The following is a 44491-nucleotide window of genomic DNA, read 5'->3' on the forward strand; positions in this document are numbered from 1 at the left end:
AAAGTTTAATCATACTCATAAAACTTACTTTAATAAAAAGAATTGCTGGTTCTAAATGTATTCTATATATTCTGTTCAATTTTCAAAGACCATTTTATCTCGTCGCCCTCAAGCGACTTGCTTATCTTATCATTTAAAAACTTTGCTGTCAACATTTATTTTAAAATGTTTTTTCTTGTTTCTAAAGGACGTTTTTTATCTTATCATCCTCTCATGTAACTGTCAACAACTTTTTTCTATTTAAAAGAATTAATTTGTCGAAACTCCTTTGCATCACAGATGACGTGTTTTATCTTATCATAATTTTTTTATTAATTAAATTATTATATTTCAATTTAATCTTATTATCTTTATTTTTCTTTAAATTATTCTCTTTTACTGTATTTTTTTTATATTGACACTCTAGGTTATGTTTCTCTTGTTTTTTGTAATATTTTGAATAATCCATGCCATTTTCACTATATTTTTATATAATATTTATATGATATACTTTTTATTAAGGCGGTGATTATTATGGGACACATCTTAAAAAATGATTGGGATCCTTTATTAAGTGGCGAATTTCAAAAAGATTACTATAAAAAAATACATAATTTTCTTGCAAGAGAATATAAAACAAAAATAATATATCCTGATATGTATGATATATTTAACGCATTACACTTTACTCAATATAAAGATGTTAAAGTTGTTATTATTGGGCAAGACCCTTACCATGGACCAAATCAAGCACATGGTCTTAGTTTTTCTGTTAAACCTGGAAATAAAATACCACCATCCTTACTTAACATTTATAAGGAACTTCAAAGTGATTTAGGCTGTTTTATTCCCAATAATGGATATTTAAAAAAATGGGCTGATCAAGGAGTTCTTTTGTTAAATGCAACTCTTACAGTTGAAGGTGGAAAAGCTAACTCTCACCAAAAGATAGGTTGGTCAATATTTACTGATAAAGTAATTTCATTACTTAATGAAAGAGAAGATCCTATTGTATTTATACTTTGGGGAAATAATGCTATTAAGAAAAAAGAACTAATTACGAATCCAATTCATTATATAGTTCAGTCTGTTCATCCAAGTCCTCTTTCAGCAGCAAGAGGTTTCTTTGGTAGTAAACCATTCTCAAAAACAAATGATTTCTTAGTTAAAGTAAATAAAACACCAATTGATTGGCAAATTGAAAATTTATAAAAAATAGAGCACATCAAAAATTAAATATTTGATGTGCTCTTAATTTATATTTTATTCTCCTACCTTAGATGGATATCTAGATAATAAAAATTTATTTGCTATATTTTTTAAATGACTAAAATTATCATTTACACCTGTTATAAATTTTGATTTTGGAATTAAAGTTATTGCATAAACAATAAATGTAGCAAGGAAAGTTGCTCCAATTGCACTTAAAATTGCATTTCCTAAAGGATTGTTTATTCCAAATCCTCTTAATGCAAATATAATTTTATATAAAGCATAAATATGAATCATATAGCCTGCATATGAATATTTTGATACAAAGGCTATAACTGATGATGCTACCTTTTTACTTAATATATACTCTCCTATTATATAAAACATTAATATATTTGATGTTCTATATAATATATCAAATATTAAACTATAATCTACAAGCTCAAATTGTCTTGAAAATTTATAATAAAAGGCTACAACAAAAACTCCATATATAACATATCTAAACTTATTTACTACTTTATTAAATATTTCATAGTTAAAAGCTGCATACATACCAAAAATTACATATATGCTCCAAAATAATATTGATATATTTACAAATCTCATTTGTAAATCAGTAGGTTGTCCAAATATAAGTTTTGCCATTCCTGATTTAATTGCACTTTGATGAACTGTTATATACATAAATCCCTTTAAAATTACAAAAAATGTTCCTATTCTTATAATTTTGTTTTGTTTATGAATCCATCTTCCTATATATATTAATATTGGGAATATAAGAACCAGTCTTATAAACATCCCCATATACCAAAGATGAAAACATCCATTACCAGATATTGTTTCTGCAAAAAAGTTTCCTATCCTTTCTGGATTATATAATTTCATATTTATATAAGAGAAAATAAAATATGGAATTATTAAATAAAAAATTCTATTTTTATAATATCTTTTTAAATCTAAATTTTCTTTATAACTATAAGCTGTAGTTAAACCACTTATAAATAAAAATATTGCAACACCTGGTTCTGCAATAACCATTAATGCATTTGCTAATGTTATTTGCCCTATTGGCATTGAGAAATTTGATGGTGCATTACCTAAAGCATGCTGCATTATTACAAAAAAGAAAGCAAAAGCTCTAAGCATTTCTATTTCTTTTAATCTTTTTTTCTTCATAACACTCCCCCATTTTCATTTAAGATTATACATTATAAATTCTATAATAAATAGGTTCTTTTAAAAATTTATTGTCTAAAAAAGGATGTGCACATAAAACACATCCTAATATGTATATTTCTAAATTTTAAGTCCTTAATTTTAATTTACTAATTATTATATAAAAGTCCGGGTTTTTGATTTTATATTGTCCTCTTAAAATTGCTTTTTAACATAAATTGATTAAAATTTAAATTTGAATATATTTAACCTTTAAAATATTATCTTTTTAATCTTTTATAAAGCACATAAGCTAAAGTTGAAATTATTCCGCAAACGCCTCCAAGTGAAAAGAATAAAGTTACTTCTCCAATAATAGCACCTAGTAATGTTCCTATTGCAACACCAAAAACTATACCTTTTGTAACTAGAGCATATTCATAATCTGTTAAATTAGCCTTTTCAAACAATTCCATCACTCCTTAAACCCATAATCTTACTTTTATTATAAAATATACTTCTTAATAATTCCTTAAGTAAAACTTAAATAACACTTATTCAAAGTAAATTTATTTTAAATATTTATTAACCTGTTTCTAATTTTCTTATTAATAAGTTATTTTTATGAGTAATATGAAGCTTATTAATTTTATGAGTTCTTGTACGTAAAAAAAAGCACTAACAAATGTTAGTGCTTTCCTTGGTGGCTCGAGCAGGAATCGAACCAGCGACACGAGGATTTTCAGTCCTCTGCTCTACCGACTGAGCTATCGAGCCATACAAACCTAGCAACGTTCTACTCTCCCACACGGTCTCCCATGCAGTACCATCGACGCTATAGAGCTTAACTTTCCTGTTCGGAATGGAAAGGAGTGTTTCCTCTACGCCATCATCACTAGATACATTTCATATTATAACTAATCTTTAGTGCGGTGTCAAAGCTTTTGTTAAAAAAGTTTTATTACATTTTTAATTTTATTTTTTATATAAGTATGTAATAATTGAGTTAAATGATAGTTACAGGAGATGTTTTTATGAATAATAATGAATTAGTAGATATAGAAAAGCTAGCTGAAATTCTAAGAAATAGCAACAATATTGTTTTCTTTGGTGGTGCTGGTATGAGTACTGAATCTGGAATACCAGACTTTAGAAGTGCAAATGGTTTGTATAGTGAAAAGCTAAAGATTAATTTCACTCCTGAGCAATTAGTATCTCATAGTTTTTACGTTAAATATCCAAAGGAGTTTTTTAATTTTTATAAAGAAAAACTTATATACCCTAATGCTAAACCAAACGCTGGTCACATTGCACTGGCTAAACTTGAAAAAATGGGTAAACTTAAAGCTATAGTTACTCAAAATATAGATGGACTTCATCAAGCTGCTGGTTCTAAAAATGTTTATGAACTTCATGGATCAGTTTTAAGAAATTATTGTACTAAATGTCATGCTTTTTATGATGAAAAGTTTATTTTAGATTCTAAAGGTATTCCAACTTGTCCAAAATGTGGTGGAATAGTTAAACCTGATGTTGTTTTATATGAGGAAGGACTAGATGAAGCTACTATTCAAGGTGCAGTTAGAGCAATATCTCAAGCTGATACTTTAATTATTGGTGGAACTTCTTTAGTTGTTTATCCAGCAGCTGGACTTATTGATTACTTTAGAGGAAGAAATCTTGTCCTTATAAATAAGAGTTCTACTCCAGCTGATAATAAGGCTGATTTAGTTATTCATGATTCTATTGGTAAGGTATTAAGTAAAGCTGTGAAGAATCTATAACAACTTAAAAAGATAGAAAAGTAGATAAATTGATATAATAAACTAATTTATCTACTTTTTGTATGATTAGTTAATATATTTTGAATAATATAACATAAACATTTTTCATTACAATTCAGAAGTAAAAATGAACAATAATTTATGATACTCTTGGGAAAAATGTATTAATTCAAAAATTAGTAAAAAATATATTTGAAGTATAGCTGTATGAACATCTAAGGAAATATAAATTCTAACATCAAACTATATTAAACTTAAAAACACAGTTATCAAAATTGATATAGTGAGAATTTTTAAGAAATTATTTTTATAATGTAACTCTTTATATATAAAGATATTAAGCTCTGAATTCAAACCATAAATTATAAAAAATACTTTTGCCATTCCCACCTCGTAGTATAAAATTTACAGTTTCAAATTGCAAACACATTAATATAACTAACTTTTATATGCTAAAATTTTTATACTCTGCTGTAAATAATATTAACTTTTAACAAGTTTATCTACAATTTCTAAAAATATTATTTCCGTATAAACAAATATGCACTCCCACTTTTTTTATATGCTTTATCAATCTTTAAACCAACTTTTTTAGCATAGTATTTTAGTTTTTCTAAATCAATCAATCCATAAAAAGCTATATTGCTTTTACTTTTTATAATCCATCCATCATAATGTCTATTGCAGTCTTTTCTAAAACTATAATTACTAAAATATGAGTTATTATACTGTGTTGACACCAAAGCTACTCCATCATCCTTTAAAAATTTTTTTATGTTTTCAAATATCTTTATCCTTTCAGAATAAATAGGAATAGCTGATAATACATTAGTACATAGAATAAAATCATATCTAGCCTTTTTCCATTTATTTTCATTTATTGAAAAAGCATTTATGTTTTTAAAATTATTTACATATTCTTTTATCGTAGTTCTTTCTCCGTTTATTAATTGAACTCTATTTATTTGCTCAACTGAATCAATGGAATAAACATATTTAACTTTATTGCTCAAATGTAAAGTATACCTAAGTTTTCCACATCCATAGTCTAATACAATCATATCTTTGGGTAAACCATTAATTATTTTTATTATTTCTTTATTAGGTTGTTTAACTGACTTAGCAGCATACTCACTTCTTATTATTTGCTTTTTAATCTTATAATGCATAAAGTATTCCTTTTCTTATCTCTCTTAATTTTTTGTCCCAATTTACTATTAACAAAAAACTCTTCTATATACTTTTTTCTCTCTTCATCATCTAAAATGGCTTTAATTTCTGATTCAGTTTTCTTTATACAAGATTTCTCTAGTAAAATATAACTAACGATTAGAAATATTAATACTAAAATTAAAAATCTTATAACTCCCAATCTACTAGAAAAAATACATATACTTAACGTGGTACTAGTTACTACTAAACCTTCAACTACTATCCAATACCAACATAAAGAATCTAAGGCCATATTTATAAGATGCTTATCAATTTGAGGATTTTCATATCCTACATAATTATAAAAAATTTTATTCATAATTTTACTACGATTTTCTTTAATATTATTAATTGAATTTATACTAATATTAGATCCTTCTGCTAATGGCAAAATAATATATTGTAAATCATATTTTAATCTTATTTTAAATAAATTAGATATTTTATCATGTAACTTTATTATTCTAAAAATTAATGCTATAAAAATTGGAATTACAAATACAATTGGCAATGTAAAACTAAATAATTTTATTGATCCACTAATTTCGAAAAAATTTTTTATCGAATTATTTATTAATTTTTTAAATTCTGGGAAACTTAAAAGTATTAAATACCATCCACAAACTAAAAATCCTAATGTAAATATCCCTATTTTATTTAACATATCTTCATATGATTTTGAAACATTAAAAATCATTATTATCCTCCCTAAAATATAATTTAAATACTACAAATACAATAAATTTTAATATTTATAAAATATTAATTATATTCTTATACATTCTCATCTATATCAATAACCTTAAATCCTTTTAATTTTAAAAAGTTGTAATCCTCATTTGAAAAACTATTAGTTTTAGGAATTCCTAAAACTAACAAATATTTTGCTCTTGAAAAACCTACATATGCTATTCTATTTTTTTCATCAATAATTTTTGTATCAAACCACTGTTTCCAATAGGAACCTGATTCACCATTTTTAGAATCTTTATAAGAAGATATAAACAATACTGCATCAAGGCTTAATCCCTTACAAGCATGAATTGTTGATATATCATATCTAATTCTATTTGAATTACTATTAAATAAAGTTTGATTTATACTTTTTTTAGAATTTCCGCTCCTCACATTAGGTAACTTTATATTACAATCTTTCAATTCTTCAATATTTTCTATCATTAAATTAAGTAGCTCCTTTAAAACCTTTTTCCATTCTGTCCATGTTAAATCATAATTTAATAACCTTTTATCTTCTATTAAATACTTTATTATCTTTGACACTAATAGCTTCCAACTTAAGGTATCCATATCTTCTGGTGAATAAAATTCATTAATATTTTTATGTTTACTTTCATTAAAATAAATGCTTCTTAATGAATCACATATATTTATAAATCCTTTTTTATACTCATCTACACTTGAATTTTTATTTTCAATATATATCCCCTGAACTAGAATCTCTAATTTATTAGGTTTATCATTTGTCTTTATACCTAATAACTTGTTTTTCAATCCCCTATTTCTAACTATTATCCTAGATTCATTATGATTTAGTTCATAATTATCTATTAATTTTTCAAACTTATTTATAATAGCTTGTTCTTTATTTTGCTTATATAATAAAGCAATTAAAGGTTCACTACACTTTTCTTCTTGTTCCCCTTTAATGTTACTTTTTCTTTTTATTACATTATCACATAAGTCGACTACTTTCTGACAACTTCTATAATTTATATTTAATTCTTGTTCTTTAAAATCACCCTTTTTAATATATTGAATTATATCATTAAGTTCAATATTTCTAAATTTATATATAGATTGATCTATATCTCCAATAAAGTGTAATGAAGAACCACTTTCTTTTAAAATGTTTAAAATTCTAAGTTGAATATAGGATAAATCTTGGCATTCATCTATAAAAATATTAGGAAATCTCTTTGATATTACTTTTGCCTTATCTAAATTCTTACTTAAGAAACAAAAAACTATATACTCTATATCTTCATAATTAGCATATCCACTTTTCCACAGCTTAAATTTAGTTTTTTTTAAATCTTCAACTCTCCACTCCACTCCTTCTGTAATATTCTGTAAAATATTATTTCCATCCCTGAAAATATTTCCATTATAAATATATTTTTTACTTTTAATATCAAAATAATATTGGTTAGCTCTTATATGACCTAAGATTTCATATGAATACTTAGTAGAGAATATTTTCAAAAATTCAGTATTACTATCACAATCAATTATCTTTATACTTTTATCACCATTATCATTTCCTTCATATTTAATAGCTTTAGCTATAAATGGATGAGCTATATATCCATGTATCCAACTTGTAAATGTTCCCAAAAAATGTGGGTATTCAATTTTTCTATTTAAATATCCTTCAACTCTCTTCCTTATCTCATCTTCTGCTGAATTAGTAAAAGTTAATATTGCAATTCCACTATTTTTTTTACTCCATTTATTAATTTCATAAGCACTTTTTATGCCTAAAACTTCTGTTTTCCCACTTCCTGGGCATGCCTTTAAATAAATATTCTTATTCATATCAGACAATATATAGTCATCTTGTTCTTTATTTAAATTTTCAATGCAGCTAACTCCTTTTTTAATACATTTTTCTTTTATAATTCCATCACATAATTCAATATTATTGCACTCACTTCTTTTGCATATTTGCTTACATATCTCTGCCTTCAATTCATTCATAACCTAAAGCTCCTCTACTTCTAATCCTAGTACGAACTTTACTGCATCTCCAATATATGATGGCACTATGAACTTTTCATTATTATCAATCTTTTCTAGTAATTGTTGTGCAAACATTCCTTTTCCAATAATATTGCTATCAATTTTATTCAGTACATAACCTGATATTCTATTTATATTTGACTGTAATTCATCTTTTTCTATTTGTTCCTTATATTCTAATAATGACTTTTTTATATCTCCATCAGTTTCTAAATTCTCTAATAAAATATCAATCATTATCTTTAAGTTATCTTTAAATAATCCTAAGTCATATTCAAAAGTTTTTAGATTTTTAAACACTCTACAATTACTAGTCATATTTTTTAATTGATCTATTAAATATAATTTAGGATTTGTTCCTTCCTCTTGACTATCAAAAGTTGGTGTGCTTTCTTTCTTAGGATCATTATCTGTAAGTGCAACACATCTTATTGGAATAAATTCTGTAGCACTATATTCTACTTCTTCAAGTTTATCTTTAGTTTTTAATTCTTTAATTCTTTTTTGGTATGAATCTTTAGTTTCATTATCTCCTCTTTCAGGATAATTAATTTTATATCCCCTATACAATTGCATAAATGAATCTATAAATATTCCATTCATATTTATTACCGACACACCTGCTTCCTCCAATGATTGGGGAACATCCTTTTCAGGATTATTATCCTTATATTGTTTTAAAAATATCTTTGCTAATTTAGGAATTAATAATGCCTCTGCTAATCCTTCAACAAGTATTACCCCTTTAGAAAATAATAATACTGATTTAGTTGTATCCAACCATCTATTTAAAAACTTTTCTGCCTTCTCTTCCATATTGCATTCTTTTAATTGAATTGCTTTTATTTTATTATCATCTACAACGTTCATACTTATAATATTCTCAATTAATGTGGCTGACACAATATTGGGGGAATGAGTAGTAATTAATATCTGAATCTCACTTTTTTTAGCTTCTTCTTGTAAATAATTTAATAATTTTATTTGTAATTGTGGATGTAAATGAGCTTCTAGCTCTTCAATTAGTAAAATTCTAGGTGAAGAATAATTATCTCTCAACCCTTCAAACTCTGCTAATACTGTTGCTAAATAAATTAAATTATTATATCCCAAACTATTCTCAAATAAATTCCTAAATTCAACATCTGAATTGGGATTTATTTTAGGGAAAAACATAACTTTCAACGATTCTACGACTCTTTCATAATTGACATCATTAAATTGAATCTTTGTCTTCTGTCCAAAAATATTACCCAAAGATTCTTTTAAACTATCATTAATTAACTTATTAGCTTCCCCTATATATTTCGTTGCTGCTATTTCATCATTAAATTTTTTAAATTTCTCTTCTACATCCATCAACTCCCCATTTTGTCTTTTCTCTGTAAGTTCACGTTGTGATAAATTCAAAAGTAATCTTGAAAGTCTTGATCCCCTACTTGCTTTTAACTTCTTCTCGGCATCTCGTAGTGGTGGTAAATAAACACATTGTATATCATTTAATGGCTCCCACTCAAAAATACTACTTGTTGACTCCCCTCCCCATACTTTCCTTTTAAAATTGTTTCGTTTATCAAGTTTCTTATCTATACTTAAATTTAAAATCGCATTAAAGTCGTTATCAAGCCATGTCAAATACTCAACTTTCTTTTCTTCTGATAATCCATAAAATTTCCCCTTTATTCTTATTTGTTCTGATTTTATTTTATTGTCTAATGATGTATAAAAATCTTCATCATATATACTACTTCTTGAATATTCATCTTCATTTAACAACATTCTTATTGCATTGATAATAGTACTTTTGCCACAACCATTTTCTCCAACAATAACATTTAGTCCTGGATTAAATTTTACTTTAACTTCCTCATTAAATACTCTATAACCTTTAACTGATATTTCAGATAAATACATACTTTTCTCCCATCCCTAAATCATTTATAATATTACCCTAATTTTACCATAATACCTTATAAAATACCTTATTATTGAATAAAATGTATTAATTTATATTATAATTTCTCTAATATATTATTAATTAACTAATATAAATTATGTAATTTTTCGGGTTTACATCCATATCTCTACTGAATCTGGAATACCAGACTTTAGAAGTGCAAATGGTTTATATAGTGAAAAGCTAAAGATTAATTTCACTCCTGAGCAATTAGTATCTCATAGTTTTTATGTTAAATATCCAAAGGAGTTTTTTAATTTTTATAAAGAAAAACTTATATACCCTAATGCTAAACCAAATGCTGGTCACATTGCACTAGCTAAACTTGAAAAAATGGGTAAACTTAAAGCTATAGTTACTCAAAATATAGATGGACTTCATCAAGCTGCTGGTTCTAAAAATGTTTATGAACTTCATGGATCAGTTTTAAGAAATTATTGTACTAAATGTCATGCTTTTTATGATGAAAAGTTTATTTTAGATTCTAAAGGTATTCCGACTTGTCCAAAATGTGGTGGAATAGTTAAACCTGATGTTGTTTTATATGAGGAAGGATTAGATGAAGCTACTATTCAAGGTGCAGTTAGAGCAATATCTCAGGCTGATACTTTAATTATTGGCGGAACTTCTTTAGTTGTTTATCCAGCAGCTGGACTTATTGATTACTTTAGAGGAAGAAATCTTGTCCTTATAAATAAGAGTTCTACTCCAGCTGATAATAAGGCTGATTTAGTTATTCATGATTCTATTGGTAAAGTATTAAGTAAAGCTGTTGATTTATTATAATAATACTATTAAAGTATAAAATCATTTATTAAAATCTATAACATAAAATATAGCTAATCACATTTGTGATTAGCTATATAAATTTATTTTATCAAATTTTTAATTAATAAGATTATTGTTAATTTAAGCTAGACAGTTCCTTATTTATTAAAGCTTTCCTACTAAATCTAAGCTAGGTGATAGAGCCTCTTCTCCTGGTTCCCATTTTGCTGGGCACACCTTATCCCCATATTTAGCTACAAATTGAGCTGCTTGAACTTTTCTTAAAAGTTCCTCTGCATTTCTTCCAATACCATTATCATGGACTTCATATGCTTTTATAATTCCTTCTGGATTTATAACAAATGAACCTCTTAAAGCTACTCCTTCTTCTTCTATCATAACTTCAAAATCTCTTGCTAATTTTCCAGTTGGATCTGCTAGCATTGGGTATTTAATTTTTCCTATAGTTTCTGAAGTATCTGCCCATGCCTTATGTACAAAATGTGTATCTGTTGAAATTGAGTATACTTCACAACCTATTTCTTTAAATTTATCATAGCTATCTGCAAGTTCACCTAGCTCTGTTGGACATACAAATGTAAAATCAGCTGGGTAAAATACAAATACTGACCACTTACCTTCTAAATCCTTTTGAGTTACCTCTTTAAACTCATCATTTTGATAAGATTGTACTTTAAAATCTGAAACTTTTTTGTTTATTAATGACATAACCATTCCTCCTTAATTGATAATTATTATCACTTACTATTTGTAATTAATAATAATTATCTTTTAATAGTTTGTCAATAGTGTTTTGAAATAAAAATAATATTTTATGTAATTTTTTTAATTCTTATTCAAATAAATAACTTTAAATATATCCTATGTACTTATATTTAACTACTTGCTACTACTTTATAGGTTGTTAATTTTCTAAGTTCTTTAATTTGCATAATTAACCCTATGAAAATCATAATGAAATCTACTAATGGTTGTGTAAACCAAATTGCTTCCACTCCAAAAAATTTTGGAAGTAATATCATAGCAGGTACAAATAAAATTAATTGTCTAAACATTACAATTATTCCAGCCTTTTTCCCATCACCAATAGCTTGAAAAAATGTAATTGTCATTACCATTAATCCATATAAAATAAATACACTATAAAATAGTCTAAAGTTATTAACTCCTGCATTTATAATTTCATCACTAACATTAAATAAACTTAGCATATGTTTTGGAATTATTTCTGATGGAATCCAAAATATTGCTGCAAGGAACATTCCACCCATAATAAAAATTCTCATTGTTTCTTTAACCCTATCAAACTGTTTTGCTCCATAATTTGTTCCTATAATTGGTTGTAACCCTTGACTCATTCCCCATAAAGGTATAAATGAAAATCCATATATACGAAGACTTGCAGCCATTAATATTCCATTTGCTTCTCCTCCATATTTAAAGGCACTTTTATATAATATAGTTTGTTGTATCATAAATAATAATTGCATCATCATTGCAGAAACCCCGACTCCAAACATTTCAGGATAAATTTCTTTTTCAATTTTAATTTTTCCTATTTTTACATCTTTACTTTTATTTTTAAAATAGTATAGGGTTACTATCCCTTGAACTATTTGTGCAATAATTGTTGCTATTGCTGCTCCTTCTATTGCTCTATCTCCCATTAGTTTCATAAAAATAGGATCTAAAATAATATTTAGTAATGCTCCAAGTCCCATAATAAGCATTGCCTTTTTCATAAGACCTTGTCCTCTCATTACCATATTGGCACTTTGAGTAAAATTAACAAACAAAGAACCTAAAAATATTACTCTTAAATATCTAACTCCTAATGTTTTTATTTCATAGGTTGATCCTAAAAAGCTTAAGAAACTTTCAGCAAATATTATCCCAAATATAGTAATTGTAATTGAAAAAATTAAATTCCATACAACTAGATTACCCATAATTTTATCTACTATCTTTTTATCACCTTTTCCTAAGGCTCTTGATAAAATCGATGCAGAACCAACTCCTATTAAAGTAGATATTCCACTATTTATAAAGGTTAGTGGCATAGCTACGCTAATAGCTGTCATAGCTTTTTCACCAATGATTTGACCTGCAAATATCCCATCCATTAAAGGATATAAGCCAATAACAATCATTCCTATTACCGCAGGTACACAAAGTTGTATCATTAAATTAAAGGGCTTTTTTGTAAGCATTTGTTTTCTAATATCTAATTCCATATAATAATACCTCCTAATATTAATTACTTATCAAAATAAAGTTTTATTTATAAAACTAATATCTATATGATAAACATTATCAATTAAGAAGTATCTCTTCCACTCTTAAAAGTCAAAAATCTATCCATTTAGACTTTAAACTTTGAAGGTGAAACTCCATATTCCTTTTTAAAGGCTGATGAAAATTTTGCTGGATTTAAATAACCTATTTCAAGTGCTATTTCTGCAATAGATAGCTTTCCCTCTATTAATAATTCCTTTGACTTTTCAAGTTTAATCTTTTTTACATAACCATAAAGACTATCTCCATATAATTCTTTAAATTGAGTTTTTAAACTAGTTGGTGATATTTTAAACCTTTTGGATAATTCATCAATAGTATAATGAACTGTTAAATCCCTTACTAATAAGTTCTTAATACGTTTAATAACTATTACTTGCTTTTTAGTTAAATAGGATTTTTTTATCTCCCCCTTTTCCCAATCTAAATTTGTAATAAACAATAATAATTCTAATACTTTTATCCTTAAATATTCTTTCATAAAATTATTTTCTGCATGATAAAATTCATAAAAAATATGTTCTAATCTTTCATCTGATCTATAAATTTTAACTTTTAAATTACTTACCAATCTATATACTTTGTTTAAGTCAATTCCAAATTCTTTTAATAATTTATTTTCCTTTAATTTGTCATAGGATAAAAATATAGAAACTCCATGATAGTGCTTAGTTGGAAAATACGAATAATCATTTTTATCAAATTTTAAATCTGATATGGAAAGGTCTCCTTCTGAAATATAAGCAATATTTCTATCATCACATAAATATTCAGAACGCCCTACAAAGCAATGGTTAATTTCAATAATATTTGATTCAAATTGTCCATTTGATTTATAAAACTCCATATGAATATCATTAAATACTACATGTATACCTTCATATACATTAAAAACTGTAATTACCCCTTCTCCACTACTGTTAGCTATAGTAAATCTAATTCCATCATCACCAAAAGGAGCTTCATGTAAGTCCATACCATATATATTTTTTATTCTTTGCAAAGTACCACCTCCCCCATCATATATTTTCATTAAATCTTTAAAATTCTTTACTTATATTGTAATTTTACTATATTCTACCATAATGTACTTAAAAATTGGGCTATGTTTTAAACTAGTATTGATTTTAGATAGAACTGTAAAACATAACCTAAAATTTAAATATTAATAAGTAATCGAATAATCTAAGGTACTAAGAAATATATTTATAATATATAAATCTTTCGGGAGCTTCTAAAATGAAATATATTATATTTTTATTATTAATTTTAGCCATAGTTTTTCTTGTAATATATTATGAAAAGAAATTATTCTCTAGTAGAAGACAACTACTAGTTGCAAATAGTCAAATTGATAATTTGAGAAAAAGAGTACCTAAGAATAATAGAAAATCAGATAAACTTGAAATTAAATTTCTATCTCCAACTTCTACAATGGGAATAATAAATGAAAATTCTAATGTATACATATCCCCTTTAGAATTTTCAAGTTTACTGCAAAAGGTACCAGTAAAAATGGAAGTTAGAATTTTAGATAAAGCAGAAATTAATATGGAAAATTGGTATTATATAGCCTTACCTTTAGATAATAATATAAATTCAAGAGGATGGATTAATGAAAAAAGTTTTTCATGTTTTTATAGTTCCTCCAAAACTGTCTCAAAAGATACTAATTAAAAATACTTTTAACCCTATAATAATTTAAAATAATAAACCTTTAAAGAAATACTACAACTTCTTTAAAGGTTTATTATTTTTCTTATATATTTTTTATCTAGTTAACCTTATTACCATAAATATTATATAAACAATTATTGTAACAATAAATGGCCAATCTAATATTCTTTCTGTTGATTCTGTAGAAATTAATGTTTCTCCATAGGACCTATCACTTATTTCTACTTCCTTAACTCCTCTTGCTTTACCCCATTTATCTAATTTTTTTATAACTAAATATGCAAGTACTACTGCTATTACTAAATTTATTGCTGCACCTTGAAGTAGATGAAGTTTTTCATAAAGGGTAAGATTCATAATAGCATCTGCTCCTCCTTTTGGATTTGTTATGCCAATAACATTTGCTAACTTTTGAACAGTTATTGATGTTCCATTTATTATAAAGTGCATAATCATTGAGGCAAATATACTTCCAGTTACTCTAACTGCATATGCTAAAATAAATCCAAGTACAGCTGCATATAAAAACTGCTGAGCATCTAAATGGAATATTCCAAAGAAAAGTCCTATAACTAAAGCAGCTTTAAACCTACTTTTCCCATTATATCCTGATAATACGATTCCTCTTAATGTAATTTCTTCTGTTATAGCTGGCATAATAGCTACAATTGCTAAAAGTACTAAATAAGGTGTTCCTGATATTGAAGTTATTAAAGTACCTATATTATTTTTAAAGAAAAATCCACTTAAAAGTCCAAAGAACCCCATTATAGGTACACATATAAATCCAAGCATAATTACAAATATTAAATCTTTTAGTGGTAATAAATGAAATCTAAATGTCTCTTTTATATTACATTTAGTCACAATTACATATATAATAGCAGGAATTATAAATAATATTAGATGATTTAGTACTAACATTAACCTTATATCTCTTAGTCCAATTAAACGATACATAGGAATAAGTACAAAGGGCATAAATATTTCTAATAGTATTATTATTAGAAAATATACATTTGCTCTAAAAATTTTCTTCATATTTTTCTCCTTTTTTCTTTTTATAAGTATAATTTTAAAATATTAGGAGATAATATTCAATGAGGCTATTTGCTTCATTAATTAATCGCCTCTCCCCCATTTTATTTATATACATGAATCATCCCTCTTAGGCTTTAAAAGCAAAGAGGGATTTTTCTTTTCTTCTACCCATCTTTATTTTTTAATAAAGCATACTTTAATTAAATTTTAGATAAAACTCCATAAATATATGTTACTATGAGTTATTTTAATAAAACTTTTCTTATTATATTTAATGCAGTCATACTAGCTCTATTTCTAACTTCATTTCTATCTCCAGTAAATATATGTTTATAAGTTTCTACTTTTCCATCTACATATATACCAAAGTATACAAGTCCCACTGGTTTTTCTTCTGTTCCACCACCAGGTCCTGCAATTCCTGTTGTTGATATTCCAATTCTAGCTCCAGCTCTCTTTGCAATACCTTCTGCCATTTCCCTTGCAGTTTCATGACTTACAGCACCATACTTTTCTAGTGTTTCTTTCTTTACATTTAATGTTCTCATCTTTGCTTCATTTGAATAAGTTACTGCCCCCTCAAGAAATACCTTTGATACACCTGGATACTCTATTAATTTTGCTGATAGTAATCCACCTGTACAAGATTCACTTACTCCAATTGTCATATCTTTATCTACTAGCATTTTTGCTACAGTATCTTGTAGTGTTACATCTCCAGTATTATAAACTGCATCTCCAAGTCTTTTTAAAACTTCTTCTTTTAATGGTTTAATAAGTTTTTTTGCTTCCTCTTCACTTTTTGCCTTTGCTGTTATTCTAAAGGTTACTTCTCCTTCTTTAGCATAAGGTGCTATTGTTGGATTTTTGCCATTATCAATTAAGTCTTGAAGCTTATGTTCTGCCATGCTTTCTCCAATTCCAAAAACTCTAAGAACTTCTGAAACTATAGTATCACCTGTAAGTTTTTCTAAATATTTTCTTACTCCATTTTGGAACATAGGTTTCATTTCCCTTGGTGGTCCTGGTAAAACTACTATTACTTTATTATCTTTTTCAAATATTGCACCTGGTGCTGTTCCATTATCATTATCTAATATTATTGCTTCCTTTGGAAAATATGCTTGTTTTTCATTGCTTTTTACACAATCTCTACCCATTTTTTTAAAATATGCTTTTATCTTCTTTAAACTTTCTTCATGAAGACACATATCCATTCCTAGAAATTCTGCAACTAATTCTTTAGTCATATCATCTTTAGTTGGTCCAAGTCCACCAGTAGTAATTATAATATCACTTCTATTAAAGGATCTTTTTAGAGCTTCTAGTATTCTCTCTTTGTTATCACCAACTACTTCATGATAATATACATCCAGTCCTAAATTTGCTAATTCTCTTGAAAGATATTGTGCATTAGAATTTAAAATATCTCCTAAAAGAATTTCAGTTCCTACTGCTAATATTTCACACTTCATATTATCCCTTCTTACATAAAATTATTTAGTTCATTTCTATATTTTCCATATACATATATTTTATTATATATTATTTTTACCAATAAGAATAAGGATGATAGTTAACCTTTTGTAAAGTTATACTATCATCCTAAGTTAAATTCAAATTTTTTATTTGGCTATCCCTAGACATAAAAAGGTCTAGGGATAGTTTATATAAAAAATCCTTCCTCTCATTACACAGAGTTTATTGCATGGGCGGGTTTATATATTCCTTAATTATATGGAAGTTAAGCAATATATAAATATGTATGAGAGAAGAGAATTTATTCGTCTTCCCTAATTAATATTTCCTCTTCCTACAATATCATATGCAAAAAAATCTTATTATATTCAAAATTTTTATTTACCAACCTTGCTTTTCTTCCTCTTCAGTAAAATGGCTTCCATCATTTTTAAATTCTATTTTAAAATTATCACCGTCTACTATAACCTTTGTAAGAGTTGCTTGTCCCATTACATCGTTATTAGCCTCTTCATCATTAAAAAATGCTAAAATTGCCTTTAATGTTATTCCATGTCCAACTATTAATATACTTTTATCTTCACTTTCTTTAAGTATATCTTTCATTGCTGAATTTACTCTTTCCCTAACTTCTCCTAATGTTTCTCCATTTGGAGCACGCATCTCTAAATTTCCTCTCATTATAGCTGAAATATCCCAATCTGGATTTTCTTTCATAACTTCTTCTGTTATTTGTCCTTCATAATCTCCAAAGTTCATTTCTTTTAAGCCTTCATGAGTTTTAATTTCTATATCTTTATCTCCTCTTACTATACAGGCAGTTTTGTAAGCTCTTTCAATAGGACTTGTATAAATTTTATCTATTTTTATATCTGCCATTCTCTTTGAAAGTTCCTTTGCTCTATTTAGTCCAAATTCAGTAAGTGGAGAGTTTCCATGTCCTTGCAATCTTTTTTCTAAATTCCACTCAGTTTGTCCATGTCTTGTTAAATATACTGTAACCATAAATTTTCTCCTTTTTTCCTCTGTTATTTATAAATCCTATAATATATGCATAACTAAATATATTATATCTCTCTTACATAAATAATCCTTAAATTATTTCTTAAATATATTTTTCTATTTTATTTTGAAAAATCCTCTCTCTTTATATTTACCTAAAATTATTTCATAAAGTTTTGCATAAATTTCTTTAATTTATTCTCTATTAAATACTATTTATTAAAAGGTTATATTTTAAATAGTATTGATTTTATTATTTATATTCATTAATAAAAAATAAAGGAGTTAGACAAAAATATTTTCATCCTAACTCCTTTTATAAATTACAAATATTAAATTTAACTAACTTCTTTTACTTCTTTAAAGGAAATCCAGCCTTTTTTTGCAATATAACGCATATATGGAACAATTCTGTGAATTGAACTATCTATATTTTCATTACATTCTTTAGCCATCTTTTTTGCAATATCATAAATAGAATTTTTTCCATCTATAAAAAGCCATGCCTTTGAACATAAGTTATCAAAAGTTACATCACAGGTAGGAGACTTTTTATAAAGCCATCCTACAAACCTTTTTACAGGGTCCTTAACAGAAAAATATATTACAACTTTATCTTCTACTACCTTCCAATTATCATGCTTAATTTCAGGTACATAAAGTAGAAAATTATAATTTGCTTTTTTATTTTGCTTTTTTACTTCCTTATCTTTATCTTTTTTTAAAAAACTAGTCATATTACTTACTTGCCTTTTCATTTTTTATTTTAAAGTCTTTTCCACCTTTAACAGATGAACTGTAGAACCAATAAGAAAGAATTAAGAACATTACAAGTGGTAACCAGTTACTTTGAGTAATACTTGGAATTATATTAGCTCCAAATCCAATATGAATTCCCATAGTAGTAAATATTGCAACTATTATTCCCATAATTGCACCACCTGCAACAAGTCCTGATGCTGTAAGAACACCTTTTTCAACTGCTTCACCTTTTGCATCTTTATCTTCTTCCTTTTTAAATCTCTTTTCAACTAAAACTCTTACAACTCCACCAAATAAAATTGTAGCATTTAAAGTTATTGGAAGATATACACCAAGTGCAACTGGTAAGATTGGAATTCCAACCATTTCACAGAATATTGATATAAATGCTCCTATGAATACTAAAGTCCAAGGAATTTGTCCTGTTATAATACCATCAGCTAACATTTTCATAAGTGTAGCTTGAGGTGCTGGAACATTTACTGAACCTAATCCATAAGCTTTATTTAGCATAAATATAACAACTGCAACTATAACTGCTGAAAACATTACAGCAACCCACATCCATATATGGTTATCCTTTGGTGTACCACCAATTATAAATGTTGTTTTTAGTCCTTGAGATGATGCACCTGCAATTCCTACTGCAGCTGCAACTATTGAAGTTACTATTAATGATTTTTCTATACCAACTGATCCACTAAGTCCAGTTAATCTGAATATAATTGCTATAAATAATAATGAAGCAATTGCCATACCAGAAACTGGGTTATTAGATTCACCAATTATACCAACCATTCTTGCTGATACAACTGCAAAGAAAAATGCAAATAATACAGCTAATACTCCGCCTAAGATTCCAGCTTTAATCATTGGTAAAAGCCATGTAGCAAAAAATCCTACTAAAGCTGCTCCTATAAGCCATACTATTGGAGTTTCCTTATCTGTTCTCTTTGTATTTGCAGTATGCTTTTCTTCTTTAACAACTCCTACCATAGCTTGCTTAAAACTATTTATTATAGTAGGCATTGATTTTGCAAGAGATATAAATCCTCCCATTGCAACAGCACCTGCACCTATATATTTAATATAATTTGACCATATTTCCATAGCTGACATTTGTGATATTAGTTTAGTTGATGGGAATATAACATAATGTAATCCTGCCCCAAAGAATTTTATTAGTGGTATTAATCCAAACCATGCAACTAATGAACCACCAAACATTAATAATCCCACTCTAACACCAACTATAAATCCTACTCCAAGAACTGGTGCTAAAGTATCTAAACCTATCATTGTTCCTTGATATCCTTTAAAAATATAAGTTGTTTGACCTTTCCATAATTGAAAACCATCTGAAAATAAATTATATAATCCACCAAGACCAATACCAGTTAAAACTGTTTTAAATGAACTTCCACCTTGGCTTGCTGTAACTAAAACTTCTGATGCAGCCATTCCTTCTGGATAGATTAAAGTTCCATGTTCTTCTACTATTAAATATCTTCTAAGTGGAGTAATAAAGAATATACCCATTGATCCACCTACAATTATAATAATTATTATAGTTAACAAGCTTATATTAAATCCAGCAAGAATAAGTGCAGGTAATACGAATACTGCACATCCAGCTGCAGCTTCCCCCATACCTGATAGTGAGCAAGCAAGATTAGCTTCTAGAATATTATTTCTTTTAAAAGAGCCTTTTAATATTCCAACAGCTAATATTGCTCCTGGAATAGCTGATGCAATTGTCATCCCTACTTTAAGTCCAAGGTACGCATTTGCAGCTGCAAATATACATGCAATAAGTATTCCAACTATTACTGAATATCCTGTCGTCTCTGGCATTACATCAGAAGTTGGCACAAAGGGTACATAATCTTCTCCTTTACAGCCTCCATAGGCTGTAGCTGATAATTTTTTCTTTTCTTGAGGCATTTTGACCACTCCTTAAGTTGTAAAAGCCACTACAAATATTAAGTAGTGACTTTTCTTAGATTTAATTAATTATTTCATTTCCTTTAAAACTTCTAAAAGTAATTTATAAGTTCTTTCAGTTGATGAAATACATAAATGTTCATTCTCAGTATGAGCATCATAAATACTAGGTCCGAAACTTATCATATCTGTATCTTTCATAGTTTCTTTAAATAATCCACATTCAAGTCCAGCATGTATAGCTGATATTTCGGCATCCTTATTAAATAAGTCTTTATAAACCTTTTTGCAAAGTTCTCTTATCTTTGAATCAGGATCATATTGCCATTCAGGATACTCAGAAATTTTTTCAAACTTAGTATTTGTTCTTTTAGCTATAACTGATAATGTATTAAACACTTCATATTTTAAGCTCTTAATAGAACTTCTTATTGATATTGTCATTTCTATTCCATTTTCATTAGTTTTTATAACTGCTAAATTTAAACTAGTTTGAACTAATCCTTCTATATCCTTACTCATATTTTGAACTCCATTTGGAGCTGCAACTAAGAAATCTACTAATTCAGATGTCTTTTTAGCTGTAAATTGTTTATTATTTTCAGAGCAGCAGTTACATTCACTAATTGATAAATTAGGATCAGCAACTCTATATTCAACCTTAAAGTCATCTTCCATCTTCTTATATATATCTTTAACCTTTTTAATATCTTCTTCATTTTTTACTGTTATTGATGCAATACATTCACGTGGAATAGCATTATGCTTTGTACCACCATTTATTTCAACTAAATTAAAGTCTACTGATTTACCAATTTCAAATAATAATCTACCCATTAATTTATTAGCATTTGCTCTTTGCTTAATTATTTCGATTCCTGAATGTCCTCCAAGTAATCCAGATACTTTTAATTGCATACAAGTTCCAGTCTTTTCTTCTAAATCATTTGAAAATGTTGCTTTAGTTTCAATTCCACCAGCACATCCAACTAAGAAAACACCTTCTTCTTCTGAATCGATGTTAAGTAACACTTTTCCATTTAAAGCTTTAGTATCTAAAGCCATAGCTCCATCCATACCAACTTCTTCAGCAGTTGTAACAACAACTTCAAGTGCTGGATGAGGTATATCATTTGAATCTAATATAGCAAGTGCATAAGCTACTGCAATTCCATCATCAGCTCCTAATGTAGTTTTAGTTGCGTATAGGTTATCTCCTTCGATTCTTAATTTTAAAGGTTCCTTCTCAAAATCATGATCACTATCAGCTGCTTTTTCACAAACCATATCCATATGACCTTGTATTATAACTGGTGTTGAATTTTCATAGCCCTTTGTAGCTGGCTTTCTTATGATTACGTTTAATGCTTTATCTTGAGTTACTTCAAGATTTCTCTTTTTAGCAAAATCTACAAGGTAATCACTGATTTCCTTTTCATGATATGAGCCATGAGGAATCTTTGTTAGTTCTTCAAAAAACTCGAATACTTTTTTTGGTTCTAAATTTTCACATACTGACATAATTATCGCTCCTTCTTGTATGAACATTAAATATTGTTCTACAAACTAATTAATTTTTATATTTAAAATTAATTTAAAACAGTAAGTATTTAAATCTCACTATATTTATATTAATTTATTTTTTTGTATTTTATTAGACAAAACTATGTACTTACAATGAATTTTAAAATGTTAACAAATAGTTTTCCATTACTACTCTTCCACTGCATTTTTTAATTATACTAATAAAAATACCTACAAAATCATTTAATGATAATTTTGTAGGTAATAATAATTTTACTTATTTAATTCTAAAAGTGCTAATGCAACTGCTCCTATAACCCCTGCGTCTGTGCCAAGTCCTGCTGGAACTATAGTGCAACTTTCTGCCATAGATTTAAAACATCTTTTATTAACTACTTCACGAACTTTATCAAAAACTATATCTCCAGCTTTTGATACTCCCCCACCAATAACTATCATTTCAGGATCAAATATTGAAATTGCATTTGCTATTCCAATTCCTAAATAATTTAATGCTTCATCAATTATTTCCTTTGAAACTTCATCACCTTTTTCAGCTTCTTTAAATACTTCATATGAAGTAATAGTTTCATAATTTTTAAGTGATGTTTCAACTTTACTTCTTACAGCTTCTTGTCCTCTTTTACCTATTGCTGTTCCTGATGATACCGCTTCTAAACATCCTATATTTCCACAATTACATCTTGGTCCAAATGGTGCAACTGTCATATGACCGATTTCTAAAGCATTTGATGTATTTCCTCTACATATGTTACCATCAACAATTGCTCCTCCACCGACTCCAGTACTTACTGTAAAATAAACCATATTCTTTTTGCCTTTTCCAGCACCTAGCATATATTCTCCAATTGCTGCAACATTAGCATCGTTATCTAAAAATACTGGAACGTTGAATTTATCCTTTAAAGGTTTTACTAAATTAAAATTAGTAAATGGTAAATTTGGAGTAGTTATTATTATACCTTTTTTTGAATCTAAAGGTCCTGGTGAACCTATTCCTATACCATCAATTTCTTCTATACTAGCATCACCTTCATTAATAACAGATTGTATGCTTTTTATAATTCTCTCTAAAACTCTCTCTTCCCCTTCATGGGCATTTGTAGGTATTATGCTTTGTGCCAAAACATTTCCTTTAAGGTCTGCAAGTGCAGTACTTATTTTTGTGCCACCTAGGTCTACCCCAACTACATATTTATTCATATAAACCTCCTCAATATAATTGATTAATATATTTTTATATCTACATATAAAAATAGGACTTACTATTCTATTTTAATATATTTATAGAAATAATAAAGTCCTTATTGTTATTAGTTTAACTATTTTTATTTTTTATAAATTTTTGTGTGCTTTTATGAAATAGTTTCCATTGTTGTCTATACCTTGATTGTCAACAGTAAAACTATTATCTTGTAAAATTGAATTTATTGTGCTTAAATTATCTTTATTTTCTTTATCTATTGATATTGTAAACTTATCTTCTTTATCCACTATACATAAATAATCATAAATATTGCTATATTCACTTAGACCTATACTTCCATGTATATCCATCTTATAATCCGACATAATTTCTCATCCTTCCATCTAAAAAAAGAATATAAATTAACTTAAGTATATTATATGTAATTAACCTTAATTTATTACAAAGAATACTATATAAAATTCTTCCAATTTCAATAGATTAAACCATTCCTTAACTCCATTTCAAGAAATTAATTATACCTCCATAATAACCTCTTTTTTTAACAATCATAAATAAGCCTTTAACTAAAACATATTAATTTATTTTAATTAAAGGCTATATTTTAAATTAATTTTCTTTTTTACTATTTTCAATTATTTTAATAGCTTCATTTTCTGGTACTTCTTCATATCTTTCAAATTCCATTTTATATTCCCCTCTAGCTTGGGTAATTGACTTAATATCTGTTGAATACTTAAACATTTCTGCAAGTGGTACCTCGCAAATTATACTTTGATTATTTTCCTTTGGTTCTATTAAAACTATTCTTCCACGCTTTTTATTTATATCACAAATAATATCTCCCATATATTCCTCAGGTACTGTTATAACCACCTTCATAATAGGTTCTAAAAGAATTGGTTTTGCATTTTCAAGTCCCTTTTTGTATGCAATAGAAGCTGCAATTTTAAAGGCCATTTCTGAAGAATCAACAGGATGATGTGAACCATCATAAAGTGTTGCTCTAAGACCTATAACTGGATACCCTGCAAGTACTCCTTCTTTTATGCAATCCTTTAATCCTTTTTCAACTGCTGGTATAAAGTTTCTTGGAACAGCACCTCCTACTACCTTATCTACAAATTCTAAATCCTCTTCCCCATCATATCTTCTTTCAAATTTTATTTTTACATCCCCATATTGACCATGTCCACCAGACTGTTTCTTATGCTTTCCTTGAACATCTGAAGTTCCCTTTATAGTTTCCCTATAAGGAACTTTAGGTTCTCTCAATATAACCTCTGTTCCAAACTTATTTTTGATTTTACAAGCTATAACTTCTAAATGAGTTTCTCCCATTCCTGATATAATAAGCTCGCCAGTTTCCTTATCTCTTCTTACATCAAAGGTTAAGTCTTCCTCTAATAGTTTGTTTAAAGTTAATGATATTTTCTCTTCATCTCCCTTTGCCTTTGGAATTACTGCCATAGATATTACAGGTTCTTTAAAATTAAAATTCTCATAAGTAATTTTAAAACTTGGATCTACTAATGTATCTCCTGTACCTGTAAATTGAAGTTTTGATACTCCTCCAATATCTCCAGCTACTATCTCCTTAGTTAAAACTTGATTTTTTCCCCTCATAAAAAATATATTTGATAACTTTTCACCTTTTTTCTTATTTGAATTTATTACAGACATATCATTTTTAAGTTTTCCTGTAATAACTCTAAATAAAGATATTTTACCTACAAATGGATCTACCACAGTTTTAAATACTATTGCTGAAAAAGGTCCATCTTCTGATAAACAAAGATACTCCTCTTCTCCATTTTCATTAATAGCCCTTTTTGCAAGGGATAGTTCTGGAGATGGAAAACATTTAATTACATCATCTAAAAAAGAATTCATTCCTATTGCTTTAATTGAACTTCCACACATTACAGGTGCTATATCCCCTGTACTGCATCCATTTATTAATCCTCTATAAATTTCTTCATCACTTAAACTTCCTTCTGAGAAGTATTTTTCTAGTAATTCCTCATCATTTTCTGCAACAGCTTCCATTAACATTTCTTTACACTCATCTATTTTTTCTTCTAAATCTTTTGGAATTTCAATTGCTTCTATTTTATTAGTTCTTAAATTATAAACTGTAGCCTTTTTTGAAATTACATTAATTACTCCACTAAAACTATCTTCTTTTCCTATTGGATATTGTATAGGTACTACCCCTTCTCCAAATTTCTCTTTAAGATTATTTAATGTTTTATCAAAGCTAGAATTTTCTCTGTCTAATTTATTAATAAAAAAAGCCTTTGGCATCTCTATCTTTTTACAAAAATCCCATGCTTTCTCCGTTCCAACTTCAACGCCAGATACTCCACAAACAACTATTACACCAATATCAACTGCTTTTATACCTTCAATAAATTCACCTTCAAAGTCAAAGTATCCTGGTATATCTACTAGATTCACCTTTTTATTTTCCCATTCTAATGGCGAAACCGTTGTAGATAAAGAAATCCCTCTACGTTTCTCCTCTTCATCAAAATCTGAGGTAGTTGTTCCATCTTCAATTTTTCCAAGTCTACTTATTGTATTTGTACTATATAATAGTCCCTCTACTAAAGAAGTTTTTCCAGTTCCACCATGACCTATAAATCCAATATTTCTAAGATTTTTTATATGATAATCTTTCATATATAAAGCCCCACCCTTCTTAAACTCTCATATTAATTTTTATGAGAGTTTAAAAGGTTTTAGAATTACTTTATTTCTTCCCAGTAGCTATTTTTCAAGAAAAATTCTGCTCTACTTTCTGCTCTTTTAACTATGTCCTCATCATATCCAATAACTGATAATATTTTTATTGCATTTCTAGTAGTTGATCTTCCATCATATAATTTATAATCAAATATAATATTGTTATCTTTTATTTGTTCTTGAAAGTGACAATTATAAAAACTATTTTCTAAAATGTAAGTAAGCTCAATATCATGAGTTGCTGCTATACATATGCAATTTTCCTTACTTAAATGATTTAATATTTCCGTTGATGCAGAAATTCTCTCAATTGTATTAGTTCCTCTTAATATTTCATCAATAAAACATAATACAGGAATTTCTTCATTAACATTATCTAATATTCTCTTTAATGATTTACTTTCAACCATATAATAACTTTCATTAGAAAACATATCATCTTTTAATGCCATTGATGTAAATAATCTAAAATAGCTACTACTATATTCATCTGCAAAGGCAGTATATATAGTTTGAGCAAAAATAGAGTTTATTCCTATTGTTCTTAAAAATGTAGATTTTCCTGAAGCATTAGAACCTGTTATTAATAAACACTTATTTATATCAAGACTATTTTTAACTGGATTTTCAATTAAAGGATGATATATATTTTTAAAGTCTATTTTATTTTCAGCTTTATTGCTGCTAATAGTAAGATTTGGTATGCAATAATATTCAATTGCACCTCTAAAGGAAGCCACTGCAATTAAACTATCTATCTCTCCCACATATTTATATATGCTCTCTAAATCCTTCATATTGTTATATAAAGTTTTATTTATTCTTTCAAAGGTTCTTACCTCACGTAGAAAAAATAAATTAAAAATTTCATTAAAAGCTAATGCCTCACTTGTTGCATTAGTTGCATTAACAAATACAGACTTTTCTAATCCTTTTAATAAACGTAATGTCTTTTCAATATGTATATAATTTTCATTTATATTTTTATAATTTAATTTATAAATATCTTTTGCACAGTTAACTAAGGAAATCATATAAATATAATCTTCTATTCTATTTTCATATTTCTCTTTAGTTTTTTTATGTATGTACATGTTTAAAGCAATATTTAAACCCATTAATGCAAAAAAATAATTATAAGAAAATATCCCTAAGATAGTTAATAAAACTGGAGTTATTGATAAAATATTATATAAAACTAATCTTAATTTACTATTATCATTAACTACTTCTTCCTTATCTTTATAAAAATAATCTGATATGCAAAGTTTTTTCTTCTTACCTAATTTCCATAATTTTAATTGAATACCTTTTGCTATATTCTCCTTCTCTTCAAAGAATTTAATTAGTTTTTCTCTTTTCTTTAATTCATCTTCATTAAAAAGAGGTTTCCTTAAAATGTTATATAAAACTTCTTCTCCAACTGATGTCATAGTATTATTCATAACCTTAAAAATATCATCCATGTCTAAATCGCTCCATGTTATATCATCAATATGAAAACATGACTTTGTATTTTCAAAATATGCTTTTGTATATTTAAAATCTACTTTACTATTTTTTATACTTTGAAACTTACCCCATCTTCTATCTATTTCCTCTTTCATAAACTTGTTCATTTTATATTTTGAATAAATAAAAAATAAACTAAATACTAAAATTGTAATTATAAGTCCAATTACAAAATTCATAACCATCCCCCTTGAGCTTAATTATTTTTAAATTTATATATAAACTTAAAAATAATTATACTTTACTATATAAATTTTGTAAAAATTAAATTTTTTTCATAATAATAGTAATTTATTAAATATTTTTAACTACAATATTAAGCCATGTTAATTTAAGGTTAAAGATCTATTATATATTTGAATAGAAAAACATTTAAACTATATAATAGAAATGTAATTCATTAATAAATTTTATCAAAAGATATTTTTATTTCCTTTACACTATCTTTTGTTCTATCTTTTGATAAAAATAAGAATTTGCTTTTAATAAAAATACTCTAGCTAATTTAATTAGTTAGAGTATTTTTTATAGTAGTTTATTCTAATATAAAAAGAGTAAAACAAACAATCTAATATTTGTTTTACTCAATTTATAGTTATCATATATTTTCCACATCCACAGATACAACGTTATCAATACTTTGAATTTCTTTAACTAACTCAAAAGCATTCTCATTATTTTTAGTTTTTATTATATAATGAATAGAATACATGCACTCATCATTTTTTAAATTCTTTTCAGTCTTTATAGAAGATATTGTATACTTTTCATCTGATAATATGTCTGTTATTCTATCATCTGGATATTTTAAAACCTGTATCCTTATATCAAAGGTTTTAACAATATCTATTGCCTTTAAAAGATGTACATTTAATAACTTTTGCATAAATTTCAATATTACAATAACTATAAAGGTAGTGAAAATAGCAATCCAATAAAGTCCTGCTCCAGTAGCTAGTCCAATGGCTGCTGTTGTCCATATTCCCGCTGCTGTTGTTAGTCCCTTTACAAATTTTTTCTCCATAAAAATAGTTCCTGCTCCAAGGAAACTAATTCCACTAACTACTTGTGCTGCAATTCTACTTGGATCTAATCCTACATGATTTAAACTAAGAACATCACTAAAAGCATATTTTGAAATAATCATAAACATGGCACTTGCAAGTCCAACTAAAAAATGCGTTCTAAGACCTGCCTCTTTAGAATCCATTTCTCTCTCTAATCCAATTAATCCTGCCAAAACCCCAGCTAAAGCTATTCTTAAGAAAAATTCTAAACTATTTTGCATTTATTTTTCTTTTACTTTATTAATCAGTAAAAGCCCTCCTTCCCTAACATTATATGATTTTGTATATAATTTATTATAATATAAATTATTACTAATAAAAAATATGTTAGGAAATAGACATTTAAATTATTTTATACTTCTATATTATAAAAGGAGCAAAGCAAAATCATCATTTGCCTCGCTCCCTAATATATAACTTTATTACCTATTTCGTAAAAGGAGTTTTGTAATACTTACCTTCTACTAAACTTGCTACACCATTATTATAGAATCCTAAAAATTCTCCTTTATAGCTTGTTTCTTTTTTAGATTTAAGTTCTTTAACAACTTTTTTTGATGAAGAATTAACATAAACATTTCCTCTTCCATCAACAAAAATATCCTTTTTATTAACTGGTTCTTCTAATGTTATAATTTCTTCTTTAGAATACATATCATTTAAATTCTTTTTAACTATCTTATTTATTTTATTTCCTTGTACTTCTCCTAAGTATGCAACTCCATCTTCATCTATTCCTAATATTACAAGGCTCTCATTAGATTTTATAGCTATTCTTGTATTAGGCTGAGTCATATGAAGTATAGTTCCATTAGGAGCCATATATACTAATCTATCCTTTGTTGGAATTATTGAAATATCTCCTAACACCCTTACATTTAAAGGCACTTTAGTTGCAAAGTTTTGGTTTATATCAACTCTAAAAATGTGATTATTAATTTTAATATAAGTAACTCCTGTAATTGTTGATGCCTTTATATCAAAATTTTTATAACCTTGATTATATGGACAAACCTCTACTATTTTTTGATTTACTCCCTTTTCAGGTTCATAATTATAAAGAACTATTTCTCCATCTTCTATCTCTAAAGTTAAAAGCATATTTCTGTCTTCAAGCCAAACAGATCTTAGTATTTGATTATTATTAATGTTTTCTAATTGTTTTACATTTCCTGTGTTAGCATTGCATATCTCTAATTTTGTCTTATCATAGTAACTTACATACTTACCATCATAAGAAACTTTAATATCTTTTGCACCTGCTGGAATAGTAACATGTATTTTATTATTATCTTTTGTACTATTTATTGATACCTGTTGCATATCAACATTAGTATTATCTTTAAAATAAAATTTATCTAAGAAAAATAGCACCGTACACTGAAGTACAAGGGACACTACTATCCAGGATAATATCATTTTTACTTTTCTCATAGTCTCTCCTTTGTTATTTAACTATTATAGAAGAAGCAATATATCTTTCTCCAAGTCCATTTGACACGTCATTTATAACTTCTCCATTTAAATACATTGTAGATGATTTTCCTCCATCTAAATTAATAGCTGTAACGCATTTTCCTTTTGTAAGCATAAGAGATTGAAGTTCAGTCATAGTACATCCAATACTTCCTACAAGATTTCTTCCATCAATAACCATTAAAACTATTGATCCATCAGCTCTTTGTCCTATAGCTGTTCTTGGTGCAATACCTCTTGCTCCATTAGCTCCTCCTAAAGTTGTAGGTTCCCCATCCTTAATAAGTACTGGCTTAAAACTAACGGCTTCTTGAACATTTAATTCTTTAAGCTCTTTAGTAGAATACTTACCTGCAAGCATTTTACCTTCCTTTGTAATTGCCATACATTCTGTTTTCGTATTTTGTGTTTTTAAATCTGAAAATACTACTTTTCCATTTGAAATTATAATCCCTGTTGGTGTTCCACCATTGCCTGTCCAATTTGAATTACTGGAACTATCTACGAAAGCTCCTCCATTTACAGCTGCTACTGCATTATTGTCTACTGCCATTTCTGAAGTTGTTTCTCCCTTTTTGTACATATCCTTTGTATATGCAACTCTAACCCTTTTAGGATTTTTAATTACTAACATATGTCCATTATATTTTGAGTTTTCAAATTTATAAAGTTCTATTGTATTGTCTTGTTTTCCATTTACTTCAACTACAGAATTATTTTTAATTCCTAAGTTTTCATTTTGTTCATCTGATGAATTTAATATCTCATTAATTCTTTCCTTTGATAAAAACATTGTTGCTAAATATTGATGCTTCATTGTTGTCATTGCTGAACCAACATATATTCTCTTTGCATTATCAAAAGGTCCATAAAGTAATACAAAGGGTGCTGTAACGGCTGTAAATACCAATTCAAAAACCAAAAAGGCTACTATCGTTTTCCACTTCTTTTTATTTCTTCTTCTCCTTTTTCTCTTGTTTTCCATCAAAACTCTCCCATTTTAAAAAATTTATTCTTTATTATATACTATTTAAGTTTCTTTATAAACCCATTATAATATTATACTAACTTAAATATTATATTTAATTTCAGGAAATATAACAAGAAAACCCACTATTCTTAATAATAATTTAAAAGAAAAAGAGGAAAATCGACAAATTTTCCTCTTTAGTTCTTTTTTTATTCATTTTTTATATACAAAGCAAAACATTCATAAGGTCGTAGTTTTATATATGTTTTTACTTCAAAATCCCCATAATTACTAATTAGAATTTCTGAAGATTTTAAATCATATTCTTTTAAGGAAATGTTGGCTTCATTACCATAAAAATTACAAAATACTATAAGCTTATTATTATTTAAAATTCTTTCATAGGCTAATATATTTTTATCATTTTTTAGTATTGGTTTTATTTTTCCATTGCTAATTATTTCATAAGTTCTTCTTAAATTAATCAACTTCTTATAATAATTAAATATTGAATCCTTATCCTTTATATTATTATCTACATTTATTTCTTTATAATTTTTGGATAAATCTATCCATGAAATTCCTTTAGTAAAACCACTATTTTCACTTTCATCCCATTGAACTGGTGTACGTGAATTATCTCTGGATTTCTCCTTCAATATATTTAATATTTCTTTCTCACAACATCCTTTATTTTTAAGTTCATTATAAGCATTAATAGATTCAACATCTCTATAGTCATCTATACTTTCAAACTTTGGATTTGTCATTCCAATTTCTTCTCCTTGATATATATAAGGAGTTCCCCTCATTAAATGAATTGCTGTTCCAAGCATCTTACCACTTTTTTCATGAAAATTTAAGTCATCTCCAAAACGTGATAATACTCTTGGCTGGTCATGATTGCACCAAAAAAGTGCATTCCAACCACAACCTTCTTCCATTCCTACTTGCCAATTAAATAATATTTCCTTTAATTTATTAAAATCAAAAGACATTAAGCTCCACTTTTCTCCATTTAAATAATCAACCTTTAAATGATGAAAACTAAAGGTCATAGTAAGTTCTTTTCTTGAAGGCTTAGTATATTTTACACAGTTATCTATAGTTGTTGATGACATCTCTCCAACTGTCATAGTATCTTCGTATTTTGAAAATACTTCTTCATTCATTTCTCTTAAATATTCATGAATCTTAGGTCCATCTGTATAAAATTTTCTTCCATCATGATTTGAATCTTCTAAAGTATCATTTAAAAATCTTTGGTCTTTTGATAAAAGATTTACAACATCAAGCCTAAAGCCATCTACTCCCTTATCCATCCAAAATCTCATCATTTTATAAATTTCTTTTCTTAAAGTAGGATTTTCCCAATTTAAATCTGCTTGAGTTACATCAAATAAATGAAGATAATATTCATCTAATTTCTGCACATATTTCCAAGCTGAACCTCCAAACTTAGATTTCCAATTAGTAGGAGGAATATCTTTCTCCCCCTTTTTCCATATATAGAAATCATGATATGGATTGTCCTTTCCTTTTAATGCTTCCTTAAACCATTTGTGCTCCGTAGAAGTATGATTCACTACCATATCCATTATAAGTTTTAAATCTCTTTTATGAATTTCTTTAAGCAGTTCTTCAAATTCTTCCATTGTTCCAAATAAAGGGTCTATATTATAATAATCTGCAATATCATATCCATTATCATTTTGTGGTGACACATATATTGGTGTTATCCATATTACATCTATTCCTAAATCTTTTAAATAATCTAATTTTTCTATAATTCCACCTATATCTCCTATGCCATCTCCATTGCTATCTTTAAAACTCTTTGGATATATTTGATATACAGTAGACTTCTTCCACCAATCTGCCATTACTGCCACTCCTTCTTCTTATATAGCTAAAATACAACTTAATTTATAAATCTATTATTTACTTTTAATTTGTTCTCTTTTATAAAATATAAATGTTAAAACAAATGGTACTATAACAGCAACTAGCATTGCTATTGAATAAGTTAACCAATTGTTAGGTTTTATTGCAAGTAATGCAGGCAACCCACCAATTCCAATTGAATTTGCAAGTACTCCTGTCATTATTGCTACAACTGCAGCTGATGCTGAACCTATTATTGCCGCATAAAATGGATACTTAAATTTTAAGTTTACTCCAAACATAGCAGGTTCTGTAACTCCAAGCCATGCTGATATTCCTGAAGATAATGCTATTGATTTAATTTTTTCATCCTTCTTGTATAACATAACCATTGCCATAGCAGCTGAACCTTGAGCAATATTACTAAGAGCAATTAATGGCCATATCATTGTTCCTCCATTATTTGCTATAAGTTGTAAATCTACAGCTATAAATGTATGATGAAGACCAGTTATTACAAGTGGTGCATATGTAAGTCCAAATATTATTGCACCTATTATTTTAAATGGTCCTGTTAAAAGATAAGTAAATACTGCTGCTATTCCATTGCCTAATTCACGTGAAATAGGTCCAATTATTATATATGAAAGTAATACTGTAACTATTATTGCAACGAAAGGTATAATTATCATTTTTAATACATCAGGTATATATTTTTTAAGCCAAAGTTCTATTTTTGATAATACAATACCTGAAAGTATAGCAGGAATTACCTGTGCTTGATAACCTACTTTTTCTACTGTTATAATTCCAAAATTCCAAACAGGAATAGTTCCTTTTGCAGCTGCTTCTGCATATCCGTAAGCATTTAATAATTGAGGTGATACTAAACATATACCAAGAACAATACCTAATATTTCTGAACCACCAAATTTTTTAACTGTTGACCAAGTAACTCCAACAGGTAAGAAATGAAATATAGCTTCTCCTATTACCCATAGAAAATCATAAACTTGTGCAAGTACAGGGTGTAATTGAATTAAAGTTTGTGTTCCATTACCAAATACATGTAAATCTCCAATAATATTTCTAAATCCAAGTATAAGACCTCCAGTTATAATTGCTGGAAGAAGTGGAATAAAAATTTCTGCAAGACCACCAATTACTCTTTGCAAAGGATTCATATTCTTTTTGGCTATATTTTTACTTTCCTCTTTAGAAACAGTTTTTATATCTCCAACTTCTGTAAAATCCTTAAAAAATTCTGAAACTTTATTACCTATTACTATTTGAAATTGTCCTGCATTTGTAAAAGTTCCCTTTACAGTAGGTAATTTTTCAATTTCTTTAGGTTTTGCTTTAGCTGGATCTTTAAGTACAAGTCTTAGTCTTGTAACACAATGAGCTGCACTAACAATATTTTCTTTACCACCAACTAATTCTAAAACTTTTTTAGCTTCCTCTTTATACACTCCCATTTGTATCCTCCCTTTATATAAAATTCTCTTTAGTTTTGTAAACGTTTGATATAATTTATGATTTTATTTTAACTTGTTCAAACAAGTTTGTCAACACTTGTTTGAACAAGTTCTGTGAAATAATGACTAATCTTAAAAAAATGTATATAATGTAAGTATATATCCATGAGGAGGACCTTATTTATGTCTAAAAACAAATACTTAGATATATATAATTATCTTAAAGAAAAAATATTAAATAATAGTTTTAAACCTGGTGAAAAATTACCATCAGAAAATGAATTAACTACTTTATTTTCTGTAAGTAGAAATACAGTTAGACGTGCAATAGATATGTTAGCTACAGATGGTATTGTAACAAGTGTACACGGTAAAGGTGTATTTGTAATTGAAAACAAACCTTTTAAGTTTTTAGTTGGTGGCTTACAAAGTTTTAAGGAGGCATCTATAAACAATAATATAAAATATACTACGGAAATTCCTTTATTTGAGGAAATTATTGTAGATAAAGAACTCTCAGAAAAAACTGGTTTTTCTGTTAATAGCAAAGTTCTTCATATTTTAAGAGTTAGAAATATAAATGATGAGAATGTAATCTTAGATATAAATTATTTTTTATCTGATGTAGTTAAAGATTTAAATAAAAATATAGCTAAAGATTCAATATATAAATTTTTAGAAGAAAATACTAATATAAAAATAAGTGGAGCTCAAAAATTAATTTCTGTTGAGCCTGCCTCTTCTTTAGATAAAAAATATATTGATTTAGGGAATAATAATTTAGTTGCAATTATTAAAAACTTTGTTTACTTAGATGATGGTACTCTATTTGAATATACTGAATCTCACCATCGTCCAGACAAATTTACTTTTAGTACATTTGCTAGAAGAACATTTAAATAGAATATTTATAGTAACAAATTAAAAATTCGCTATGGATAACTTGTTTTTAATATTTTAAAATTGATTTAATAATTTATTTTATTCAAAAATATTAGAGTGTCGCAAATTCGACACTCTAATAAACATATTATATATTATTTTCTATTTTTAATTTTTAATATATATTTAATTAACTAAACCTCTATTTTCAAAATATCTATTCTTTATCATATAATCTGCTATTTTATATGCTTTTCCTAATTGCTCTTTTTGCTCAGGTGTAGGATTTCCAATAACCTTATTTCCTTTAATTACAGTAGCATCCCTATCTGTATTTAAAAGATTTCTTCCCATAAACTTATCATTAGTATCTATTCCTAATAAATACAACATTGTTGGAGTTATATCACTTTGACCTCCTGGAGTATTTATAGTTTCTCCTTTAATTCCTGTTCCATAAATAAATAATGGTATTTTATGGTCTACCTTCTTCCACCAAGTTCCTGGTAAAGGTAGCTTTTGGATTTCCTTATTATAATATTTATGAACTCCTGTATGATCTCCATAAATAACAAGAACAGTATTGTCCATTAACCCAAGTTTCTTTAATTTATTTATAAAGAATCCTATTTTTCTATCTGCATAATTAACACTTTGGAAATATCCACCTAATTTACTATCATCAATTACCTTTGGTAAATCTAATTCTCTATATCTATCTGGAAGATCAAAAGGTCCATGACTTGATAAACTAGGTATTGTTGAGAAGAAAGGCTCCTTTAAAGTCTTTAATTTATCTGCATATTGACTATAAAAAGATCCATCTGAAAGTCCCATTCCAAAAACATCATCAAGTTTATATGAATTAATATCCCACATCTTATTAATTCCTAAAGCATTTGCATGTGCCTCTGACCAGTTCCAATCCCCTGCTCTTTCTGCATGGGTTGATACTACTGTATATCCATTTTTAATTAAGTTCCTTGGTAAAGATGGATATTTAACCTCTGGATGAGTTAAAAATGTTATACTATCCCCTAATGTTAACATTCCAGAACTAACCATCATATCACAGTCTATACTATTACCAGCATTATTTTGCTCATAAAAATCGTCAAAATAAAATGATTTATTAATAAGTCTATTTAAGTTTGGAGTAATTTCTTGTCCATAAACTTTTTTACCAATTACAAAGTTTTCTAAAGATTCTATTTGCATGAATATTACATTCTTACCTTTAAATATACCCTTATATTTATTATCTGGTAGTTTCTTATTGTTCCACTCAAGCCAATTATCAACCTGCTTCATTTCCGCTTCACTAGGTTTTTCTTTATACTTTTCTATAGCCATTGCTGCCTCTCCTAAATGATATCCAAGAGGGGAAGCATCCTGCATCATTGCAAAAGGTGACCATGATGTATTCATAAACTTAACTTTATTATCAGTTATATTCTTAACATCAAATAAATAATGTGTTCCGTAAATAACTGCTACACAAATAACTAATACACCAATAGCTGATTTTATATGTTTCTTGCAAAGACTTAATGATTTTGCTTTGTTTCTTATTAATATAAGTATTGGTATATCTATTATAAATAGTAAATCCAATATACTTGGATTTATTAAACTTTCATTTAATGGATTAAACATATCTCTAAAAAATATATGTCTTAATCCTAAATAATTTCTACTTGCTCTATAATACCAAAGATCTGCTATTAGTAATAATGAATATAAACAATCTATTACTATTAAATAAGTAAATTGCCTCTTTCCTTTAAAGAAAAGAGCTGGAATTATCATTATTAATAAAAATGCTATATGAGCAAGTAATACTTCATTATCAATCTGCACGCCCCACCCTAAAAATGTTCTTCCATTGTTAGATGATCCTATTGCCATAAAAGCTACTGTTTTTAAAGCTAATATTATAAATATTAAAACTTTCATTACAAAACCTAGCTTAATTTTTTTGATAGAATTAAGTATCTTATCAAATTTCATATTTTCTCTTCACCTACTTAAAAAATTTTATATACTATGTCTCAATTCTTTTATTTTTTCTATTCCAGAAACAGCTAAAATTACAAACAACCAACATACAATATATGAATATCTAGATTGCATTTCTATAAATAGATAAGATAACCCATATCCGCAAAAAGCTATATAAAAAAGATTTATTTCTGATTTATTTTTAAATCTCTTTTTATTAAATAACCCAATAAATACTAATACCATTACTATTAAATACATAATTTGTATAGCAAATCTTCCACCATTATTAAAATTAATTAATATATCATTATTAGGAACATCAAGTTGTGACCAAAATACACCACTTAAATCTCCCTCTGCCCACTGATTTGAATATTTTTGTATATAAAATTTTAATAAAGTAGAAGGGTTAGTTGTAGTAAGTCTATTATAGATTATATCCTTACATGCAGAATCTATTTCATCATAATTAAAATTATATTTTTCTGGTATTTGTGCATCATCTAAATTCCATCTACCACCATATTCAATATTTGTACCCTTTAATATTAATGTAGTTGACGGCTCTGCACCCTTCCATAAATTATATTCAGTAATTTTGAAAGCCTTTAAAGTTGAACTTGCTATAACAAGAACTAGTCCAAAGGATATTACTACCATTAAAATATTTATTATCTTATTTTTTAACTTATTGTCTGTATAAATTATAATATACATTACATAAGCTATTACCATAACTGGTGCAACCATTCTAAATAAATTTCCTATAGATAAAAGTACCCCTGATAATATAAACATAGCTGGATGAACTTTTTTCTTACAAGTTATAAGAAAAACATATATACTCCCTAAGTAAAAAGGTATTGCTATATTTTCTGTACAAAGTACTCCTGTATAAGTTACAAGAGGTGGAAATACTGAAGCTATTAAGGCACCAATTATTCCATAATATTTCTTTTCAAATGTTTCATTTAATATTAAGTAAATTAAGTAAATTGTAATTACACCCATAATTAAATTTACAATTTTCATTGCTAATATTGCATTTGAAAAAAGCTTAAGCATTAATGCCATATACATAATCATAACAGTTAAGTGTGGAAATCTTGCTATATATCCTGTTCCCCACATCATACCATAATTTCCTTCTAATACTGCCTTTGCCGTTTGATACATAGTATTAAAATCAGATACCGGAACTGATTTTACATTTATAAGCCATAATATTCTTAATATAGCACCCCATATTAAAATAATTATTATTTTACTTCTATTATTTAAAGTTTTACTTTTCACTAAAAAATATCCTAAAACAACAGTTAATATTAAAGCTAAAGTAGAAACTGTAAAAGATAAATCTAGTCCTTTATAGAAAACCTTTAAATCTAATATAGTTGCAAAAACTAAAATAAGTATTAATGGTTTTAATGCTATAGTTACAAAACTCGTAAAACCATTTCTAAACTTTTTTATTTCCATACCTAATCCTCCTAATTTTATAGTGAAATTATACTTTTAAAATTTCACAAATACAATTGTATCATAATGTTAAGATATTTTGTTATTTACAAACTATACTTTTTGGAACTATTCCATATTTTAATTAATTTATAAGAAAATTTTAAGATATTATATAAAAAAAGCAGGAAATATAACTATCTCCTGCTTCTTATTTAAACTATATAATTTTTAAATAAATAATCCTGCACCTGGTCCAAGTGGTAATCCTAGTAAGAACCATATTATTAATAAAATAGTCCAACATACTAAAAATGCCATTGAGTAAGGAACCATAGTTGAAATAAGTGTTCCTATACCTGTATCTTCATCATAAACCTCTGCAAAAGCAACTATTAATGCAAAGTATGTCATAAGAGGTGAAATAATATTTGTACTTGAATCACCAATTCTATATGCCATTTGAACAAGTTCTGGTGAATAGTGCATTCTCATAAACATAGGTACGAAAACTGGTGCCATAATAGCCCACTTTGCTGAAGCTGAACCCATAAATAGATTTATAAATGCTGATACTAATATAAATCCTAATATTAAAGGAATTCCTGATATTCCTGTATTTTCTAAGAAGTCCGCTCCTTTAACTGCAATAATTGTACCAATGTTTGTATGGTTAAAGTATGAAACGAATTGAGCTGCAAAGAATACTAATACTATGTATCCTCCCATTGAAGACATACTCTTACCCATTAAATTTATTACTTGCTTATCGCTAGTTATATCTCTTTTACCAATTCCAAATGCTATTCCTGGTATTAAAAATGCCATTGATATTATTGCTACCATTGAATGCATGAAAGGTGACTTTAATATTTCTCCTGTTTGAGGATTTCTAAGTGGTCCCCATGATGGAACAACAAGTAATCCCATAAATATTATAAATAATACTAGTGCAATACCTGCAAATTTTAATCCTCTTTTTTCATTATCACTAATTTCTGTTATCTCTTCAGATTGTTTTTTGCCTTTGTATTCTCCAAGTCTTGGTTCAACAACCTTTTCTGTTATGATTGTACCAACTATTGTAATAAGTATTGTTGAAGCTATTAAGAAATACCAGTTTGAAGCTATTCCAACTTCATATCCAGCTTGATACATTTGAGCTGATTCTTGAGTTATACCAGCAAGTAATGCATCTGTTGGTCCAAATATTATGTTAGCACTAAATCCACCTGATACTCCTGCAAAAGCTGCTGCAATACCTGCAAGTGGATGTCTCTTAAAGCTTAAAAATACAACTGCTCCAAGAGGTATAAGTATAACATATCCTGCATCTGATGCTATATTTGAAACTACTCCAGCAAAAACTACTACTACTGTAATTAAGCTCTTTGGAGTACTAGTAACAAGTTTTCTTAGTAATGTTCCAATAAGTCCTGTTCCTTCTGCAACCCCAACTCCAAGTAATGCCACTAAAACCGTTCCAAGTGGTGCAAAACTTGTAAAATTGTTAACTGCACTTTCAAACATATATCTAATTCCATCTGGAGTTAGAAGTGATTGAACTGATACTGTTAACTCTTTAATTTGCATTGTGGCCCTATCTAGACCTGTATAAGTAACACTAACTCCCATCTTAGCTAGTATTGCTGATAAAACTATAATACCTGCACATAAAATAATAAATATAGTAGCTGGATGAGGTAACCCATTACCAACTCTTTCAACCATATTCAGAAAACCTTTTTTCTTAATGTTTTTTTCCATTAGCTGTCCCCCTTTTTATTAGTATCCCCACATTTAGTCCTCATTATAAGCACATATGTTTCTAAGATGTGTACATTATATAACATTTTTGAACTAATTACAACCATTTTGTTCATTTTGTTCATATTTGTAAGGTTTATTTTAACAATTCTACATTTTGTATGTTTTTGTATAAAAAAATCTGTTTTAATATTTTTTTATCTTAATATTTTCTTATTTTTACATAAATTCTCTTATATTTATAAAGTCCTATGCTAAAATATATTTATTAAAAAATCTAAGATAGGGGAAAAAAGATGAAAAATAAAAAATTAAAAAAAGGTATAAAGTATAGTATAATAGCAGTTTTTGTTATTCTAATAGCCTATGGAATTGCATTCTATTTTAGTTTCTTCCAAGGAAATACCTATGTAGAAAATGGACAAGTAATAAGTAAGGTTAAGCCTAAAAACTATAAAAGTATTTATACCTCATCAATTAATTTAAACTCTGAACCTTTAAAGAAAATAGATAATGTTAAAATATCTATATTAGGAAAAACTGTTCCAAAAGATGTACCTATTTTATTAAGGGCACAAAGATATTATTTACCTCTAGATTATGTAAATAAAACTTTTGGATATTCAAAAGATAACAAAAATCCATTAGAATTTTCAAAAGGAGATTCAAAAATAACTTTTTCTGAAAAAGAAGCTATGATAAATGGTAAAAAATATAACTTAAGAGGTTGGCTTCCAAAATATAAAGATCAATATTATATTTCTATATCTGATATTGAATATATCTTTTCTCTAACATCAGTATTTGATTTTAAAGAGAATTCAGTTAAACTGTTAAAATCAAATTATAGTAGATTAAATAGAACTAATGATAAACTTAAAGATGGCAAAGCTGCCTTAATAAGATTAGAAGATTTCTCTTCTGGTGGAGCTTTATATGAAGATGTAAATCAAACTAAATTAAAGGTAATGGCAGATTATCTTTATAACAATAATATAAGATTCCATGTAGCTTGGGTACCTAGATACAAAGACCCTGGAGAACATTTTGATAACGACCTTCTAACAAATAATTGTATAAATAATGTTGGTTTTATAAACTTATTAGATTATATAATTAATAGTGGAGCTGAAATTGGACTTCATGGCTACACTCATCAAGCAGGAGACAGCGTAAGTTTAGCTGGAATAGAATTATCAAGTAAATTTAATTCAACAGAAAAAGAAACTAGAGCTGTTATAGAAAATGGTCTTAAAAATGCTGACGATTTAAATATTCCTGTTCACTTTTTTGAAAGTCCACACTATCAAGCAACTAGAAAGCAAAAAGAAATTATACAAGAATATTTCAAATATTTATATGAACCATATAGTATTCCTTACTTTACAGCATTTAAAGAAACAGCTGAAGGTAATGTTTATATTCCAACTCCACTTAACTATGTAAAAAATCATGATACTAAACCTATGATTAAAAAGATTGAAAATCCAGCTCCAAACTTTTTAGCATCATTATTTTATCATCCAACATTAGAGCTTGATTATTTAAATTTCAACTCTAATAACAATACTTTTAATGAAGAAATAGCTCAAAATTCATTAATGAAATCAATTGTTGAAGCCTTAAATAAAAATGGTTATTCTACAATTCATGTTACTGACATTAAATAAAAACTAACATTAAATAAAATAACTACAAAAAATAGTTAATATTTATAAATCCAATATAAAAAAGCAAAAGCCTATTTTACGGCTTTTGCTTTTCTTTTTATTATCTTATTTATAAAAAATACTAATATTGATCCTGTAGCAGCCCCTGAAGTATCTATCAATACATCAGTAAACCTACCTGCTCTACCTGCTACAAAAGTTTGATGTAACTCATCAGTTGAAGCATAAATAAATGATAATATAATTGAATATATTAAAGCTTTTTTATTACTTATATAAAATCTTAATACATTAAAGTAAAGTATATTTAATATTAAATACTCTGTAAAATGTGCACCTTTTCTAATTATAGTAATAGCTATATCAACATAAATTCCTTCAATATCCATACCTAAATTTCTTATTAAATTTAATACAAAATCACTTTGATTATTTGAAATATTTGCCGGCTGATTTGACATATAAAATATAAATACCATCCAAATTAATAATATAGCCCAAGATAATACCATCTTTTGTTTAACCTTCATACATTAAGTCTCCAATCAATAATAATAAGCTATATTATACTACAATAAAATAATAAATGTAAATTTATAAGATTGTAAGTTTATATACCTTAAATTACTATCTATCTTGAATTATATACTTATTTATATAAGCTAATGATTCCTCTATTATACTTTGACCACGCTCTATATCTTCTGTTTTAATATTCAAATTACATAATCTTTGATCTATAGATTGAATTTGCTCTTTTAATTCTTGTAATAACTTTGTTTCGTACTTTATTTGTATTCCATCTGCATCTACGAATATTTTCTCTGGTGGATCACCACATATTGAGCATTTTGCATATAACTTATTTCCATTAGTATCTTTAAACAACTTAAAATTATCGTTTTTACACGAAGAACAAAAGGATAAAACTTCATATATATCATCTCCTATTTCGTGATAATATTCACTTTCACATTCCATGCAAATAGCTTTTATCTTATTATCTAAAGTTTCAATTCTAAATTTATTACCAGAGCACCCTTCCTTTTCGCAGACAACAGTTCTAATCATTTTATCATCTCCCTAAAATTTAAAATAATCCATTCATTAGATAATTTATATTCTTTTTTAAAAGGAAATATTCTATATAAAAAAATAGAAACCTAACACACTTGTTAAGTTTCTATAATTATAATTATTATTACGTTTATATTACGCTTTTAAAAGATCTTTCAATTCATCAATTTCTTCTTCAACTATTTTTATCTTTTCGTCTATATCAGAAGTTTTCTTCCCAGCTAAAATTAACTGTCGTTTTTCAAGCTTCAATTGTTTAAGACATTCATTTAATTCTTCTATTTTTGTCAAAAAAAACACTCCCCATCCTAAGCTTTAAAAAAATACTAATGTTATATAGTTTTATTATCCATTATATGTTTATATACCCTTTTCGTTCTATTTTTTTGAAAACGTAACCATATCAAATAATTATTCTTATACAATAATTATATATAATCATAAGTAAGATGTATATAACTAACTTTAGCAATATTTTTTCATTTTATTACATTTTATAGTTCATATATTTAATTTTATATAATTATTTTATTGTTTATGATAAAACATTATTCAAATTATGTAAAAGAATATTAAAAACAATTTTTTATACTTTCATAGAAAATCATGACCACCCGTAAAACGGGTGGTTTGCTCTAGCCCTATAAGGGCATGTTACTGGCTGTGCTACTCGCACATCGAAACGGTTTGCCAAC

Annotated in this window: 36 protein-coding genes, 1 tRNA gene and 1 rRNA gene; 6 read left to right on the plus strand and 32 right to left on the minus strand. The window is 26.9% G+C overall.

The genetic code is table 11. The features are described from left to right. Positions 1–513: 513 nt before the first annotated feature. Positions 514–1191, plus strand: coding sequence for a uracil-DNA glycosylase (locus J2S18_RS14685; RefSeq protein ID WP_307487927.1), 678 nt, complete (start codon positions 514–516; stop codon positions 1189–1191). 51 nt (positions 1192–1242) lie between these two features. Here the strand turns inward: J2S18_RS14685 and J2S18_RS14690 are convergent, their stop codons facing one another. From J2S18_RS14690 to rrf, 4 genes are all read right to left on the minus strand, one after another. Continuing rightward, on the minus strand, positions 1243–2370 hold the full coding sequence (locus tag J2S18_RS14690; RefSeq protein WP_307487929.1) for an acyltransferase: 1128 nt from the start codon (positions 2368–2370) through the stop codon (positions 1243–1245). A 260-nt stretch (positions 2371–2630) separates the two neighbouring features. After that, the gene (locus J2S18_RS14695; RefSeq protein WP_307487930.1) at positions 2631–2819 is read right to left on the minus strand and encodes a hypothetical protein; all 189 of its coding nucleotides are present in this window, start codon (positions 2817–2819) and stop codon (positions 2631–2633) included. Between the two features lie 231 nt (positions 2820–3050). After that, positions 3051–3126 (minus strand) — tRNA-Phe (locus J2S18_RS14700). A gap of 6 nt (positions 3127–3132) precedes the next feature. After that, positions 3133–3249: ribosomal RNA gene (gene rrf, locus J2S18_RS14705) — 5S ribosomal RNA — on the minus strand. Positions 3250–3383: 134 nt separating this feature from the next. On the opposite strand from rrf, the gene J2S18_RS14710 reads away from it, so the two are divergent. After that, the gene (locus J2S18_RS14710; RefSeq protein ID WP_307487931.1) at positions 3384–4133 is read left to right on the plus strand and encodes an NAD-dependent protein deacylase; all 750 of its coding nucleotides are present in this window, start codon (positions 3384–3386) and stop codon (positions 4131–4133) included. Positions 4134–4654: 521 nt separating this feature from the next. Here J2S18_RS14710 and J2S18_RS14715 read toward each other — a convergent pair. The 4 genes from J2S18_RS14715 to J2S18_RS14730 all read right to left on the minus strand — a co-directional run bounded on the left by J2S18_RS14715 (position 4655) and on the right by J2S18_RS14730 (position 10019). Continuing rightward, positions 4655–5302, minus strand: a complete 648-nt coding sequence (locus tag J2S18_RS14715; RefSeq protein WP_307487932.1) for a methyltransferase domain-containing protein — start codon at positions 5300–5302, stop codon at positions 4655–4657. Next, complete coding sequence (locus J2S18_RS14720) at positions 5275–6042, minus strand: hypothetical protein (protein WP_307487933.1); 768 nt, start codon at positions 6040–6042, stop codon at positions 5275–5277. The genes J2S18_RS14715 and J2S18_RS14720 overlap by 28 nt, the downstream gene beginning before the upstream one ends. Before the next feature lie 77 nt (positions 6043–6119). Then, entirely contained in the window at positions 6120–8063 is a 1944-nt protein-coding gene (locus J2S18_RS14725; protein ID WP_307487935.1) for a UvrD-helicase domain-containing protein, read from the minus strand. A 3-nt stretch (positions 8064–8066) separates the two neighbouring features. Further along, positions 8067–10019, minus strand: a complete 1953-nt coding sequence (locus J2S18_RS14730; RefSeq protein WP_307487937.1) for an ATP-dependent nuclease — start codon at positions 10017–10019, stop codon at positions 8067–8069. Between the two features lie 133 nt (positions 10020–10152). Between J2S18_RS14730 and J2S18_RS14735 the strand changes: the two genes are divergently transcribed. Next, positions 10153–10848 carry an NAD-dependent protein deacylase gene (locus tag J2S18_RS14735; protein WP_307487987.1) on the plus strand — a complete coding sequence of 232 codons (696 nt, stop codon included), beginning with the start codon at positions 10153–10155 and terminating at the stop codon, positions 10846–10848. A 147-nt stretch (positions 10849–10995) separates the two neighbouring features. Here the strand turns inward: J2S18_RS14735 and ahpC are convergent, their stop codons facing one another. The 3 genes from ahpC to J2S18_RS14750 form a co-directional block, all read right to left on the minus strand. Further along, on the minus strand, positions 10996–11559 hold the full coding sequence (ahpC, locus tag J2S18_RS14740; RefSeq protein ID WP_307487939.1) for an alkyl hydroperoxide reductase subunit C: 564 nt from the start codon (positions 11557–11559) through the stop codon (positions 10996–10998). Between the two features lie 167 nt (positions 11560–11726). After that, positions 11727–13085, minus strand: coding sequence for an MATE family efflux transporter (locus J2S18_RS14745; RefSeq protein ID WP_307487940.1), 1359 nt, complete (start codon positions 13083–13085; stop codon positions 11727–11729). A 128-nt stretch (positions 13086–13213) separates the two neighbouring features. After that, the gene (locus J2S18_RS14750) at positions 13214–14149 is read right to left on the minus strand and encodes a helix-turn-helix domain-containing protein (protein WP_307487942.1); all 936 of its coding nucleotides are present in this window, start codon (positions 14147–14149) and stop codon (positions 13214–13216) included. Positions 14150–14385: 236 nt separating this feature from the next. Between J2S18_RS14750 and J2S18_RS14755 the strand changes: the two genes are divergently transcribed. Continuing rightward, complete coding sequence (locus J2S18_RS14755; protein ID WP_307487944.1) at positions 14386–14823, plus strand: hypothetical protein; 438 nt, start codon at positions 14386–14388, stop codon at positions 14821–14823. A 93-nt stretch (positions 14824–14916) separates the two neighbouring features. On the opposite strand, the gene J2S18_RS14760 is transcribed toward J2S18_RS14755, so the two are convergent. The 15 genes from J2S18_RS14760 to treP form a co-directional block, all read right to left on the minus strand. Further along, positions 14917–15864: a CPBP family intramembrane glutamic endopeptidase gene (locus J2S18_RS14760; RefSeq protein WP_307487945.1), complete on the minus strand. Its 948-nt coding sequence runs from the start codon at positions 15862–15864 to the stop codon at positions 14917–14919. Positions 15865–16106: 242 nt separating this feature from the next. Beyond that, positions 16107–17339, minus strand: coding sequence for a competence/damage-inducible protein A (locus J2S18_RS14765; protein WP_307487947.1), 1233 nt, complete (start codon positions 17337–17339; stop codon positions 16107–16109). A 385-nt stretch (positions 17340–17724) separates the two neighbouring features. Further along, positions 17725–18348 carry a histidine phosphatase family protein gene (locus tag J2S18_RS14770; protein WP_307487949.1) on the minus strand — a complete coding sequence of 208 codons (624 nt, stop codon included), beginning with the start codon at positions 18346–18348 and terminating at the stop codon, positions 17725–17727. Between the two features lie 335 nt (positions 18349–18683). After that, complete coding sequence (locus J2S18_RS14775; protein WP_307487951.1) at positions 18684–19082, minus strand: PqqD family peptide modification chaperone; 399 nt, start codon at positions 19080–19082, stop codon at positions 18684–18686. Between the two features lies 1 nt (position 19083). Next, positions 19084–21051, minus strand: coding sequence for an OPT family oligopeptide transporter (locus J2S18_RS14780; protein WP_307487953.1), 1968 nt, complete (start codon positions 21049–21051; stop codon positions 19084–19086). A 69-nt stretch (positions 21052–21120) separates the two neighbouring features. After that, positions 21121–22572 carry an aminoacyl-histidine dipeptidase gene (locus J2S18_RS14785; protein WP_307487955.1) on the minus strand — a complete coding sequence of 484 codons (1452 nt, stop codon included), beginning with the start codon at positions 22570–22572 and terminating at the stop codon, positions 21121–21123. A 276-nt stretch (positions 22573–22848) separates the two neighbouring features. Next, positions 22849–23799 (minus strand): ROK family protein, encoded by a 951-nt coding sequence (locus J2S18_RS14790; RefSeq protein ID WP_307487957.1) that lies wholly within the window; start codon positions 23797–23799, stop codon positions 22849–22851. Between the two features lie 132 nt (positions 23800–23931). Continuing rightward, positions 23932–24168, minus strand: coding sequence for a hypothetical protein (locus J2S18_RS14795; protein ID WP_307487959.1), 237 nt, complete (start codon positions 24166–24168; stop codon positions 23932–23934). 244 nt (positions 24169–24412) lie between these two features. After that, positions 24413–26488: an elongation factor G gene (gene fusA / locus J2S18_RS14800; RefSeq protein ID WP_307487961.1), complete on the minus strand. Its 2076-nt coding sequence runs from the start codon at positions 26486–26488 to the stop codon at positions 24413–24415. A gap of 65 nt (positions 26489–26553) precedes the next feature. Then, positions 26554–28242, minus strand: coding sequence for a MutS-related protein (locus tag J2S18_RS14805; RefSeq protein ID WP_307487962.1), 1689 nt, complete (start codon positions 28240–28242; stop codon positions 26554–26556). Positions 28243–28661: 419 nt separating this feature from the next. Next, positions 28662–29351, minus strand: a complete 690-nt coding sequence (locus tag J2S18_RS14810; protein WP_307487964.1) for an MgtC/SapB family protein — start codon at positions 29349–29351, stop codon at positions 28662–28664. 205 nt (positions 29352–29556) lie between these two features. After that, the gene (locus tag J2S18_RS14815) at positions 29557–30564 is read right to left on the minus strand and encodes a hypothetical protein (protein WP_307487966.1); all 1008 of its coding nucleotides are present in this window, start codon (positions 30562–30564) and stop codon (positions 29557–29559) included. Positions 30565–30577: 13 nt separating this feature from the next. After that, positions 30578–31591 carry a phosphodiester glycosidase family protein gene (locus tag J2S18_RS14820; RefSeq protein ID WP_307487968.1) on the minus strand — a complete coding sequence of 338 codons (1014 nt, stop codon included), beginning with the start codon at positions 31589–31591 and terminating at the stop codon, positions 30578–30580. A gap of 194 nt (positions 31592–31785) precedes the next feature. Next, a complete protein-coding gene (gene treC, locus J2S18_RS14825; protein ID WP_307487970.1) occupies positions 31786–33459 on the minus strand; it encodes an alpha,alpha-phosphotrehalase in 1674 nt (557 codons plus the stop codon). 54 nt (positions 33460–33513) lie between these two features. Continuing rightward, positions 33514–34938, minus strand: coding sequence for a PTS system trehalose-specific EIIBC component (gene treP / locus J2S18_RS14830; RefSeq protein ID WP_307487972.1), 1425 nt, complete (start codon positions 34936–34938; stop codon positions 33514–33516). Between the two features lie 183 nt (positions 34939–35121). Between treP and treR the strand changes: the two genes are divergently transcribed. After that, positions 35122–35841: a trehalose operon repressor gene (treR, locus tag J2S18_RS14835; RefSeq protein WP_307487974.1), complete on the plus strand. Its 720-nt coding sequence runs from the start codon at positions 35122–35124 to the stop codon at positions 35839–35841. Positions 35842–36006: 165 nt separating this feature from the next. Here treR and J2S18_RS14840 read toward each other — a convergent pair whose 3' ends face one another. The 3 genes from J2S18_RS14840 to J2S18_RS14850 form a co-directional block, all read right to left on the minus strand. Next, entirely contained in the window at positions 36007–37830 is a 1824-nt protein-coding gene (locus J2S18_RS14840) for an LTA synthase family protein (RefSeq protein WP_307487975.1), read from the minus strand. A gap of 27 nt (positions 37831–37857) precedes the next feature. Continuing rightward, positions 37858–39303 carry a glycosyltransferase family 39 protein gene (locus tag J2S18_RS14845; RefSeq protein ID WP_307487977.1) on the minus strand — a complete coding sequence of 482 codons (1446 nt, stop codon included), beginning with the start codon at positions 39301–39303 and terminating at the stop codon, positions 37858–37860. A 210-nt stretch (positions 39304–39513) separates the two neighbouring features. Continuing rightward, a complete protein-coding gene (locus J2S18_RS14850) occupies positions 39514–41049 on the minus strand; it encodes an AbgT family transporter (RefSeq protein ID WP_307487979.1) in 1536 nt (511 codons plus the stop codon). Between the two features lie 296 nt (positions 41050–41345). On the opposite strand from J2S18_RS14850, the gene J2S18_RS14855 reads away from it, so the two are divergent. Beyond that, positions 41346–42719: a DUF2334 domain-containing protein gene (locus J2S18_RS14855; RefSeq protein WP_307487981.1), complete on the plus strand. Its 1374-nt coding sequence runs from the start codon at positions 41346–41348 to the stop codon at positions 42717–42719. Positions 42720–42790: 71 nt separating this feature from the next. Here J2S18_RS14855 and J2S18_RS14860 read toward each other — a convergent pair whose 3' ends face one another. From J2S18_RS14860 to J2S18_RS14870, 3 genes are all read right to left on the minus strand, one after another. Beyond that, positions 42791–43249, minus strand: a complete 459-nt coding sequence (locus J2S18_RS14860) for a VanZ family protein (RefSeq protein ID WP_307487982.1) — start codon at positions 43247–43249, stop codon at positions 42791–42793. A 97-nt stretch (positions 43250–43346) separates the two neighbouring features. Further along, a complete protein-coding gene (locus tag J2S18_RS14865) occupies positions 43347–43790 on the minus strand; it encodes a hypothetical protein (protein WP_307487984.1) in 444 nt (147 codons plus the stop codon). Positions 43791–43931: 141 nt separating this feature from the next. Next, positions 43932–44096, minus strand: a complete 165-nt coding sequence (locus tag J2S18_RS14870) for a hypothetical protein (RefSeq protein WP_307487985.1) — start codon at positions 44094–44096, stop codon at positions 43932–43934. Positions 44097–44491: the final 395 nt, after the last annotated feature.

Source organism: Eubacterium multiforme (genome assembly GCF_030813415.1).
GTDB lineage: Bacteria > Bacillota > Clostridia > Clostridiales > Clostridiaceae > Clostridium > Clostridium multiforme.

Coding starts and splice junctions, on each gene's coding strand:
- J2S18_RS14685 (WP_307487927.1), top strand. CDS start 514: ATGGGACACATCTTAAAAAATGATTGGGATCCTTTATTAAGTGGCGAA.
- J2S18_RS14690 (WP_307487929.1), bottom strand. CDS start 2,370: ATGAAGAAAAAAAGATTAAAAGAAATAGAAATGCTTAGAGCTTTTGCT.
- J2S18_RS14710 (WP_307487931.1), top strand. CDS start 3,384: ATGAATAATAATGAATTAGTAGATATAGAAAAGCTAGCTGAAATTCTA.
- J2S18_RS14715 (WP_307487932.1), bottom strand. CDS start 5,302: ATGCATTATAAGATTAAAAAGCAAATAATAAGAAGTGAGTATGCTGCT.
- J2S18_RS14720 (WP_307487933.1), bottom strand. CDS start 6,042: ATGATTTTTAATGTTTCAAAATCATATGAAGATATGTTAAATAAAATA.
- J2S18_RS14725 (WP_307487935.1), bottom strand. CDS start 8,063: ATGAATGAATTGAAGGCAGAGATATGTAAGCAAATATGCAAAAGAAGT.
- J2S18_RS14730 (WP_307487937.1), bottom strand. CDS start 10,019: ATGTATTTATCTGAAATATCAGTTAAAGGTTATAGAGTATTTAATGAG.
- ahpC (WP_307487939.1), bottom strand. CDS start 11,559: ATGTCATTAATAAACAAAAAAGTTTCAGATTTTAAAGTACAATCTTAT.
- J2S18_RS14745 (WP_307487940.1), bottom strand. CDS start 13,085: ATGGAATTAGATATTAGAAAACAAATGCTTACAAAAAAGCCCTTTAAT.
- J2S18_RS14755 (WP_307487944.1), top strand. CDS start 14,386: ATGAAATATATTATATTTTTATTATTAATTTTAGCCATAGTTTTTCTT.
- J2S18_RS14760 (WP_307487945.1), bottom strand. CDS start 15,864: ATGAAGAAAATTTTTAGAGCAAATGTATATTTTCTAATAATAATACTA.
- J2S18_RS14765 (WP_307487947.1), bottom strand. CDS start 17,339: ATGAAGTGTGAAATATTAGCAGTAGGAACTGAAATTCTTTTAGGAGAT.
- J2S18_RS14770 (WP_307487949.1), bottom strand. CDS start 18,348: ATGGTTACAGTATATTTAACAAGACATGGACAAACTGAGTGGAATTTA.
- J2S18_RS14775 (WP_307487951.1), bottom strand. CDS start 19,082: ATGACTAGTTTTTTAAAAAAAGATAAAGATAAGGAAGTAAAAAAGCAA.
- J2S18_RS14780 (WP_307487953.1), bottom strand. CDS start 21,051: ATGCCTCAAGAAAAGAAAAAATTATCAGCTACAGCCTATGGAGGCTGT.
- J2S18_RS14785 (WP_307487955.1), bottom strand. CDS start 22,572: ATGTCAGTATGTGAAAATTTAGAACCAAAAAAAGTATTCGAGTTTTTT.
- J2S18_RS14790 (WP_307487957.1), bottom strand. CDS start 23,799: ATGAATAAATATGTAGTTGGGGTAGACCTAGGTGGCACAAAAATAAGT.
- J2S18_RS14795 (WP_307487959.1), bottom strand. CDS start 24,168: ATGTCGGATTATAAGATGGATATACATGGAAGTATAGGTCTAAGTGAA.
- fusA (WP_307487961.1), bottom strand. CDS start 26,488: ATGAAAGATTATCATATAAAAAATCTTAGAAATATTGGATTTATAGGT.
- J2S18_RS14805 (WP_307487962.1), bottom strand. CDS start 28,242: ATGAATTTTGTAATTGGACTTATAATTACAATTTTAGTATTTAGTTTA.
- J2S18_RS14810 (WP_307487964.1), bottom strand. CDS start 29,351: ATGCAAAATAGTTTAGAATTTTTCTTAAGAATAGCTTTAGCTGGGGTT.
- J2S18_RS14815 (WP_307487966.1), bottom strand. CDS start 30,564: ATGAGAAAAGTAAAAATGATATTATCCTGGATAGTAGTGTCCCTTGTA.
- J2S18_RS14820 (WP_307487968.1), bottom strand. CDS start 31,591: ATGGAAAACAAGAGAAAAAGGAGAAGAAGAAATAAAAAGAAGTGGAAA.
- treC (WP_307487970.1), bottom strand. CDS start 33,459: ATGGCAGATTGGTGGAAGAAGTCTACTGTATATCAAATATATCCAAAG.
- treP (WP_307487972.1), bottom strand. CDS start 34,938: ATGGGAGTGTATAAAGAGGAAGCTAAAAAAGTTTTAGAATTAGTTGGT.
- treR (WP_307487974.1), top strand. CDS start 35,122: ATGTCTAAAAACAAATACTTAGATATATATAATTATCTTAAAGAAAAA.
- J2S18_RS14840 (WP_307487975.1), bottom strand. CDS start 37,830: ATGAAATTTGATAAGATACTTAATTCTATCAAAAAAATTAAGCTAGGT.
- J2S18_RS14845 (WP_307487977.1), bottom strand. CDS start 39,303: ATGGAAATAAAAAAGTTTAGAAATGGTTTTACGAGTTTTGTAACTATA.
- J2S18_RS14850 (WP_307487979.1), bottom strand. CDS start 41,049: ATGGAAAAAAACATTAAGAAAAAAGGTTTTCTGAATATGGTTGAAAGA.
- J2S18_RS14855 (WP_307487981.1), top strand. CDS start 41,346: ATGAAAAATAAAAAATTAAAAAAAGGTATAAAGTATAGTATAATAGCA.
- J2S18_RS14860 (WP_307487982.1), bottom strand. CDS start 43,249: ATGAAGGTTAAACAAAAGATGGTATTATCTTGGGCTATATTATTAATT.
- J2S18_RS14865 (WP_307487984.1), bottom strand. CDS start 43,790: ATGATTAGAACTGTTGTCTGCGAAAAGGAAGGGTGCTCTGGTAATAAA.